This is a genomic window from Pseudoalteromonas sp. ND6B (assembly GCF_000764215.1).
GTDB classification, from domain to species: domain Bacteria; phylum Pseudomonadota; class Gammaproteobacteria; order Enterobacterales; family Alteromonadaceae; genus Pseudoalteromonas; species Pseudoalteromonas tetraodonis.
On record NZ_JQFL01000015.1, the window covers coordinates 1 to 57671 of the forward strand.

The 57671-nt window shown below is 41.1% G+C and carries 53 protein-coding genes and 1 rRNA gene (1 of these 54 running past the window's edge); 24 read left to right on the forward strand and 30 right to left on the reverse strand.

Annotated elements, in window-relative coordinates:
* The 18 genes from ND6B_RS0119025 to mnmE all read right to left on the reverse strand — a co-directional run.
* Window positions 1–254: ribosomal RNA gene (locus ND6B_RS0119025) — 16S ribosomal RNA — on the reverse strand; the annotation flags it as partial.
* A 609-nt stretch (window positions 255–863) separates the two neighbouring features.
* Window positions 864–2648, reverse strand: a complete 1785-nt coding sequence (locus tag ND6B_RS14275; protein ID WP_033102891.1) for a choice-of-anchor I family protein — start codon at window positions 2646–2648, stop codon at window positions 864–866.
* Window positions 2649–2791: 143 nt separating this feature from the next.
* Window positions 2792–4150, reverse strand: a complete 1359-nt coding sequence (gene glmU / locus ND6B_RS14270; protein WP_033102892.1) for a bifunctional UDP-N-acetylglucosamine diphosphorylase/glucosamine-1-phosphate N-acetyltransferase GlmU — start codon at window positions 4148–4150, stop codon at window positions 2792–2794.
* A gap of 297 nt (window positions 4151–4447) precedes the next feature.
* Window positions 4448–4870, reverse strand: coding sequence for a F0F1 ATP synthase subunit epsilon (locus ND6B_RS14265; protein WP_008464176.1), 423 nt, complete (start codon window positions 4868–4870; stop codon window positions 4448–4450).
* 13 nt (window positions 4871–4883) lie between these two features.
* Window positions 4884–6269, reverse strand: a complete 1386-nt coding sequence (gene atpD, locus ND6B_RS14260; protein WP_008464175.1) for a F0F1 ATP synthase subunit beta — start codon at window positions 6267–6269, stop codon at window positions 4884–4886.
* A gap of 33 nt (window positions 6270–6302) precedes the next feature.
* The gene (gene atpG, locus ND6B_RS14255) at window positions 6303–7163 is read right to left on the reverse strand and encodes a F0F1 ATP synthase subunit gamma (RefSeq protein ID WP_008464174.1); all 861 of its coding nucleotides are present in this window, start codon (window positions 7161–7163) and stop codon (window positions 6303–6305) included.
* Between the two features lie 59 nt (window positions 7164–7222).
* Window positions 7223–8764, reverse strand: coding sequence for a F0F1 ATP synthase subunit alpha (gene atpA, locus ND6B_RS14250; RefSeq protein WP_013466263.1), 1542 nt, complete (start codon window positions 8762–8764; stop codon window positions 7223–7225).
* A 14-nt stretch (window positions 8765–8778) separates the two neighbouring features.
* Entirely contained in the window at window positions 8779–9312 is a 534-nt protein-coding gene (atpH, locus tag ND6B_RS14245; protein WP_016900009.1) for a F0F1 ATP synthase subunit delta, read from the reverse strand.
* A 16-nt stretch (window positions 9313–9328) separates the two neighbouring features.
* On the reverse strand, window positions 9329–9799 hold the full coding sequence (gene atpF / locus ND6B_RS14240; protein WP_013466265.1) for a F0F1 ATP synthase subunit B: 471 nt from the start codon (window positions 9797–9799) through the stop codon (window positions 9329–9331).
* Between the two features lie 41 nt (window positions 9800–9840).
* Window positions 9841–10074: a F0F1 ATP synthase subunit C gene (atpE, locus tag ND6B_RS14235; protein ID WP_004335261.1), complete on the reverse strand. Its 234-nt coding sequence runs from the start codon at window positions 10072–10074 to the stop codon at window positions 9841–9843.
* A gap of 53 nt (window positions 10075–10127) precedes the next feature.
* On the reverse strand, window positions 10128–10985 hold the full coding sequence (atpB, locus tag ND6B_RS14230; protein WP_013466266.1) for a F0F1 ATP synthase subunit A: 858 nt from the start codon (window positions 10983–10985) through the stop codon (window positions 10128–10130).
* A gap of 15 nt (window positions 10986–11000) precedes the next feature.
* Entirely contained in the window at window positions 11001–11381 is a 381-nt protein-coding gene (locus ND6B_RS14225; RefSeq protein WP_013466267.1) for an ATP synthase subunit I, read from the reverse strand.
* Window positions 11382–11523: 142 nt separating this feature from the next.
* Window positions 11524–12450 carry a ParB/RepB/Spo0J family partition protein gene (locus ND6B_RS14220; RefSeq protein WP_016900011.1) on the reverse strand — a complete coding sequence of 309 codons (927 nt, stop codon included), beginning with the start codon at window positions 12448–12450 and terminating at the stop codon, window positions 11524–11526.
* Between the two features lie 20 nt (window positions 12451–12470).
* Window positions 12471–13256, reverse strand: a complete 786-nt coding sequence (locus tag ND6B_RS14215) for a ParA family protein (protein ID WP_008112117.1) — start codon at window positions 13254–13256, stop codon at window positions 12471–12473.
* A 14-nt stretch (window positions 13257–13270) separates the two neighbouring features.
* Complete coding sequence (gene rsmG, locus ND6B_RS14210; protein WP_008464169.1) at window positions 13271–13891, reverse strand: 16S rRNA (guanine(527)-N(7))-methyltransferase RsmG; 621 nt, start codon at window positions 13889–13891, stop codon at window positions 13271–13273.
* A gap of 15 nt (window positions 13892–13906) precedes the next feature.
* On the reverse strand, window positions 13907–15796 hold the full coding sequence (mnmG, locus tag ND6B_RS14205; RefSeq protein ID WP_013466270.1) for a tRNA uridine-5-carboxymethylaminomethyl(34) synthesis enzyme MnmG: 1890 nt from the start codon (window positions 15794–15796) through the stop codon (window positions 13907–13909).
* A 428-nt stretch (window positions 15797–16224) separates the two neighbouring features.
* Window positions 16225–16674 carry a flavodoxin domain-containing protein gene (locus ND6B_RS14200; protein WP_033102893.1) on the reverse strand — a complete coding sequence of 150 codons (450 nt, stop codon included), beginning with the start codon at window positions 16672–16674 and terminating at the stop codon, window positions 16225–16227.
* 961 nt (window positions 16675–17635) lie between these two features.
* Window positions 17636–19000, reverse strand: a complete 1365-nt coding sequence (gene mnmE / locus ND6B_RS14195) for a tRNA uridine-5-carboxymethylaminomethyl(34) synthesis GTPase MnmE (protein WP_033102894.1) — start codon at window positions 18998–19000, stop codon at window positions 17636–17638.
* A 205-nt stretch (window positions 19001–19205) separates the two neighbouring features.
* Here mnmE and ND6B_RS14190 point away from each other — a divergent pair, with 205 nt between their 5' ends.
* Window positions 19206–21335 (forward strand): TonB-dependent siderophore receptor, encoded by a 2130-nt coding sequence (locus tag ND6B_RS14190; protein WP_033102895.1) that lies wholly within the window; start codon window positions 19206–19208, stop codon window positions 21333–21335.
* Between the two features lie 9 nt (window positions 21336–21344).
* Window positions 21345–22553, forward strand: coding sequence for a PepSY-associated TM helix domain-containing protein (locus tag ND6B_RS14185; RefSeq protein ID WP_033102896.1), 1209 nt, complete (start codon window positions 21345–21347; stop codon window positions 22551–22553).
* Window positions 22554–22607: 54 nt separating this feature from the next.
* Here the strand turns inward: ND6B_RS14185 and yidC are convergent, their stop codons facing one another.
* The 4 genes from yidC to rpmH form a co-directional block, all read right to left on the reverse strand.
* Entirely contained in the window at window positions 22608–24242 is a 1635-nt protein-coding gene (gene yidC, locus ND6B_RS14180; protein WP_013466276.1) for a membrane protein insertase YidC, read from the reverse strand.
* An 8-nt stretch (window positions 24243–24250) separates the two neighbouring features.
* Window positions 24251–24526, reverse strand: a complete 276-nt coding sequence (gene yidD, locus ND6B_RS14175) for a membrane protein insertion efficiency factor YidD (RefSeq protein WP_008467044.1) — start codon at window positions 24524–24526, stop codon at window positions 24251–24253.
* A gap of 126 nt (window positions 24527–24652) precedes the next feature.
* On the reverse strand, window positions 24653–25078 hold the full coding sequence (gene rnpA / locus ND6B_RS14170; RefSeq protein ID WP_008467046.1) for a ribonuclease P protein component: 426 nt from the start codon (window positions 25076–25078) through the stop codon (window positions 24653–24655).
* Window positions 25079–25085: 7 nt separating this feature from the next.
* Complete coding sequence (rpmH, locus tag ND6B_RS14165) at window positions 25086–25220, reverse strand: 50S ribosomal protein L34 (protein ID WP_008112968.1); 135 nt, start codon at window positions 25218–25220, stop codon at window positions 25086–25088.
* A gap of 506 nt (window positions 25221–25726) precedes the next feature.
* On the opposite strand from rpmH, the gene dnaA reads away from it, so the two are divergent.
* From dnaA to ND6B_RS14130, 7 genes are all read left to right on the forward strand, one after another.
* A complete protein-coding gene (dnaA, locus tag ND6B_RS14160) occupies window positions 25727–27115 on the forward strand; it encodes a chromosomal replication initiator protein DnaA (protein WP_008467048.1) in 1389 nt (462 codons plus the stop codon).
* 13 nt (window positions 27116–27128) lie between these two features.
* Window positions 27129–28232, forward strand: coding sequence for a DNA polymerase III subunit beta (dnaN, locus tag ND6B_RS14155; protein ID WP_008112965.1), 1104 nt, complete (start codon window positions 27129–27131; stop codon window positions 28230–28232).
* Window positions 28233–28247: 15 nt separating this feature from the next.
* Window positions 28248–29342: a DNA replication/repair protein RecF gene (gene recF / locus ND6B_RS14150; protein ID WP_016900030.1), complete on the forward strand. Its 1095-nt coding sequence runs from the start codon at window positions 28248–28250 to the stop codon at window positions 29340–29342.
* 12 nt (window positions 29343–29354) lie between these two features.
* Window positions 29355–31781 (forward strand): DNA topoisomerase (ATP-hydrolyzing) subunit B, encoded by a 2427-nt coding sequence (gene gyrB, locus ND6B_RS14145; protein WP_013463644.1) that lies wholly within the window; start codon window positions 29355–29357, stop codon window positions 31779–31781.
* 142 nt (window positions 31782–31923) lie between these two features.
* Window positions 31924–32826: a glycine--tRNA ligase subunit alpha gene (gene glyQ / locus ND6B_RS14140; RefSeq protein WP_013463645.1), complete on the forward strand. Its 903-nt coding sequence runs from the start codon at window positions 31924–31926 to the stop codon at window positions 32824–32826.
* A gap of 2 nt (window positions 32827–32828) precedes the next feature.
* On the forward strand, window positions 32829–34898 hold the full coding sequence (gene glyS / locus ND6B_RS14135; RefSeq protein WP_033102897.1) for a glycine--tRNA ligase subunit beta: 2070 nt from the start codon (window positions 32829–32831) through the stop codon (window positions 34896–34898).
* Between the two features lie 79 nt (window positions 34899–34977).
* Complete coding sequence (locus tag ND6B_RS14130; protein WP_024601485.1) at window positions 34978–35430, forward strand: hypothetical protein; 453 nt, start codon at window positions 34978–34980, stop codon at window positions 35428–35430.
* A 145-nt stretch (window positions 35431–35575) separates the two neighbouring features.
* Here the strand turns inward: ND6B_RS14130 and tusA are convergent, their stop codons facing one another.
* The 3 genes from tusA to fadB form a co-directional block, all read right to left on the reverse strand.
* On the reverse strand, window positions 35576–35815 hold the full coding sequence (gene tusA / locus ND6B_RS14125; RefSeq protein ID WP_008112953.1) for a sulfurtransferase TusA: 240 nt from the start codon (window positions 35813–35815) through the stop codon (window positions 35576–35578).
* A gap of 249 nt (window positions 35816–36064) precedes the next feature.
* Complete coding sequence (gene fadA / locus ND6B_RS14120) at window positions 36065–37234, reverse strand: acetyl-CoA C-acyltransferase FadA (protein WP_033102898.1); 1170 nt, start codon at window positions 37232–37234, stop codon at window positions 36065–36067.
* 4 nt (window positions 37235–37238) lie between these two features.
* Window positions 37239–39398, reverse strand: coding sequence for a fatty acid oxidation complex subunit alpha FadB (fadB, locus tag ND6B_RS14115; protein ID WP_033102899.1), 2160 nt, complete (start codon window positions 39396–39398; stop codon window positions 37239–37241).
* A 303-nt stretch (window positions 39399–39701) separates the two neighbouring features.
* On the opposite strand from fadB, the gene ND6B_RS14110 reads away from it, so the two are divergent.
* The 9 genes from ND6B_RS14110 (at window position 39702) to ND6B_RS14070 (ending at window position 47612) form a co-directional block, all read left to right on the forward strand.
* Window positions 39702–41588 (forward strand): lytic transglycosylase domain-containing protein, encoded by a 1887-nt coding sequence (locus tag ND6B_RS14110; RefSeq protein ID WP_033102900.1) that lies wholly within the window; start codon window positions 39702–39704, stop codon window positions 41586–41588.
* A 117-nt stretch (window positions 41589–41705) separates the two neighbouring features.
* Window positions 41706–43028, forward strand: a complete 1323-nt coding sequence (gene pepQ / locus ND6B_RS14105; RefSeq protein WP_013463654.1) for a Xaa-Pro dipeptidase — start codon at window positions 41706–41708, stop codon at window positions 43026–43028.
* A 98-nt stretch (window positions 43029–43126) separates the two neighbouring features.
* Window positions 43127–43741 carry a YigZ family protein gene (locus ND6B_RS14100; RefSeq protein ID WP_033102901.1) on the forward strand — a complete coding sequence of 205 codons (615 nt, stop codon included), beginning with the start codon at window positions 43127–43129 and terminating at the stop codon, window positions 43739–43741.
* Window positions 43742–43834: 93 nt separating this feature from the next.
* Window positions 43835–45286 (forward strand): TrkH family potassium uptake protein, encoded by a 1452-nt coding sequence (locus tag ND6B_RS14095; RefSeq protein WP_013463656.1) that lies wholly within the window; start codon window positions 43835–43837, stop codon window positions 45284–45286.
* A 24-nt stretch (window positions 45287–45310) separates the two neighbouring features.
* Window positions 45311–45973, forward strand: coding sequence for a flagellar brake domain-containing protein (locus tag ND6B_RS14090; RefSeq protein WP_016900037.1), 663 nt, complete (start codon window positions 45311–45313; stop codon window positions 45971–45973).
* A gap of 513 nt (window positions 45974–46486) precedes the next feature.
* Window positions 46487–46699 carry an EF-hand domain-containing protein gene (locus ND6B_RS14085; RefSeq protein WP_013463658.1) on the forward strand — a complete coding sequence of 71 codons (213 nt, stop codon included), beginning with the start codon at window positions 46487–46489 and terminating at the stop codon, window positions 46697–46699.
* 69 nt (window positions 46700–46768) lie between these two features.
* On the forward strand, window positions 46769–46981 hold the full coding sequence (locus ND6B_RS14080) for an EF-hand domain-containing protein (RefSeq protein ID WP_013463659.1): 213 nt from the start codon (window positions 46769–46771) through the stop codon (window positions 46979–46981).
* Window positions 46982–47119: 138 nt separating this feature from the next.
* Window positions 47120–47332 (forward strand): calmodulin, encoded by a 213-nt coding sequence (locus tag ND6B_RS14075; RefSeq protein WP_033102902.1) that lies wholly within the window; start codon window positions 47120–47122, stop codon window positions 47330–47332.
* Window positions 47333–47396: 64 nt separating this feature from the next.
* Window positions 47397–47612 (forward strand): EF-hand domain-containing protein, encoded by a 216-nt coding sequence (locus ND6B_RS14070; protein ID WP_016900039.1) that lies wholly within the window; start codon window positions 47397–47399, stop codon window positions 47610–47612.
* Window positions 47613–47697: 85 nt separating this feature from the next.
* Here the strand turns inward: ND6B_RS14070 and trkA are convergent, their stop codons facing one another.
* The 4 genes from trkA to def all read right to left on the reverse strand — a co-directional run bounded on the left by trkA (window position 47698) and on the right by def (window position 51929).
* Window positions 47698–49074 (reverse strand): Trk system potassium transporter TrkA, encoded by a 1377-nt coding sequence (gene trkA / locus ND6B_RS14065; RefSeq protein ID WP_008112933.1) that lies wholly within the window; start codon window positions 49072–49074, stop codon window positions 47698–47700.
* A gap of 75 nt (window positions 49075–49149) precedes the next feature.
* The gene (gene rsmB, locus ND6B_RS14060; protein ID WP_033102903.1) at window positions 49150–50445 is read right to left on the reverse strand and encodes a 16S rRNA (cytosine(967)-C(5))-methyltransferase RsmB; all 1296 of its coding nucleotides are present in this window, start codon (window positions 50443–50445) and stop codon (window positions 49150–49152) included.
* The gene (fmt, locus tag ND6B_RS14055) at window positions 50438–51391 is read right to left on the reverse strand and encodes a methionyl-tRNA formyltransferase (protein ID WP_033102904.1); all 954 of its coding nucleotides are present in this window, start codon (window positions 51389–51391) and stop codon (window positions 50438–50440) included. The genes rsmB and fmt overlap by 8 nt, the downstream gene beginning before the upstream one ends.
* Window positions 51392–51422: 31 nt before the next feature.
* Window positions 51423–51929 (reverse strand): peptide deformylase, encoded by a 507-nt coding sequence (gene def, locus ND6B_RS14050; RefSeq protein ID WP_033102905.1) that lies wholly within the window; start codon window positions 51927–51929, stop codon window positions 51423–51425.
* Between the two features lie 119 nt (window positions 51930–52048).
* Here def and ND6B_RS14045 point away from each other — a divergent pair, with 119 nt between their 5' ends.
* From ND6B_RS14045 to hemF, 6 genes are all read left to right on the forward strand, one after another.
* Entirely contained in the window at window positions 52049–53170 is a 1122-nt protein-coding gene (locus ND6B_RS14045; RefSeq protein ID WP_013463666.1) for a LysM peptidoglycan-binding domain-containing protein, read from the forward strand.
* Between the two features lie 28 nt (window positions 53171–53198).
* The gene (gene dprA / locus ND6B_RS14040; protein ID WP_033102906.1) at window positions 53199–54290 is read left to right on the forward strand and encodes a DNA-processing protein DprA; all 1092 of its coding nucleotides are present in this window, start codon (window positions 53199–53201) and stop codon (window positions 54288–54290) included.
* A gap of 1 nt (window position 54291) precedes the next feature.
* Window positions 54292–54765 carry a DUF494 family protein gene (locus tag ND6B_RS14035; RefSeq protein ID WP_013463668.1) on the forward strand — a complete coding sequence of 158 codons (474 nt, stop codon included), beginning with the start codon at window positions 54292–54294 and terminating at the stop codon, window positions 54763–54765.
* Between the two features lie 138 nt (window positions 54766–54903).
* Window positions 54904–55479, forward strand: coding sequence for a DNA topoisomerase family protein (locus ND6B_RS14030; protein ID WP_033102907.1), 576 nt, complete (start codon window positions 54904–54906; stop codon window positions 55477–55479).
* A gap of 23 nt (window positions 55480–55502) precedes the next feature.
* Window positions 55503–56066, forward strand: coding sequence for an L-threonylcarbamoyladenylate synthase (locus ND6B_RS14025; RefSeq protein ID WP_033102908.1), 564 nt, complete (start codon window positions 55503–55505; stop codon window positions 56064–56066).
* 2 nt (window positions 56067–56068) lie between these two features.
* Window positions 56069–56986 (forward strand): oxygen-dependent coproporphyrinogen oxidase, encoded by a 918-nt coding sequence (gene hemF, locus ND6B_RS14020; protein WP_033102909.1) that lies wholly within the window; start codon window positions 56069–56071, stop codon window positions 56984–56986.
* 46 nt (window positions 56987–57032) lie between these two features.
* Here hemF and ND6B_RS14015 read toward each other — a convergent pair whose 3' ends face one another.
* A protein-coding gene (locus tag ND6B_RS14015; RefSeq protein ID WP_033102910.1) for a methyl-accepting chemotaxis protein crosses the window boundary here: on the reverse strand, window positions 57033–57671 show its 3' portion. 966 nt of this gene lie beyond the right edge of the window; the window shows 639 of its 1605 coding nt (coding positions 967–1605); its start codon lies off the right edge, out of view; its stop codon occupies window positions 57033–57035.

Consider the following 57671-nt stretch of genomic DNA (forward strand, 5'->3'; position numbering starts at 1 on the left):
CCTCACCAACTAGCTAATCCCACTTGGGCCAATCTAAAGGCGAGAGCCGAAGCCCCCTTTGGTCCGTAGACATTATGCGGTATTAGCAGTCGTTTCCAACTGTTGCCCCCCACCTCAAGGCATGTTCCCAAGCATTACTCACCCGTCCGCCGCTCGTCAGCAAAGTAGCAAGCTACTCTCTGTTACCGCTCGACTTGCATGTGTTAGGCCTGCCGCCAGCGTTCAATCTGAGCCATGATCAAACTCTTCAATTAAAAAGTTTTATGTCTTTCGACAGCTCAATGAATTCTGAATTTATTTAATATCTTTCGATATTGAATTGACTGTGCTGAATAATTACTAAAAGTAACTATTCTGTTGGTCACTCAGTTCCAATTGAGACTCTAAATTTGTTTGCCTCACTACCTAAGTAGCTTGGCTGTTAGAACTCAATCTGTACGAGTGCCCACACAGATGATTGCTTTATATTGTTAAAGAACGTTGCGATTAAAGCGTTTAACTTTATCTCGCTAGGGCTGCGCATATTACGCTTTCCTATTTTTTTGTCAACACTTAATTTTTAGTTTCTTTTAAAAGATTTAAAAGCTAAGTTTTACTCGACTCACTTACCGTTTGTTCAGCGCTTTTCATTGCTGCCTGCCGGGTCAGTGGATGCGCATTATAGGGATATTCTGGAGAGGGTCAATGCTTTATTTCAGTTTTATTAAATTAATTTCAATTTAGTACAATAACCATACAAACAAAGGGCTGCAGGGCTGTTTTTGATTAAAAAGCATTCACATAAGGCATGATTATTGAGAGGGGAGGAAGTAAAAGCGATTTATAGATAACCGCTACATCGCTTTTACTTAAAACTTTACTAATTACTGAGTTGTTATTTCCCATACGGCAATTGAGCCTGAGATTTCATTACCGATTATAAGCAGTGCTTCGTTTGTTGCACTTTGCGCTGCAGGAACAAATGTCATTCCTTCAGGAGCAAGATCGCCACTTATATCTGCACTTGGTTCTAAACCACGATTATAAAAGTAGTCTTGAAATTTCACATCGTAAGGGTTGGTTATATCAAACACCATTATTGTGCCCATACGCTCTAAGCCAACAAAAGCAAATAACCTATCGCCAACCTCACCTAATGTTAGCGCTTCGGGTTCTGCCCCTTTATCATCTGAGCGTGTATCGCCTTTATTTTCATCTTCGTTATTATTGAATGCATTGCCATGAACAGAAGCGGTTACTCGTGCAATTTGATCGCCTGAGTCAAACACCACCAGCCCATTGCTATCCCAAATGGTAAATGACCGTGCGCCATAAGCATAAAGCGATTCGTATTGGCCGTCGTTATTTTTATCACCTTTTACTGTTGTAACTTTTAAACGACCAATGTCGTTATCATCGTTATTTAAGTAATCGAAGTTAGCTGCGAGAGCTAGATCTTCTACGCGGCTTTCATCTATATATGCCAAACACCCATCTTTAGCGTCATAATCAAGGCCGCCCTGAGCGATGCAATCAGCTTCATCGCTTGCATCAAAAAAGTATTCGCGTGCATCACCCTCGTTGGCAGATACAATAAAGTTGGCTCCTTTCCAACTAAAACTTGCAATTGTATCTGGCTGATACATGCCATATAAACCAGGGTATGATTTAAAGTTAACACCGCCGTCTTTGTCTGAAGCGTCAAATTGTAAGTTTGACCAATCTTTAAAACCGAGTCCTTTTAGCTCAAGGGAATTATCTTCAAGGTTGATGATGGCTAGAGCGTTATTTTCTTGAATAGAGACATAAGCGTATTTATTATCCTTGGAAATGCTCACATATTCTGGCTCTAAATCCATCGCAACCGTGGTATTTATTAAATTACCATTAATAGTACGTCCAGTAGGATTGGCAAACACTAAACCCTGCGCTTCTAATTCAGCTTGCTTATTATTGTAATCTTGAAAGTTTATGCTCAAAGCGTTATCGGCAATAGTGCCGTTAGTGATATCGATAATGCTAATAGTGCCTTCGGGATCGATACTGTAGTCGCCATTAGGTTCACCTTCATTAGCAACCACTACTTTTGCACCATCATGACTAAATGCCACCATGTCGGGTAGGGCACCTACAGTTACATTTTTAATAAATACGGGTGTATCTCCGCTAATATTGTAAAACGCTATTTGGCCAGCTTCGCCCACGCTTGTAGCAGCCATTGCTACCGCTAATAATTGGTTATTCGCATCGATAGCTATGCTGTTTGCATCACCAGGCGTATTTTCATTTAGTGAGAGCGTAATGGCAGAGGCTAAGTTGGTCGCGGTTACAATACCTTCGTTATCTTTTACTAATGCTGCAGTGTCGAACGTATCGGCAGGAATGATATTCACAACAGCTTCATCACCAGAGCTATTAATGGCATAAATCCATTTTTTAGAGGCTTGGTAGGCGACTATTTCAGCTGCACCCTCTGGGCTTTGTGCATTGAGTACTGCGCGGCCAATAAGATTGATATTTAAAGCTGAATTTGCATTAGTGCCGTTTTCACCATTACTACCCGCTGTACCTTGTACACCCTGTGCGCCATTTTGGCCGTCATCACCATCAAGTGAGCAGCCAGTTAATAGTGATAGCAAAGAAAAGGCTATTATTGATTTGTTTAACATTATTGTTTTCCTTAGTGTTGTATTTGTTAAATATCAACACACAGGGATGACAACAGTATGGCATTTTTATTTATAGAATATTTAGACAATAAAAAAGCGAGTTATAAAACTCGCTTTAAATATTTAATAAGTAATGGTCATTACTATTTTTTAACTGGGCGTTTCCAACCATCTAAATTGCGTTGCTTGCCACGTGCCACGGCTAGCTGATCATCCGCGACGGTATTGGTGATCACAGAACCTGCACCTACAGTTGCTGTAGCACCAATATTCACTGGGGCAACCAGTGATGAGTTAGAGCCAATAAAGGCATTATCACCTATGATGGTTTTAGATTTATTCACGCCATCGTAGTTACAAGTGATCGTACCGGCGCCTATATTAACTTTCTCGCCAATTTCAGCATCACCTAAGTAACTTAAGTGATTTGCTTTAGAGCCTTTACCTAAACGGGTTTTTTTCATCTCGACAAAGTTGCCAATGTGGGAGTCTTCTTCCATTACTGCACCAGGGCGAAGGCGGGCGTATGGGCCAAGGGTACATTGAGCTGCAACTGATGCATCTTCAATCAATGTATTGGCTTTAATAACAACATTATCGCCGATGCTACAGTTTTTAAGTACGCAGTTAGGGCCAATTTGTACGTTATTACCTAAGGTTACTGTACCTTCAAAAATAACGTTGATATCTATGAGGACATCTTCACCTGTTTTAACGTCGCCACGCACATCAATGCGAGCAGGGTCAGCAAGGGTCGCCCCATTTAGCATGAGTTCTTCTGCTTGCCATGCTTGATAAGCACGCTCAAGGCCTGCAAGTTGTACACGGTTATTAGCACCTTCAACTTCCATCGGGTGATCTGGCTGTGCTGATGTGATTTCCACACCTTCACTATGCGCCATTGCAACTATATCTGTGAGGTAGTATTCGCCTTGAGCATTATTGTTAGATAAGTTACCTAACCATGTTTTTAAAAGCTTACCATTAACCGCCATAATGCCGGTGTTTACTTCGTTTATAAGTAGTTGCTCTGCGCTTGCATCTTTTTGTTCAACAATACCCACTAGCTTGCCATCAACACGTAGCATACGCCCATAGCCATTTGGGTTTGCAAGGTTAACAGTAAGAACTGCTAAGCCATTCATAGGTGTTGCTGCTAATAAGCGCTCAAGTGTAGATTGTTTCGTTAAAGGTACGTCACCGTATAAAACCAGTACGGTATCGTCGTCGTTAATATGAGGGTTTGCTTGTGCCACTGCGTGGCCTGTACCTAGCTGCTCAGCTTGCAGCACCCAATTTACGTTATTATCGGCTAATTGTTGTTGTAATAGTTCGCCGCCATGACCATAAACTAAGTTAGTAGATGTCGCACCTAGCGCGTTGGCATTATCGATAACGTGTTGCACCATAGGTTTACCTGCCACTTTATGCAGTACCTTAGGAAGAGCAGAGCGCATACGAGTACCTTTACCCGCTGCAAGAATAACCGTTGTTAAAGACATTAAAACAATTTCCTTTTTCCGTTGTTTTAGCTTGATAGAATAAGTGTGCTGCAAAGTAGATTACGTAAGTCACATCATGTGCAAATACTCAGTAGGCTAAGCAATGACTACTGAATCTTAACTTAAGCAAAGTAACACCTTATAGAATAGGGTTATTGTAACGAGGATCTTGCGTAGATATAAGTAATAATGAAGAGATATTAGCCATAACGATTAATTTATTTACAAATAGCCACGGGATTTATCATCAAGCACAAAAAAGCCCACATAAAGTGGGCTTTTAAAAACCAGATAGGCTTACTTTTTACGTAATTGCTGAATAATGCGTAGCTGAGCAATTGCTTCAGCTAGTTGCATTGCTGCTTGATTGTAATCAAGTTCAGCAGATGCGCCTTTTGCCATTTGGGCTTCAGCGTCACGCTTAGCTTGCTCTGCAGCTTTCTCGTCCAGGTCTTCACCACGAACAGCTGTATCAGCAAGTACGGTCACTATGTTCGGTTGAACTTCTAGTGTACCGCCAGCAATATAGATGAGTTCTTCTTCACCAAATTGCTTAACTAAACGTACCATACCAGGTTTAAGGGCAGTTAGTAGTGGGGCGTGACCGGCGTTAACACCTAACTCACCTTCACTACCAGATACTTGAATAGATTCTACTAAACCAGAAAATAATTTCTCTTCAGCACTTACTACATCAAGATGTACAGTCATAGCTGCCATACTACCCTCCTAATTACATGCTTTTGGCTTTTTCTTGAGCTTCTTCGATAGAGCCAACCATGTAGAACGCTTGCTCTGGCATATCATCAAACTCACCGTTTAAGATACCTTTGAAGCCTGCAATTGTGTCTTTAAGTGAAACGTATTTACCTGGCGCACCTGTAAATACCTCTGCCACGAAGAATGGCTGAGATAGGAAACGCTGGATTTTACGTGCACGAGATACAAGTTGCTTATCTTCGTCAGAAAGCTCGTCCATACCTAGAATCGCGATGATGTCTTTAAGCTCTTTGTAACGCTGAAGAACTGTTTGAACGCCGCGCGCTATACCGTAGTGCTCTTCACCGATTACTTGTGGATCAAGCTGACGTGAAGATGAATCAAGAGGGTCTACCGCTGGGTAGATACCTAGTGATGCGATATCACGTGAAAGTACCACTGTTGCATCTAAGTGAGCAAACGTTGTTGCTGGAGATGGATCCGTTAAATCATCCGCAGGTACGTATACCGCTTGGATTGAAGTAATTGAACCCGTCTTAGTAGATGCGATACGCTCTTGAAGTACACCCATTTCTTCAGCAAGTGTAGGCTGGTAACCTACCGCTGATGGCATACGACCAAGAAGTGCTGATACTTCTGTACCCGCAAGTGTGTAACGGTAGATGTTATCTACGAAGAAAAGTACGTCGCGACCTTCGTCACGGAACTTCTCAGCCATAGTAAGACCTGTTAACGCTACGCGTAAACGGTTACCCGGTGGCTCGTTCATCTGACCGTATACAAGCGATACTTTATCAAGTACGTTTGAATCGTTCATTTCATGGTAGAAATCGTTACCCTCACGAGTACGCTCACCAACACCTGCGAATACTGAGTAGCCGCTGTGCTCGATTGCGATGTTACGGATAAGTTCCATCATGTTTACGGTTTTACCAACACCGGCACCACCGAATAAACCAACTTTACCACCTTTAGCGAATGGACATACAAGGTCGATTACCTTGATACCCGTTTCTAAAAGTTCTACTGAGCTTGATTGCTCTTCGTAAGTAGGTGCTGCACGGTGGATAGACATACGCTCGTCTTCACCGATTGGACCTGCTTCATCAATTGGCTCACCAAGTACGTTCATGATACGACCTAGGGTCTTAGTACCAACTGGAACTTGAATTGCTTCGCCTGTGTTTGCTACTGCAGCACCACGACGTAAACCGTCTGTAGTACCTAGTGCGATAGTACGTACCACACCGCCACCTAGCTGCTGTTGAACTTCTAAAGTCAAACCAGCTAAATCGCCATCTGTTACTTTTAGCGCGTCATATACGGCTGGCACGCTGTCTTGTGGAAATTCGATATCCACAACGGCGCCGATAATTTGGACGACCTTACCTAAACTCATGTCTATTCCTCTCGTTAATCTTTGCCTGAAGCATTAAACTGCTGCTGAACCAGAACAAATCTCACTAATTTCTTGTGTGATTGCTGCTTGGCGAGCTTTGTTATATACAAGCTGTAACTCATCCATAAGGTCACCGGCATTATCAGTTGCAGCTTTCATTGCAACCATGCGGGCAGCCTGTTCAGAGGCAGCGTTTTCAACTACACCTTGGTATACCTGAGACTCAATGAAACGTACTAACAAAGACTCTAAAATAGCCTCTGGGTTTGGTTCATATAAGTAATCCCACGCATGTGTAGATACTTCTTCTTCAGCTTTTGGCAAAGGGAGTAACTGATCTACTATTGGCTCTTGCTTCATGGTATTAACAAAGTTGTTATATACCAGGAATAAACGGTCAATCTTACCTTCAGAGAATGCATCTAGCATTATTTTTACTGGACCAATTACGTCCTGTACTGAAGGCTTATCTCCAAGACCTGCTTTTTTAGCAAGCACTTGACCACCAAAACGTTGAAAGAAGCCAGCTGCTTTACTACCTAAAGTAGCAAAATCAGCATCTACGCCTTTTTCTTTCCACGCTTTAATCTCTAATGCGACTTTTTTAAACTCGTTTGAGTTTAAACCGCCACACAGACCACGGTCAGTAGAGATAACAATATAACCAACTCGTTTTACTTCACGTTCTTCTAAGAACGGGTGAGTAAAATCAAGATTTGCTTGAGCAACACGACCAATCACTTTACGTAATTTTTCAGCGTATGGACGGCTTGAAGCCACTCGTTCTTGCGCCTTTTTCATTTTAGACGCAGCAACCATTTCCATTGCGCTAGTGATCTTTTGAGTATTTTTAATACTGCCGATCTTGCTTTTAATCTCTTTTCCGCTGGCCATGACTCTCTCTCCGAATCAAGGTGTGCTTTAGGATATAAAGCACACCATTAATAACTAAATTACCAAGTTTGCGTAGACTTGAACTTCTCTAGAAGTTCTTTAAGCTGCGCTTCGATCTCGGCGTTGTAGTTACCAGTTTCATTGATTTGAGCCATAAGCTCTGCGTATGTGCTATTTGCGTAAGAAAGTAAAGCCGCTTCGAAATCCATAATTTTAGCGATTTCGATGTCTTTTAAGTAACCTTTCTCAGCTGCGAATAACGACAAAGACATTTCAGCAACAGACATTGGCGCGTACTGTTTCTGTTTCATTAGCTCTGTTACACGCTCACCATGCTCAAGTTGAGCACGAGTAGCATCATCAAGGTCAGACGCGAACTGCGAGAACGCAGCTAATTCACGGTACTGAGCTAGGGCTAGACGGATACCGCCACCTAGTTTCTTAACGATTTTAGTTTGTGCAGCACCACCAACACGCGATACCGAGATACCAGCATTTACTGCCGGACGGATACCTGAGTTGAATAAGTCAGTTTCTAAGAAGATCTGACCATCGGTGATAGAGATAACGTTTGTCGGTACGAACGCAGAAACGTCGCCGCCTTGAGTTTCAATGATAGGCAATGCCGTCAATGAACCTGTTTTACCTTTCACTTCACCGTTAGTGAATTTTTCAACGTAATCAGTGTTTACACGTGATGCACGCTCTAAAAGACGCGAGTGAAGGTAGAATACGTCACCTGGGTATGCTTCACGGCCTGGTGGACGCTTAAGTAGCAATGAGATTTGACGGTAAGCAACAGCTTGCTTAGATAAATCATCATATACGATTAATGCGTTTTCACCACGGTCACGGAAGTATTCACCCATAGTACAGCCCGAGAACGGTGCTAAGTACTGAAGTGCCGCAGATTCAGAAGCAGATGCTACAACTACGATAGTATTTGCAAGTGCACCGTGCTCTTCTAATTTACGTACTACGTTAGCAATAGTAGATGCTTTTTGACCAACCGCTACGTACACACACTTAACGCCTGTGTCTTTTTGGTTGATGATTGCATCGATTGCTAGTGCAGTTTTACCTGTTTGGCGGTCACCGATAACAAGCTCACGTTGACCACGACCAACTGGAATCATTGCATCGATAGATTTGTAACCAGTTTGCACTGGCTCATCTACTGATTGACGCTCGATTACACCTGGTGCAATTTTTTCTACAGGTTCAAAACCGTCGTTATCTAAAGCGCCTTTACCATCGATAGGAGCACCTAGTGTGTTAACAACACGACCAAGTAGACCCGCACCAACAGGCACTTCTAAGATACGACCAGTTGTGTATACTTTTACGCCTTCAGTAAGGTCAGCGTAAGGACCCATTACTACTGCACCAATTGAGTCGCGCTCAAGGTTTAGTGCGATAGCATAACGGTTGCCAGGAAGCTCAATCATCTCACCTTGCATACAGTCAGCTAGACCGTGGATGCGAATGATACCGTCAGTAACAGATACAATTGTACCTTCGTTACGAGCTTCACTTACAACTTCGAACTTCTCAATACGTTGTTTGATCAGATCTGAAATTTCAGTGGAATTAAGTTGCATGCTCTTTTTCCCAATTACGATTGTAGTGTTGTGGCTAAGCGATTTAATTTACCGCGTAAAGAGCCGTCAATTACAGTGTCACCCGCCTTGATAATAAGGCCGCCAACAACTGTAGCGTCTTCACTACAATTCAGCTTAACTTTGCGTGCGAAACGTTTTTCAAGTGCCGCTACCAATGATTCTTGCTGCGCTGCAGCAAGAGGCGTTGCCGAAATCACGTCAATATCGATTTCTTTGTCATAGTCTGCTTTTAAAGCAGAAAATAAATGAGCAACTTCAGGTAGTGCAATCAAACGTCCATTTTCAGCCATCACCTTAACTAGGTTCTGACCTTGTTCGTTGAGCTGCTCACCACATAAGTTAATAAATAACTCAGCTTGTGCAGTAGCAGTAGGCAATCCAGCTAAAATGGTTGATGCCTGTTCATTGCTGGCAACGTGGCCAGCAAAGAACAACATGTCATTCCAACTTTCAATGGTGCCTTTTTCAACGGCAAGTTCAAAAGCCGCTTTAGCGTATGGGCGAGCGATAGTAGTCAATTCAGACATGCTCATACCCTCCTAATTACAGCTCAGCGACAAGTTTTTCAACGATGTCACTATGTGCGGCTTGATTGATTTCGCGCTCTAAAATTCTTTCTGCGCCAACCACAGCCAGAGTTGCTACTTTCTTACGTAGCTCTTCTGTCACACGGTTACGCTCTGATTCAATTTCAGAGTGCCCTTGAGCAATAATTTTTTCACGCTCTTGCTGACCACGAACAGTTTCTTCGTCAACAATTAGCACGGCACGCTTTTTAGCTTGTTCAATGATATCAGCCGCTTGAGCCTTTGCATCTTTAAGCTGTTCTGCAGCTTTGTGTTGCGCAAGTTCTAAGTCTTTTTCGGCTCTATCAGAGGCAGCTAAACCATCTTCGATTTTCTTCTGGCGAGCTTCAATTGCACCGTTTAGTGGTGGCCATACGTATTTCATACAAAATAATACGAACACCGTAAACGCAATTAATTCACCGATAAGAGTGGCGTTTAAGTTCACAACCGCTCCTCCTTAAATAGTAAGCTGTTCAAAAAATAAAATTAAAGTACGAACAACAATACCATCGCGATACCAACACCAATCATTGCTACAGCATCGATTAGACCAGCAAGGATAAACATTTTAACTTGTAGCGATGGTGCAAGCTCAGGTTGACGCGCACATGCTTCAAGGAATTTACCGCCCATGTTACCAAAACCGATTGCTGTACCGATTGCACCGAAGCCGATAAGTAAAGCTACTGCGATGTACTTAAGACCTAATACTAGTTCCATTTTTTTCTCCAAAGTTTCAATTGTAATTAAAAGTAAAAATTAAAAGTTATAAATTAGTGATTATCCGAACTTGCCATGCTTAGGTATACGATTGTAAGCATCATAAATACGAATGCTTGCAATACAATTACCAAGATATGGAATACAGCCCACACAAAGTGTAACGGTAGTTGCATTAAACCTATTGCACCGATAAGGATGAAGATTAACTCACCTGCATATAAGTTACCGAACAAACGCAGTGCCAGTGAAAACGGCTTAGAAACCAATGCGATAAGCTCTAGTAATAGGTTAAATGGGATTAAAAGAATCTGCATAGCTGTATTGTTTGAACTAAACGGATGAAGTGTTAGTTCTTTAATAAAACCGCCGATACCCTTTATTTTTATTGAGTAACCAATCATTAGAATGAACACGCCCAGCGCAAGTGCTGCTGTCATGTTGATATCTGTAGTTGGTACAATTTTCATGTATACGTCGTGTGAATCCATACCAAACGCAGTTTCGCCAACAAAGCCGGCAAATGCTGGTAGGAAGTCAACTGGGATTAAATCCATTAAGTTCATTAAGAATATCCACACGAATATTGTTAATGCTAATGGTGCAATTAGCTTACTTTTACCGTGGAAGGTATCGCGTACGTTGTCGCCAACGAACTCAACAACCATTTCAATGAAACACTGAAATTTTCCAGGTACACCCAGAGTTGATTTTTTTGCGGCACTACGGAAGATCCATAAAAATATTAGACCTAGTCCGATAGACCATGCGAGGGTATCTACATGCCATGTCCAGAAGCCACTATCCGTACATGCTTTATTGAAGGCAAGACCAGCGTCGGTCGAGCACATCTTAGCATTGGTTAAGTGGTGCTGAATATGGCTAGATAGAGTAACTTCTTCTGCAGCCATGTTATATCCCAAAAGTTAATGTTTAAAAAAAACGGGTGTAAACAATCCTGTAAACAACACCAACACATAAGCACAAAAGAAAGGTAATAAAACTACCGGATAAAGCTTTAGCATTAGTGCAAACAAAACGATTGTTAGCATAAATTTTAATCCGTTGCCGCGTTTCAACGAGGCATACGCTTGATTTGCTCGACTTGCACCCATATATCTGAATGCATAAAGCGCAAATACAAAGTTAGGAAGTACTGCGACAGCGCCACCAGCTAATGCTGAAAGTGCGGCATTGGTTTCCCAACCTATAAAAATTATTAGTGCAGCTAAAAGGGCTACAAATCCCTGAAGGCAAATTAATTTTAATGCGGCAAGCCTATACGGGCCTGCTAACTTATTAGTCACTTTTAATTAACCTTTATGACGCTCTAATTGTCAGGGTATGAAAACTGGCGAAATTATACTTAATCCTGCCAGTTTTGCAACTTGAGTAGGTGCTTTGTAACACAAAATCGCTGTAAATGTCCCTTTTTAGACATCCAATGAATTAATGGTGGGAATAGTCTTGATTGATACGGTTTAAAATACCGTCTAACTCGTCAAGATTAGTGTAAGAAATAACCAACTTCCCTTTGCCTTTTTTGTTGTAATTTATTTCTACTTTTGCCCCAAGGTTATCAGCAAGTTGTTGCTCTAACTGTTTAACATCTGGGTCTTTTTCTATCACTTCTTTTGCTGGAGCAGGCTCTAAAATAGAGCGCACTAGCTTTTCAGTTTCGCGAACGGTCAATGCTTTTGCAACAGCTAAACGGGCAGCATCTGATTGCACTTCACCTTCAAGTGCTAATAAGCAACGAGCGTGACCCATTTCAATGTCACCATGCTCTAACAATATCTTTACATCGTTATTAAGATTATTTAAGCGTAATAAGTTAGTCACGGTCGTACGCGATTTACCAACTGCATCCGCCACTTGTTGATGCGTTAACTCAAACTCATTAAGCAAGCGATTAAGCGCAATCGCTTCTTCCATGGCGTTTAAGTCTTCACGCTGAATATTTTCAATTAGGGCAATAGCAACGGCCGCTTCATCGGGTACATCTTTAATAATACACGGTACAAACTCAAGCTTGGCAATTTGAGCCGCGCGCCAACGACGTTCACCGGCAATAATTTCATAACTGTTATGCGCAACTGGGCGCACAACAATCGGTTGAATTATCCCTTGTGAACGAATTGAACTGGCGAGTTCTTCAAGTGCCTCTTCAGACATGTCTTTACGAGGTTGGTATTTCCCTGAGTGTAAAAACTCGATGGGTAGTTTTTGTAATTCACTGTTGCTAGGCTGTGCCGCATTTTCAACTGCGTTTGTTACATTGGCGCTGTCGTGTTCCTTGCTTTCGCTTGGTGCAGGTTTAGATGAACTTAAAAGTGCATCGAGTCCTCGGCCTAAACCTCGTTTTTTAGCAGACATGTTATTTTTTTACCTCAAAGTTAGGCGACAACGGGAGTTGTTTTTTCTTTTCTGCGTAGCATTTCACCCGCGAGAGCTAAATACGCTTTCGCACCACTTGATGCTCGATCGTAGTACATTGCCGGTGCGCCAAAACTTGGGGCTTCTGCAAGTCGAACATTACGTGGGATCACCGTACGGTATACTTTATCGCCAAAATGTTGTTTTAATTGTTCTGATACATCATTTGCTAATCGATTACGCGGATCGTACATAGTACGAAGTATGCCTTCAATCTGTAAGTTAGGATTAACTAACTTAGCAAGTTGCGTAATCGTGTCCATTAATGCGGTTAATCCTTCCAATGCATAATATTCACATTGCATAGGGACTAAAATAGAATCGGCAGCGGCCATGGCATTAACGGTTAACATATTTAAAGAAGGTGGGCAGTCTATAAAAATAAACTCGTACTGATCCTGAATTTTTTCAAGTGCATTGCGTAAGCGTACTTCTCGCGCAAATAATTCCATCAATTTAACTTCTGCAGCGGTCACATCGCCGTTTGCAGCAATCATATGATACTCGCCTGAGGTTTCTTTAATAATCACCTCATCAATAGGCTTATCTTCTATGAGTAAATCATAGATAGTAGGGACGTCACCATATTTGTCGACGCCACTGCCCATGGTCGCATTGCCTTGCGGATCGAGATCTATTAACAGCACTTTACGTTTCGTTGCAGCCATAGATGCAGCGAGATTAACGGCAGTGGTCGTTTTACCTACTCCGCCTTTTTGATTTGCTAATGCGATGACTTTTGCCACAGTGTCTCTGATCCCTAGTCTTTAGAAAGAATTATTAAATGTCGTTGTGCATCTAAATCGGGTACTTCTAATGCAATTTTTTGCTCAAACTTAACACCAGCAGGGAGTGAGTCTAATTCCTCACTTGGAAATACCCCTTTAAGTGCAATGAACTTACCTGAATGATCGATTAAGTGCGAACACCAGTCAATCATATCTTGTAACGATGCAAATGCACGACTTAGTACGCCATCTAATTTAACACTTGGTTGATATTCTTCAACTCTTGACTGCACAGGGGTCACATTATCAAGGCCAAGCTCATGTTTAACATGCATTAAAAAACGTACACGTTTACCTAAACTATCTAATAATACAAACTGCGTATCGGGTAAGGCAATAGCTAACACTATGCCCGGTAAACCAGGACCTGTGCCAACATCAATATAATGATGACCGGTCAAGTGAGGCGCAACAACTAAGCTATCCATTATATGTTTAACCATCATTTCTTGAGGTAAACGTACTGAGGTTAAATTATAGGCTTTATTCCACTTATCGAGTAATTCGACATAGCGAACAAGTTGTTGCTGTTGTTTTTGTGTTAGCGCAATATCAGTTTGCGCTAACAAAGTTGTTAATTGTTGCTGTAACACAATGTACCTTTACCGTTACGCAGTTTTGCGCAACAAGCCTTGCTTCTTCAGATACACTAATAATAGCGAAATCGCCGCTGGGGTGATACCAGAAATACGCGAAGCTTGACCAATAGTGTCTGGACGAGCATCAATTAGCTTAGCAACAACCTCATTTGATAAACCTGAGACGGTTTTATAATCAAACTCTTTTGGTAAAATTGTTTCTTCATGACGAAGCTGCTTATTGATCTCATCTTGCTGGCGTGCAATGTAACCTGCGTACTTAGTATGAATTTCAACCTGCTCTAAGGCGGCCTTATTGGTAAACTCAGATCCGAGTCCTTCAATGGCCATCAAGTCGTTATAACGCACTTCAGGTCGGCGTAATAATTCTTCTAAGCTGGCTTCACGCACAAGTGGCGTTTTAAGTAATTCATTTACTTGATCAACAACCGCATGATCTTTATGGATCCAGGTGTCTTTAATACGCTGTTTCTCTTTAGCGATCACTTCCATTTTTTCGTTGAATGCTTGCCAACGTTCATCATTAACTAAACCTAATTCACGGCCTTTTTCAGTTAAACGTATATCAGCGTTGTCTTCACGTAGTAACAAACGGTATTCAGCACGGCTAGTAAACATGCGGTATGGTTCTTTTGTACCCAGTGTTGCCAGGTCGTCAATTAGTACGCCAACATAGGCTTCATCACGACGTGGTGTCCACGATTCTTTGCCTTGCACTTGTAATGCCGCATTCATACCTGCGATCAGACCTTGTGCGCCCGCTTCTTCGTAACCGGTCGTACCATTAATCTGACCAGCAAAAAATAAACCATCAATAAATTTAGTTTCTAATGATTGTTTTAAGTCGCGCGGATCAAAAAAGTCATATTCAATAGCGTAGCCAGGACGACAAATATGTGCATTTTCAAATCCGGTGATCGATTGCACAATTTCTAACTGCACATCGAACGGTAAGCTGGTTGAAATACCGTTAGGATATAACTCGTATGACGTTAAGCCTTCTGGCTCTACAAATATCTGATGCTTATCTTTATCAGCAAAACGGACAATTTTATCTTCAATAGACGGACAGTAACGTGGGCCTATTCCTTCGATAACACCTGAGTACATAGGTGAGCGATGTAAGTTTTTGCGAATAACATCATGTGTTTTTTCATTGGTGTAAGTGATGTAACACGGGATTTGTTGTGGGTGGTCACTTTGTTTACCCATAAATGAGAATACCGGTGTTGGTGCATCACCTGGTTGTTCTTGCATTTTAGAAAAATCAACAGTGCGTGCATCAATACGTGGTGGTGTGCCTGTTTTTAAACGATCCACTCTAAATGGAAGTTCGCGTAAACGATCAGCCAATGCAATTGAAGGTGGATCGCCTGCACGGCCACCTTTAAAGTTTTCAAGACCGATATGAATTTGGCCACCTAAGAATGTGCCTACGGTTAGTACTACACTAGGAGCACTGAAACGCAGACCCATTTGGGTAACGACACCTGTTACACGGTTGTTTTCAACGATAAGATCATCACATGATTGTTGAAAAATCTTTAAGTTTTCTTGGTTTTGAAGTGTGTTCTGAATAGCCGCTTTGTACAAAGCACGATCCGCTTGAGCACGAGTAGCTCGTACAGCAGGGCCTTTAGAAGAATTAAGCGTACGGAATTGGATCCCGCCTTTGTCAATAGCCTGAGCCATTGCGCCACCAAGGGCATCAATTTCTTTAACTAAGTGGCCTTTGCCAATGCCACCAATCGCTGGGTTACAAGACATTTGACCAAGGGTATCCATATTGTGAGTCAGCAGCAGGGTATTCATCCCCATACGGGCAGCTGCCAATGCGGCTTCAGTGCCAGCATGTCCACCACCTACTACGATAACGTCAAAATTTTCGTGAAAAATCATTAATGGGATCCTACTTAAATCAAACCAGTAAACTTCAAAAGGGAGCGTATTCTACCTAGAAATTAGCAGAAGATAAATGATTAAACAGTGCTCAAGATCTAAGTAAGTGATCTCTAATAATATAAAGGATCTTTTAAAGAGATCTTTTAATACTATTACTACTACTGATCAGCTTTTCTGTTGATAAGCTTTAGATCATGATTAAAAACATATAATTAGATCGGATCTAAAGGTGTTAATATGATCGGATCTTCAGGCAAATAAGCTCTGATAAAAACAGGCTGTTATGCACAGGCCGATCAAGTCTCGATCTTATCCCATGGATAAGCATGGTTAAAAAAGCAGTTTAATCAGTGTTTATCCACAAAATATTTTAAATTATTAGTAAATTGTGGGTAACTTTATTTATAACTTTTTACTTGATCTTTCTATTTTAGACCTGTTTTTGCTATCCACGAGTCTAACCAAGCTAAGGCCGTATCTTCTGGAAGTACTTCATCAAGAATATTCAGTTCTAAGCGCGGTGCTAATTGTATCGCGCCTTTTTGGCTTAAAAGCGTATCTATATTACGCCCTGCAAGGTTATACGTGTCATAACTGGTATCGCCTAAAGCGATGACCGTGTACTTTAAGTGCGATAAATCATCAACTTGAGATAACTCATCAACAAAGTTAATAAGGTTTTCTGGGTAATCACCCGCACCATAGGTTGATGTACAAATTAACCAAATGGTATTTTGCTGATCTATTTCACTAAATTCAGGTTGATCATGTAGTTGGGTATTAATGCCTTGGTTATTAAGCGCATCGCTTAGTTGCTCGGCAACGTACTCGGCGGATCCCATTTGACTACCAACGATAAGATTTACTGAACTCATGAATATTTGTGATCACTATTAATTTTAATTGCCGCCTATGATAGCTCAGTGAGTATAACAGTAAAGTTAAGAGTGCTTTTTTGTATAACTATTTTTGTACTTATTTAAGCCTTCACTTAAATGTACTGCTTAAGCACCTGATAATTAAAGGTTTAACAAAATATCTTCAAATGTAATCTTCTGATCAAGTTGTTGATAAGGTTGGGGAAAGCTCTGCTTAACTATCAATTAAAGTTGCAGTTTTATTGCTAAGTCATTGATTTTATATTTAGTATTTGCCACCAGCGATTGAAAATAAACGTATAGATGCTTGTTGATCTTAATGTGGATATAAAGCTTGTTGATAACCTTAAATTGGGATCGAAAATAATTTTAAAAAATGATCTATTTAGTCAGATCAGGCTAAATAACCATTATTATTTTTAATAAACAGCCCTTTTTTAATTAAATACAGCTTATTTCCCAATTTTAAAGACGTTTAATTTATCGCTGAGGCAAAAAAACATGCAATTGTGGATAACTGATCTGAAAAAAAATAAATTTGAGTGATCTAAAGTTAGTATTTAACTGAATTTTGCTGGTGGTGTAGACGAACAAAACGTATTTTTTAGCTACGTTTTGTTTTTATAACTTGATAATTCCCCCTATTCAAACATGGATAACCAATGCTATAGCTTCACTTTTAGAGTGTTTAATAGGCATAACTACGGCTATTTTTTCTATAAATTAAGGCGTTCTAGCCGCTATTTGCTGTGATTATTAGCGTTGTTACATTTTTTATGTACATTATTAAAGGCGAATTGAGGCTGATATAAGTGCAGCTTAAACTGTATTTGTAGTCTGTTTGGTTTTTAAAGTGGATTATTAAAGCACAGCTAGGTAAGTTGTTATTGTAAATATTAGGCATTAAAAAGGGCGCCTAAGCACCCTTAATAAATTATATCGTTACTTATTAATTCGACTATTTACCGATACAGAACGAGCTAAATATTTTGCCAAGTAGATCATCTGAGGTAAATTCACCAGTTATTTCGTTAAGATACTGCTGCGTTAAACGCAGTTCTTCAGCCAAAATTTCACCGGCCACATGCATTTCTAATTGTGTTTTACCGGTATCTAAGTGGTAGGCTGCATGCTCAAGGGCATCTAAGTGACGACGACGCGCCATAAATCCACCCTCTGTGGCCCCATCAAAACCAATACAGGCTTTTAAGTGCTCACGCACTAGTTCAATGCCGTCAGCATTTTTAGCACTTAAACTGATGACCGGATATTGTTGCTCTTGATCTATACCGACTACATCACCTGATAAATCGGCTTTGTTTCTGATCACGGTCACGCCCATACCTTGGGGTAACTTAGCCATAAATTCTGGCCAAATAGCATGAGGGTCGGTATCGGCTGTATCTGTACCATCAAGCATAAATAACACGCGATCGGCTTGGTTTATTTCATCCCATGCACGCTCAATACCTATTTGTTCAACGCGATCTGGGCTTTCACGCAGGCCTGCGGTGTCGATTATATGTAGTGGCATACCATCTATATGTATGTGCTCACGAAGTACATCGCGGGTGGTGCCGGCTATTTCAGTTACGATTGCCGCTTCTCGTCCTGCTAATGCATTAAGTAAGCTTGATTTACCTGCATTAGGACGACCTGCAATAACGACACGCATACCTTCGCGCATTATGCTACCTTGTTTGGCTTGATTGGTAACCGCATTAAGTTGCTCAATAATGGCATTCAAATCACCGCCGACTTTTCCGTCTGATAAAAAATCGATTTCTTCGTCAGGAAAATCAATAGCTGCTTCTACATACATACGTAAGTGAATGACTTTTTCTACTAAGGTTTCTATGTGCTTAGAGAATTGGCCTTGAAGTGACTGTAGGGCGCTTTTAGCCGCTTGCTCACTGGTTGCATTAATTAAATCTGCAATAGCTTCAGCTTGAGTTAAATCAAGCTTGTCGTTCATAAAGGCACGCTCAGAGAATTCACCAGGCTTTGCTAAACGTACACCGTCTATTTTACTTATTTCTTTAAGTAGCATATCAAGGACAACAGGGCCACCATGGCCTTGAAGTTCGAGTACGTCTTCACCGGTAAATGAGTGTGGGCCGGCAAAGTAAATTGCAATACCTTGGTCAAGCTGATCCCCTGCAAGGTTATTAAAAGGCACGTAGTCGGCAAAGCGAACTTTAGGTATTTTGCCTACTATTTTCTCAGCGACTTGCTTTGCTAGGCTGCCTGAAACACGAATAATACCAACCCCACCACGTCCTGGTGCGGTTGCTTGTGCTGCGATAGTGTCTTGATTAATCATGCGTTTGAAATTGCCAATATGAAAGTGAATGCTGGTTTGTATTGTAACCTATGGCTTTATTTCATGCGAATAGCTGTATGTAAAAATGCGTCAGCAGATACATTTTAAGCATTTCATTATTTAGTTTTAATTAATAACCAGTTATTGAAAATGATAACTATATTCATTAGCATATGCGTATTATTTTTCTACGTACTTAAACTTTATGCGCTATTCTCCAGTTTTATTGGCTGTTCTAGTCAGTTTTTCAGGTTCTTCACTAGCTGAAAATCAAAATATTGAAAATGAAATAGAAACTATTGATGTTGTTGGCCGTGCTTTTTCTTTATACAGACCAACAGAATCCAGTTTTGGGACTCGCACAAATACCCCAATCGAGAAAATCCCGCAGTCCATTCAAATTCTTCCCCAAGCGTTAATTAACGATCAGGCTGCACGTCAAATTACCGATTTATATAGCAATATTGCAGGGGTTAACGCATTTAGTTATTCCGGGGTGACGTTTCGTGGTTTTCGCCAAGATGAGATCTTATACGATGGTGTAAAAGGCGACCCATTTAATGGTTTTGCTGTCCCACAGTTATTTAATATTGAACAAGTTGCCGTATTAAAAGGCCCTGCGGGCGCTATTTATGGTAGCGGAAACCCTGGCGGCATTATTAATTATGTAACTAAAAAGCCAAAGTTTACCGATGAGCACAGCATTGAAGTTGAAGTAGGCAATGATGACTTTTTCAGTGGGGCAATACAAAGTACTGGTACGCTAAGTGAATCGCTCGATAACCATGCTTACCGTGTTGGTTTATATCGTGATTCAGAAAATCCATTTCGTACTAATACCAGTAGCGATAACACCATTGTTGATCTTGGTTATACTTGGTTAATTAATAGTGCGACAGAGCTGACTACGCAATACACTTTTATTGAGCAAGAGTTAGATGGTGCACGTTTACGCGGTGTACCCGCTGATGATAATGGCCAATTTATTACAGATATTAGCTGGAATCATAATGAAGCGACTGACTTTCAAAATGTTGAAGCTCATGTTTATCAAGCTACTTTAAAGCACGATATTAATGATATTTGGCGAACGGATATTACGGCTCGTTATTTCGATAATAAAGAAGTGCAAAACTATCATGAACCGAAAGGACTCGATGATACAGATGGCGATGGTGTGCTTGATTGGAGTGATCGAGAGTTTCGTGATCAAGTTCGTGAGAATGAAGGTTTTAGTTTAACGGCTAATGCGGTTGCGGAGTTTGTATTGGCTGATATGCAACATCAAGTATTACTGGGTAGTGATTGGTATGAGCATAGCTTTGAAAGTGTTTATCGTACGGCAAAGCAACAGAGTCAAGGTGGGCCTGTACCTGGGCTTGATCTTTACAATCCTGAGTACGGGCTTACAGCGGCTGATGATTATAATTTAGATAGCATAACACCACGGTTAGGTCGAACGAATAGTACTCGTTTTGGTGCTTATGTTCAAGATCAGCTCGATATCACCACTAATTGGAGTATCACCGCAGGGTTAAGATATGATCGCTTTGAAGATAAAGACGAGTTAAATCAAACTGAGTTTTCAGATAGTGATGTGACTTATCGTGTGGGTACAACTTACAACATTAACGATACTTTCTACCCCTATGCTTTATACGGTACGGGCTTTGTTCCACAAAGTGCAAGTGATCAAGAAAGGGCTAAGGGTGGGCCATTTTCTCCAGAAACAAGCCGTATCAATGAAGTTGGTTTAAAAAGTAAACTGCTTGATGATAGCTTGGCAGTTAATTTGGCTGCTTACAATATTGTTCGTGAAAATATCCTCCAAGCAAACTTATTAGGTGATGTGGCTGGCGATGGTGTTGACGACCTAGTGGCTGTAGGTGAAGTAGAAAGTAAAGGATTTGAAATTGAAGTGGTTGGTGATATTACCGAGCGATGGGTTGTGACCGCTAACTATGCCTATAATGATACCCGTATCACTAAAGCGAATGAAAGCATTCGTAATCAAATCCCTGATAGTGATAAGTTTGCTAATGCCCCACAAAATACAGTGGGCATTTGGACACGCTACGAGCTTCCTCGCTTATCTTCCTCTATTTCTGCCGGTTTAGACTATGTTGACGAACAGCTAAGCCTAGGTGGTCAACAAGTTAAGCCTTACACTATTTATAATATGGCATGGCAAACCACAGTAGATAATTGGCAGTGGCAATTGTCGGTTAAAAATTTGTTTGATAAAGAATATGCTAGTAGTGGCTTTATTGAACGTACAGGGCACTTCCCAGGTGAACCTCGCCGTATTTATCTTAGTGCTAAATACAGCTTTTAAAGGTGGCGTGTGAACGCTAAACAATGGTTTAATCTGCATTCATGGGCAGGGCTCTTTGTTGGTGTCCTGCTTTTTGTTGTTTGTTTATCTGGTACACTTGCGACGTTAAGTCATGAAATTGAATACCTGACAGACAGTAAGTATCGTGCGTTAACGTCCTCTTCAATCACCAACTATCAAGCCATTGAAAATACCCTCAACAAGCATTATTCAGGTGCACAAGTGTTGTATCTTCAGCGCCATAAGCAAGAGTACTTGGCTTTGGAAGTTGCACTAAAAATAGATGACGCATTTCGGTTTATTTATTTAGATGCAGCCACAGGGCATGTGTTAGGTGAGGGTGAATGGGCACGTGCTTCACGGTTTTTACGTAACTGGCACATGTATTTATCCATGGGCTGGATAGGTAAGCTAATTGTTACAAGCTTAAGTATTTTATTGGTTATTCTGCTGGTTTCGAGTTTTTATGTGTATCGTCGCTGGTGGCAGGGCTTTTTTAAAAAGCCTGCCCAGCTGGTTTTAGATAAACGTAATGGCTGGTCTGATTGGCATAAGTTTCTTGGGTTATGGAGTATGTGGTTTATGGCTATCATAGCCATAACAGGTCTGTGGTACCTTATTGAACATGGTTTGCAAACAGCGAAAATAAAGCATTATATTGCACCACCAGTCGCTGTTAGTGAATTTAAAAAACAAACACCCACTGTTAATGCAACACCAATAAGCTTAACTCAGGCTTATAACGCTGCTCAGCAGGCATTTCCGACGCTTGATATTCGCTATATACGTTATGGTAATAAAAAGAATCAACCTATTGAAGTACGTGGTTATAACGATGATATTTTACTTCGCTTACGCGCCAATCGCGTGTATTTAAAGCCAACGACAGGCACAGTATTAGCAGTACAAAAAGGAGAGGATTTACCGCTTATTCCTCGTATTAAAGATACTGCCGATCCTTTGCATTTTGGTAACTTTGCAGGCCTCGGCACTAAACTTATTTGGGCGCTATTCGGCGGTTTTATGAGTTTTGTTAGTGCTGTTGGCATATATATGAGTTGGCTCAGAGTGAGGCGTAAAAAAACTGTTTTTGAGTGGTTAGGCATATCAGGTTACGTGGCGATAGGTTTAGCTATTTTCTCTCTGACAATAACGGGTGTGAACTTTAGTGAGCGCAGTGTACCAAAGTCGCTTTATTCGCCTATTCTTAGTGAGTAAATTTCAGATATTAAAAAAGGCGACCTAGGTCGCCTTTTTTGTAGGTAAGGGGAGTTAGCCCCTTACTTTAATACCTTTCTTTTCCATGCCACGGTAGATGATTAACATCTGGACAATAGAGATAAGGTTAGACACTAACCAGTAAAGTACTAAACCAGATGGGAACCATAAGAAGAACACAGAGAAGATAACCGGCATAAAGGTCATCATTTTTTGCTGCATTGGATCGGTAACCGTCATAGGTTGTAGTTTTTGCGTTATAAACATACTCGCACCAAATAAGATTGGTAATACGTAGTATGGGTCTTTCGCAGAAAGGTCTGTTAGCCAAAGTACAAATTCAGCGTGACGAAGTTCTGTAGACTCTAAGAATACATAGAACAAGGCTAAGAAGATTGGCATTTGCAGTAAAATAGGGAAACAGCCACCCATAGGGTTTACTTTTTCTTTACGGTACATTTCCATGGTCGCTTGGCCGAATTTTTGACGATCATCGCCATACTTTTCTTTTAGCGCTTTCATCTTAGGCTGTAATGCACGCATTTTAGCCATTGAGGTGTATTGTGCTTTAGTAAGTGGGTACATTAATGATTTAACGATAATAGTGATGGCTATAATTGCTACACCCCAGTTACCTAAAATGCTGTGTAACCATTTTAATAGTACAAATAACGGCTGAGAGATAAACCATAACCAACCGTAATCAACGGTTAAGTCTAGGTCAGTGTGAATCGCTTCAAGTTTATCTGACTCTTTAGGGCCCATGTAATAAGTTGCAGTAAGTACTTGCTCACTACCAGCTTGAACATTTACCGCTTCGTCTTTAACACCAATAATAGCCGCATTACTTTTAGTAATTAAACTATAAAGTGTATTCGCTTGATCTTGCATTGGTACCCAAGCACTTACAAAGTAATGCTGAATAAAGGCAACGTAACCACCTTGGGTATTAATGTTTAGGTTTTTATCGGCCATATCTGAAAAACTATACTTTTCGTATGGTTCCTCATCTGTACCGTATGCAGCCCCTAAATAGTTTTGATCAACCATGCTGCCTTTTTCTTGTACGGTACGCTTTATTTGTGTGTAAAGCTGTACTTGTACAGGCGCGCTGGTGGTGTTGTTAACTTTATATTCTAAGCCAACATCATACTGACCCTTTTTGAATACATAAGTCTTAGTAAAGCTTACACCGTTGCTGTCGGTAAATTGCAGTGGAACGCGAAGCTCATCACCTGTTAAGGTGTAAGAGGTTTGCTCTGATTGGTAAGTAGGACGACCATTTGCAGATGCATCTGGGCCATTTAAACCTATTAAACCACTTTGTGAAAAGTATTGTTTACCATCAAACTCACCAAGTAGCATGTAAGGAACATCACTGCCTTTGGTTTCTTTATAATTAATTAAGTCTGTTTCAACAATGTCACCGCCTTTGGTGTCAATTTTAACTTTGAACACGTCAGTTGTAATATCAATGACTGAGCGTTTAGCTAAAGTAGTTGAAGCAGGTAAACCAGAGTCTGATGAAGCTGGAACATAATCATCTGATTCCGGTGAGTTTGCTTTTAGTGTTTGTGTAGTGGCACTAGGATCGGCTTTTGGCGTGTTGTAGTCATTATTCCATTCTTGAAATAATAAAAACGACACTAGCATTAGGCCGATGAATAAAAACGTGCGTTGCGATTCCATAACAGCTCTTATTTCTCGTGTTGGTGGTTAATACGGGTTAATTTTTCAGGAACGGGGTCGTCTCCACCTGAATGTAAAGGATGGCATTTTAATATGCGTTTAACTGCGAGCCAACTGCCTTTTACTGCACCATGCAAATTAATTGCTTGAATAGCGTAGCTAGAACAGGTTGGATTAAAACGACAATGCGGACCCAATAGCGGGCTAATCCACTTTTGATAACCGCGGATAAATAAAACTAAACAACGTGTTGGTAACGCAGCAAGTGGTTTAAGTAACCTCATGTTGTACATGCCCCTACGTTATATTTAGTGAATAGATACCATGTATTTAAAGACTTACTTTAAGATTTTAAACGCATGATTAAAAGGTGAGCTAAAGATACCTTAATTAACCCTGTAATTCTATTGCTATTGAGTTTGTTTAGTCGATTTAGCTGATTTGTTTGGGCGTTTTTTAAATGGTGGCGGTTTAGGGGCACCGGGTTTGCAGCGTTCATTAATTTTACGCCACAACTTTGTTAGTTGTTTGGTTAATTCTTCATTGGACTGTTCATCAATGCCACTTTTTACCATCAACACAATATCTATATTATCGAGAGTATGTTGGTTTAAACGAAAACTTTCGCGAGCAAGACGTTTAATACGGTTTCGTTGACATGCCTTTTTTACACGTTTTTTAGCAACAGTAAGGCCTAACCTAGGTTTTGACTGGTCACTTGGTTTTGCTAATAAAGTAAAGAAAGGAGTTGCAGCCCGAGCGGGTTCATTAAATATGCGAGAGTAATGCGAGGGAGTTAACAGACGTAACTCCCTGCCAAAGCTAAAGTCTTCCACTTATAAATTAAGCAGAAAGAACTTTGCGGCCTTTAGCACGGCGACGAGCTAATACTTTACGGCCATTTACAGTTGCCATACGAGCACGGAAACCGTGTGTACGTTTGCGTTTTAAAACGCTAGGTTGAAAAGTTCTTTTCATAACAATCTCATCCGATCGGTTAAAGTTAAAACATCCTATGCAGGTCGCGATCCTGGCACAGGTGCCATTGCGAGCGCGAGATATTATAGATGAAGTGACGAAAAGTCAATCATAATAGAGCGCGTAAAGCATGTTTATTTATGATCAATTTTCATGATCCGATAGGATCATCATAAATAAGAAGTTTTCCACAGCCCCTGTATAAAAAGTGAATAAAAGCATGGGAAAAGTAAATTAGATCATAAATTATAGTCGCGATCTGCTGCCAGTTTTGTTATGATCTCTAATCAGGCTTTAAAATAAAAAGCTATTTAAATCAGTCTGTTATTATATTTATACATCGATATCAACAATTTTATAAAAATCAATCTTTTACTTGTGGATAAAGTGCATTCATAATAGTCGGTCTTGGGCTGCTTATTGAGCCATTTAAACGCAATACAGGTGTGATTTTTAAATCATTATTGATGTGCGGGAATAAAAATTATATCTCTGGGAGTTTTACTGTGTATCTGTCGGTTTGGCAAAGTTGTTTATATGTATTGCAAGATGAATTGCCTTCGCAGCAATTTAGTATGTGGGTCAGACCACTTCAAGCAGAAAGTACCGAAGATACCTTGACGATTTATGCGCCTAATCGTTTTGTACTTGATTGGGTAAGAGAAAAATACCTAAATAGAATAAATGAGTTACTGGTTGAAATTTGTGGTGTAGAAGCCCCTGAATTACGCTTTGATGTAGGCAGCAAGCCGCTATTAAATGCACAAGCTGCGCCGGTAGTTGAAACACAATCAGCACCAAGTACGCAAGCAACGGCAAAACAACAACCACGAGAACAAAAACCAGTTGTTGAGCCCGCTCCTAAATCGGGTTATAAATCAAACATTAAAGAAAACTATACCTTTGACAGTTTTGTTGAGGGTAAATCTAACCAATTAGCAAAAGCGGCTGCCACTCAGGTAGCAGATAATCCTGGCTCTGCATTTAATCCTGTTTTTATTTACGGTGGTACGGGCTTAGGTAAAACGCATTTATTACATGCGGTAGGCAACGGTATTATGGCCAATAAGCCAGATGCTAAAATTGTGTACATGCATTCAGAACGCTTTGTGCAAGACATGGTTAAAGCACTGCAAAATAATGCGATCGAAGAGTTTAAGCGTTATTACCGCAGTGTTGATGCACTCATGATTGATGACATTCAATTTTTTGCTAATAAAGAACGTTCACAAGAAGAGTTCTTTCATACCTTTAATGCATTATTAGAAGGTAACCAGCAAATTATTTTAACCTCTGACCGTTATCCTAAAGAGATAGAAGGGGTTGAAGATCGCCTTAAATCTCGTTTTGGTTGGGGATTAACTATCGCGATTGAGCCGCCAGAGCTTGAAACACGCGTTGCCATTTTGATGAAAAAAGCCCAGCAAAGTAAAATTAATTTACCGCATGAAGTGGCATTTTTTATCGCTAAAAAATTACGTTCAAACGTACGTGAACTTGAAGGGGCTTTAAACCGTGTAATTGCTAATGCAAACTTTACCGGCCGCCCAATTTCTATCGACTTTGTAAAAGAAGCACTGCGTGATTTACTCGCACTGCAAGATAAGCTAGTCACCATAGACAATATTCAACGTACGGTAGCAGAATACTATAGAATACGTGTGTCTGATTTACTGTCTAAGCGCCGCAGCCGCTCTATAGCAAGGCCGCGCCAAGTTGCCATGGCATTATCTAAAGAACTCACTAATCACAGCTTACCTGAGATTGGGGATGCCTTTGGTGGGCGTGACCATACAACAGTACTGCACGCGTGTCGCAAAGTTAAATCATTACGTGACGAAAGCCACGAGATTAAAGAAGATTACCAAAATTTAATAAGAACATTGTCATCTTAGGGCTGACTTTATTATGCAAATAACAATATCAAGAGAACAATTTTTAAAACCATTGGTGCAAGTATCGGGTGCCATAGAGCGTAAGCATACGTTACCTATTTTATCTAACGTATTACTCGTGGTAGAAAATGGCCAGCTTTCAATGACAGGGACCGACCTTGAAATTGAATTAGTGGCGAGCGTGTTTGTAGGTGATGATGTTGCCGATACCAAGCTCACATTACCGGCTAAAAAATTACTCGATATTTGTAAAAGTTTACCGGATGGTTCTGATCTTACATTAAGCTTACAAGATCATCAGTTACTTTTAACCAGTGGTAAAAGTCGTTTTTCATTGACCACATTAGCGGCTGAAGATTTTCCTAATTTAGAGCAGTGGGATGGTGAAGTTGAATTTCAACTAACGCGTTTAGAGTTACGTAAATTACTTGAAAGCACGCACTTTTCAATGGCAAACCAAGATGTGCGTTATTACTTAAACGGCATGTCGTTTGAAGTTGATAACAGCGATATAAAAACAGTCGCCACTGATGGGCACCGTTTAGCGATTGCACAAAAGCAACTAGGTCAGTCATTAAATACACAGCGCCAATTAATTATACCGCGCAAAGGCGTGCAAGAAATTATGCGCCTAATGGTTGCCGACCAAGAGTTAGTGACTATTCAGTTTGGTGCTAACCACATCCGTATTATTGATATTGAGTTTACGTTTACGAGTAAATTAGTTGATGGCCGTTTCCCTGATTACCGCCGTGTTTTACCTCGCGGTGGCGATAAAGTTATTACAGCAAACAGAGAATGGTTACGTAATGCATTTCAACGCGTATCGATTTTATCGAACGAAAAATTTCGTGGTGTACGTTTAAATTTATCAAACGGTTTATTAAAAATTACGGCTAACAACCCAGAGCAAGAACAAGCGGAAGAAGTAGTTGAAGTAATGTACGAGGGCGATGACCTAGAAATAGGGTTTAATGTGTCTTACGTGCTTGATGTATTAAATACATTAAAAACTGAAGATGTGTTATTTACACTTGCCGATTCAAATAGCAGTGCACTAATAGAAGGTGCAGGCGATGAAGAAGCGATGTACGTCGTTATGCCTATGCGTTTATAAGATTATAAATACATAATGAGCTTAAGTCATTTGAGCCTCAAATATTTTCGTAATATTGAGGCGCTGACGCTAGAACCAGTTAATGGCGTTAATATAATTTATGGTGAAAACGGCAGCGGAAAAACCAGCCTTTTAGAGGCTATATATTACCTTTCTCACGGCAAATCTTTTCGAACTTCTAAACATAAAAGTATTATTGCACACCAGCAAGATCAGTTTGTTATTCATGGCCGCAAAGCGTTATACGATTTATCTATCCCTATTGGTATTAGTAAAACCCAAGCGGGTGAAACCAATTTAAAAATCCAGGGTAAGGCGAGTCGAAAAGTATCTGAACTTGCCCAGTTAATGCCGGTACAAATAATAACACCAGAAAGCTACTCACTATTTTTTGGCGGTCCTAAGGAGCGCAGAAAATTTTTAGACTTAGGTTTGTTCCACGTGGAACATGAGTTTTTTTTCTTATGGCAATCGTTTAATAAAGTGCTTAAACAACGCAACGCCTTATTAAAATCTAAGCCTAAGAATTATTTTGACCAAATCAAGTTTTGGGACAAAGAATTTGTTAGACTGGCAGAACAAATAAATAAATTAAGAATCGCGTATATAACTAGGTTTAAGCAGCAATTTTTTGATAAAATGTGTGCAGAATTAACGCTAATACGCGATTTAGAAATTAGCTTCAATGCGGGCTGGAAAGAGAGTGAATCTCTTTGTGATGCGTTAGAGCAAAGTTTTGAGCGAGATTCTCGCCAAGGCTTTACAAGTAAAGGCCCTCATAAGGCTGATTTTAGTTTTAGTGTCGCTGGCAGCAGTGTTGAGAATGTATTCTCACGCGGGCAATTAAAGTTATTGTTGTATGCGTTAAAAGTAACGCAAAATAGCTTAATTGAGTCAGAGACAGATAAGCAATCTATATTGCTAATAGATGATCTACCTTCAGAACTAAGCGAAGATACAAAAGAGAAAGTGGGCCAGTTATTGACTCACTGTAGTTCTCAAATATTTATTTCTTCAATTTTATCTGAAAGTATTTCTGCTGTGGTGGAACCCATGCAACGAGAACTAAAAATGTTCCACGTGAAACATGGCAACCTAATAACAAGATAAGTGGGATTAACCATGTCTGAGAATTATGATTCGTCGAGTATTAAAGTACTTAAAGGATTAGATGCAGTAAGAAAGCGTCCTGGTATGTATATAGGGGACACCGATGATGGTACGGGCTTACACCACATGGTGTTTGAGGTCGTTGATAACTCTATCGATGAGGCCTTAGCGGGTCACTGTGATGATATTTATGTCACTATTCACTTAGACGGTTCGGTATCTGTAAGAGATAACGGCCGTGGTATTCCTACTTCTATACATGAAGAAGAAGGTGTATCTGCAGCTGAAGTAATTATGACGGTGCTACACGCCGGTGGTAAGTTTGATGATAACTCTTATAAAGTATCAGGTGGCTTACACGGTGTTGGTGTATCGGTAGTAAATGCATTATCAGAAAAATTAAAACTAACCATTCGTCGTGAAGGTAAACTTCATGAGCAGTTTTACACTATGGGTGTACCTGATGCACCACTAGCTGTAATTGGTGATTCTGAAACAAATGGTACTGAAATTCGTTTTTGGCCAAGTGGCGAAACGTTCACTAACCTTGATTTTCATTACGATATTTTAGCAAAGCGTTTACGCGAGCTGTCGTTTTTGAATTCAGGTGTAAGTATCATATTAAGCGATGAGCGCGAAGAAAATAAAAGCGACCACTTTAAGTACGAAGGCGGTATCAGAGCATTCGTTGAATACCTAAACCGCAATAAAACACCAGTGCATAAAGGGGTATTCCATTTTACTCATGAACGTGAAGAAGATGGTATTAGTGTAGAAGTATCAATGCAGTGGAATGATGCATTCCAAGAAAACATTTACTGTTTCACAAATAATATTCCTCAACGTGATGGTGGTACTCACTTAGCTGGTTTTAGATCGGCGCTAACGCGTACGCTTAATAACTACATGGAAAAAGAAGGCTTTAACAAAAAAGCTAAAACAACCAGTAATGCAACGGGCGATGATGCGCGTGAAGGCTTAACTGCAGTTGTGAGTGTTAAAGTACCTGATCCAAAGTTCTCATCACAAACAAAAGACAAGCTAGTTTCTAGCGAAGTTAAGTCTGCAGTTGAGCAAGCAATGGCTGAAAAATTCACTGAGTTTTTATTGGAAAACCCATTGGATGCAAAAATTGTTGTTGGCAAAATTATTGATGCAGCACGCGCCCGTGAAGCAGCGCGTAAAGCGCGTGAAATGACACGTCGTAAAGGCGCTATGGACTTAGCTGGTTTACCAGGTAAATTAGCTGATTGCCAAGAAAAAGATCCAGCCCAATCTGAACTATACATAGTGGAGGGTGACTCAGCTGGCGGTTCAGCCAAGCAGGGTCGTAACCGTAAGAATCAAGCGATTCTTCCGCTTAAAGGTAAAATCTTAAACGTAGAAAAAGCACGTTTTGATAAAATGCTTTCTTCACAAGAAGTGGCAACGCTAATTACTGCATTAGGTTGTGGTATTGGCCGTGACGAATATAACCCAGAAAAACTACGTTACCACCGTATCATCATCATGACCGATGCCGACGTGGATGGCTCTCATATTCGTACCTTGCTACTAACGTTCTTCTACCGTCAAATGCCGGAAATTGTTGAACGTGGTTACATTTATATTGCTCAGCCACCTCTTTATAAAGTGAAAAAAGGTAAGCAAGAGCGTTATATTAAAGATGACCCTGCATTAGTTGATTACCTTACATCTTTAGCGCTAAGTAATGCTGCTCTTTACACGAGTGATAGTGCAGAAGCGGTTGATGGTGAAGCGTTAGAAGCAATCGTTCATGATTACCAAAACACGGTTAAAGTTATCGAGCGCTTAAAGCGTAAGTATCCAAACACAGTGATGAACCGTTTGATTTACCAAAGCGAGCTGAAAAAAGAAGACCTTTCAGACGAGGCTAAGGTAATTGCTTGGACTAAAGAGCTTGTTGATGACTTAGTTGCGCGTGATGAAGATGCAACTATTTTCCACGCAGGTACTGAGCACGATACAGAGCGTAATTTATATTACCCTGTTGTGAATATTCGTCAGCATGGTGTGGATAAAGCGCATGTACTTCATTATGACTTTATTACTTCAAGAGATTACCAACGTATTGCTGTAACAGGTAAAAATATTGCTAATATCATCACTGAGGGTGCTTACATCCAACGCGGTGAAAAAACAAAACCTGTTGATAACTTTGTGGATGCATTGGAATGGTTGATCGCAGAATCTAAGCGTGGGATCTATATTCAACGCTATAAAGGACTAGGTGAAATGAACCCAAATCAACTTTGGGAAACCACCATGGATCCAAGCGCACGCCGTATGTTGCAAGTGACGATTGAAGATGCTGTTGCAGCGGATCAATTATTTGCTACGTTAATGGGCGATCAAGTTGAGCCTCGTCGTGAGTTCATAGAAACGAATGCACTGCGTGTGGTTAACTTAGACGTATAATTAAATTATGCTAATCACAAAAAAGGAGCCTTAGGCTCCTTTTTTATTTTCTCAATTGCACAAACTGCTTAAAACCTGAGTGTGCACAAGGTATACTGAGGGTAATTTTCACGCTACTTCTCAGATAGTAAAAAGCCAAAATATGCAAAAATATGACGTTAAAACCTTTCAAGGTTTGATCCTGGCTTTACAGGATTATTGGGCACAGCAAGGCTGTGTCATTATTCAACCACTTGACATGGAAGTGGGCGCAGGGACATTTCACCCGCAAACATTTTTAAAATCAATTGGCCCAGAGCCTATGTCGAGCGCTTACGTTCAACCGTGTCGTCGACCTACCGATGGTCGTTACGGTGAGAATCCAAACCGCTTACAACATTACTACCAATTCCAAGTGGTGTTAAAGCCATCTCCAGATAATATCCAAGAGCTTTATTTAGGCTCTTTAGCGGCGATGGGTATTGATACCCTCACTCATGAAGTGCGCTTTGTAGAAGATAACTGGGAATCACCAACGTTGGGTGCATGGGGACTGGGCTGGGAAATTTGGTTAAACGGCATGGAGGTAACCCAGTTTACCTACTTCCAGCAGGTGGGCGGCTTAGAATGCTCACCGGTCACAGGTGAAATTACCTACGGCCTAGAGCGTTTAGCAATGTATATTCAAGGCGTAGATAGCATTTACGACTTAGTATGGGCAGACGGTCCATTAGGGCGCGTAACCTACGGTGACGTATTCCATCAAAACGAAGTAGAGCAGTCTACTTATAATTTTGAACATGCAAACGTAGAAGACTTATTTGCACAGTTCGATAAGTGCGAAGCAGAAAGCCAAAAGTTAATTGAAGCAAACTTACCATTACCTGCCTACGAGCAAGTAATGAAAGCATCGCACGCATTTAACTTATTAGACGCACGTCATGCTATTTCTGTGACCGAGCGTCAACGTTACATTTTACGCGTTCGTGCATTATCAAAAGCGTGTGCACAAAGTTATTACGATGCACGTGAAGCGCTTGGTTTCCCGCTGTGTAAGGATAAGTAAGCATGTCAGCAGAAAATTTATTAGTAGAAATTGGCACCGAAGAATTACCACCAAAATCACTTCGTAAATTAGCCGAAGCCTTTGCTGCAAACTTAACAGCAGAACTTGAAAGCTTAGAACTTGCTCACCAAGGTGTGAGCTGGTATGCATCGCCTCGTCGTTTAGGTTTACAAGTAAAAGCACTTGACGCTAAACAACAAGACAAAGAAGTTGAAAAACGAGGCCCTGCAACTAAAGCGGCATTTGACGCTGAGGGCAACCCAACCAAAGCAGCCATGGGTTGGGCTCGTGGTTGTGGAATTGAAGTAAAAGATGCGCAAACACTCGAAACCGATAAAGGCGCATGGTTATTACATATTGCTAAAGTAGCAGGGCAAGAAACCAAATTACTAATGGCTGATGCAATTAGTAAAGCGCTTGCTAAATTACCTATTCCTAAACCAATGCGTTGGGGCGCGAATAAAACACAATTTATTCGCCCTGTGCATACAGTCACTATTTTACTGGGTAGTGAGCTAATAGAGGGTGAGATACTGGGTAAGCAAGTGAGCAATCAACTGCAAGGCCATCGTTTTCATCATCCAGAAAAAATTAGTATTAACCATGCTGATGATGTGTTTGACGTACTTAAATCAGCTTACGTGATAGCTGACTACGAACAGCGTAAAGCACAAATTCGTGCGCAAATAGAAGACGCAGCAAAAGCAGTTAATGCCGTAGTTGCTATGGATGAAGATTTACTTGAAGAAGTTACTTCATTGGTTGAATGGCCAGTAACGCTAACAGCTACATTTGAAGAAGCATTTTTAGATGTGCCAGCCGAAGCGCTTATTTACACAATGAAAGACGATCAAAAATACTTCCCGTTATTAGATCAAAACGGCAAACTTTTAAATAAGTTTTTGTTTGTTTCTAACATCGAAAGTAAAGATCCAAGTGTGGTTATTTCTGGTAACGAAAAAGTAGTGCGCCCGCGTTTAGCTGATGCGCAGTTCTTCTTTGAAACAGATAAAAAGAAAACACTTGAAAGCCGACTTGAGTCGCTAGACAGCGTTTTATTCCAAAAGCAGTTGGGCACACTTAAAGATAAGTCACAGCGTATCAGTGAACTTGCCGGTTACATTGCAGAGCAACTAGGTGCAGATAAAGCACTAGCAGCGCGTGCTGGCTTATTAAGTAAAACCGATTTAATGACCGAAATGGTGATGGAATTTACCGACGTACAAGGTGTAATGGGAATGCATTACGGACGTCATGACGGTGAAGCTGAAGATGTCGCTGTTGCGCAAAACGAGCAGTACATGCCACGCTTTGCCGGCGATAACTTACCAACGAGTTTGATCAGCTGTGCAGTTGCTATTGCAGATAAGTTTGACACGCTGGTGGGTATTTTTGGTATAGGCCAAGCACCAAAAGGTGATAAAGACCCATTTGCACTTCGTCGTGCGGCCATTGGTGCATTACGTATCATGGTAGAAAAGCAGCTACCACTTGATATTTTAGACCTGGTTGCTAAATCACAAACCTTGTTTGGTGAAAAGCTGACTAACCTAAATGTATCAACGGATGTGTTTGACTTTATGCTAGGGCGTTTCCGTGCTTGGTATCAAGATGAAGGCATTGAGGTAGATGTAATTCAAGCGGTACTTGCGCGCCGTCCAACGAAGCCTGTTGATTTTGACCGCCGAGTTAAAGCCGTAAGCCATTTCCGCACTCTAGACGCCGCAGAATCGCTTGCAGCCGCTAATAAGCGTGTAAGTAATATTCTGGCTAAAAACAACATTACAACGCAAGGTGATGTTGAACAGAGCTTACTAAGTGACGACGCAGAAAAAGTACTGGCTGCGCAAGTTGCAAAATTTGCTACCGACTTAGCGCCACTATACAGCGACGGAAACTACCAAGAGGCATTAAGCCAATTAGCTGGCATTCGTGACAGTGTTGATAACTTTTTTGACAATGTCATGGTAATGGCCGACGATGAAGCGGTTAAGCAAAACCGCCTTGCGCTTTTAAGTCAGTTAAGTGGGTTATTTTTAGAAATTGCAGATATTTCTGTATTAAAAAAATAACAGCTAACAGCTATTAAAAAAGCCAGCATTATGCTGGCTTTTTAGTGTTTTATTTATATTAGTTAATAGAGGATTCACTATGAAGCTCCCAATGAAACGCATTTTCACGTTAGCCTTAGTGGGCTTATTGAGTGCTTGTACCAGCCAAATTTCAATTAACGACGTGTTGCCGCAGCAAGAATTGGATCGCAGTATTTATTTAAGAGGGGACTTCACATTATGGGATGCCGAACCTCAATATCAATTTAAACAAGTTGGGCCTGCGCTTTACCAAGCCCAAGTTAGGTTTTCGACCCCTGGCAAAGTGTACGAATTTAAAATAGCGGATGCGGATTTTAGTGAAGGTTTTAACTGTGGCTACAGCGATTCACAGCCATCAGGGCAAAGCCTAACACTCGGCCAATCAACACGCGCCGACTGTAATACCATTTATAATTACTTTAGCTACACACCAGCTATAAAAGGGTCGTACATAGTCAGTATTGATTTTAGTGACTACGATGAGCCGCAAGTGACGATAACTAAGAAATAGCTGTAAGTCGTCAGCCGTCAGTCGTTAGTCGTTAGTTTAAAGATAAAATAAAAAACCGTGCTTGATTTAACAAACACGGTTTTTTTATTTTGAGCTGATAGCTGATAGCTGATAGCTGATAGCTGATAGCTGATAGCTGATAGCTTTACAACCCTTTCTTCACCACATACCTATACGGTGACTCTTCAACTTCTTTAGCCACTAGCGTGTGATCCATGAACGTACAAAAGCTGGGAATGTCGCGGGTGGTTGAAGGGTCGTCGGCAATAATAAGCAGTGTTTCGCCGTCGCTCATTTTGCGAATTGCAGCGCGCACCATCATCACAGGTTCTGGGCAGCGAAGGCCGATGGCATCTAATTGGTGATCGGGGTTATCAAAGCTCATAAAAATTACCTGTAAAAATAGTCGTGGCTTGGTTAGGTCGGGTAGTTTAGCGCAAATAAAGCTGTTGGTTAACTATTTTACGTATAACAAAACAGCTCAACTTATTAATAGATAATCTGAAATAAATTTAATGCACCCGATCACATTATTCATTTTAAACCTGCAAAAGCTGGTGGCATAAAAAAGGCGAACTAACTTGCGCTAGTTCGCCTTTTAATCACCAAGATGGTTTTACATGTTAAAAACTAATTAGTCTTGAACACGTTCAAATACAGTAGCAATACCTTGGCCTAAACCAATACACATAGTCGCTAAACCGTATTTTGCGTTATTGTCTTCCATTAAGTGAATAAGTGAGGTGCTAATACGCGAACCCGAACAACCCAGCGGGTGACCCAGTGCGATAGCGCCGCCATTTAAATTCACTTTTTCGTCAACCACATCCGCTAAACCTAAGTCTTTAAGTACGGGTAGTGATTGTGCTGCGAATGCTTCGTTAAGTTCAGCAACATCGATGTCATCAATAGTAATACCAGCTTGTGCCAATGCTTTTTTACTTGCTGGTACTGGGCCGTAACCCATGATTGATGGATCGCAACCGGCAACGGCCATCGCGCGAATATATGCACGAATTGGTAAGCCAAGTTCTTTTGCTTTTTCTTCGCTCATCACTAACATAGCTGATGCGCCATCAGAAAGTGCTGAAGATGTGCCCGCTGTAACAGAACCCGTAGCAGGGTTAAATACTGGACGCAGCTGCGATAAACCTTCAACCGTTGTTTCAGGGCGAATTACTTCATCATCTTCAACAAGGATAAGTGAACCGTCAGCATCGTGACCTTCCATTGCTAAAATTTCGCGGCGGAAACGCCCTTCAACTGTTGCAGCATGTGCACGTTGATGCGAGCGGTAAGCAAACTCATCTTGTTGCTCACGGCTAATACCGTGAATAGTAGCAAGGTACTCAGCAGTTAAACCCATAGAGCCAGATGCTTGTGCAATTGATGTAGCTAAGCCTGGGTGAAAGTCGTTACCGTGAGTCATAGGTACGTGGCCCATGTGTTCAACACCACCAATTAGGTAAGTATCACCAGCGCCAGTCATAATAGCGCGAGCAGCATCATGCAATGCTTGCATTGATGAGCCACATAAACGGTTAACTGTGGTTGCTGGCACTGAATGTGGAATGCCTGCAAGTAGAGATGCGTTACGTGCAACGTTAAAGCCTTGCTCTAAAGTTTGCTGTACACAACCCCAATAAATATCGTCAATTGACGCAGGGTCAACTGCTGGATTACGTTCTAATAAGCCTTTCATTAAATGAGCGCTTAAGTCTTCCGCACGTTTGTTTTTAAATACGCCGCCTTTTGAGCGACCCATTGGTGTGCGGATACAATCTACAATTACTGGATTATTCATGATATTAACCTTCCACCTTATAGAAAACACGGCCTTCTTCAGCCCACTTGCGAGTTTGCTCTGATACTTGGTAAATCGCACCTAGGTGAGCGTATTTGTCTGCTGCTGCAACAAAGTTAGCTAAACCTGTTTGATCTAAGTAACGGAACGCGCCGCCTCTAAATGGAGGGAAACCAACACCGTATACAAGTGCCATATCAGCTTCTTGAGGAGAAGCAACAATGCCTTCTTGTAAACAAAGTAGCACTTCGTTGATCATTGGGATCATACAACGGTCAATGATTTCTTGTTTATCAAATTCTTTTGGTGCGTCTGTAATTGGTGCAAGTAGTTCAATCGCTGTTTGGTCATGCGATTTTTTAAGACGACCGCGACGGTCTGTTTCATACTTGTAAAAACCTGCTTTGTTCTTTTGACCAAAACGTTTTTCGTTAGCAAAAACAGTCACTGGATCTTTCTCTGCACGTGCCATACGTTCAGGGAAGCCGTCTGCCATTACGCCAGTACAATGGAAAGCAGTATCAATACCGACTACATCAAGTAGGTAAGCCGGACCCATAGGCCAGCCAAATATGTTTTCCATGACTTTATCTACTTTTGCAAAGTTAGCGCCTTCAACCACTAATTTGCTAAAGCCTGCAAAGTAAGGGAATAAAACACGGTTTACAAAAAAGCCTGGGCAATCGTTAACAACAATCGGCGATTTACCTAGTTTAAGTGCGTAATCAACCACGGCATTAATGGTTTTATCTGAGGTTTTTGCACCACGGATAATTTCTACTAATGGCATTTTTGGTACTGGGTTGAAAAAGTGCATACCACAGAAGTTTTCTGGTTTTTCAAGTGCTTCTGCAAGTAGGTCAATACAAATAGTCGATGTATTTGACGTGAGCACAGTGCCTTCTGGCATATTCTTTTCAAGATCAGCAAGTACGGCTTGCTTCACTTTAGGGTTCTCTACTACCGCTTCAACAATAATATTGGCGTTTTGTAGGTCTGCATCGTTAAGCGTTGGTTTGATTTTGCTAAGCGTTGCTAGCATTTTTTCCATCGGCATGTGGCCGCGCTTAACTTTTGCACCTAATAGCTTAGACGCTTCACCCATACCTAAATCAAGTGCATCCTGTTGGATGTCTTTCATGATGATTGGTGTACCTTTATAAGCAGATTGGTATGCAATACCGCCGCCCATAATACCTGCGCCTAATACAGCAGCTTGTTTAATTTCTACATCGCTGTGCTTAGCAAATTTACGTGCTTTACCTTTAATGTATTGATCCGCTAAAAAGATACCTGTTTGCGCGGCTGCTTCGTTGGTACGAGCAAGCTTTGCAAAGTTGGCATTTTCAATTGCCATTGCTTCGGCGCGTGAGCAGTTTGCTGCTGCTTTAATAGTGCGAACGGCCATAACTGGAGCAGGATAGTGGCCTTTGGTTTTACCCATTACCATACCTTCTGCCATTGCAAAGCTCATGCCTTGCTCAACACGGTTTAATTTAAGCGGTTGTAATTTTACAGCGCGTTTTGCTTGCCAATCTAGCTTGCCAGCAATTGCTAATTCTAATGTTGCTATACTTGACTCTTGTAGTTTGTTGGCACTAACTACTGCGTCAAACGCACCTACTTTAAGGGCATCAGCTGCGCGATTTTCGTTACCTGTGGTGATCCACATCATCGCGTTATCGGCGCCAATAATGCGCGGAAGGCGCACTGTGCCGCCAAATCCAGGCATTATGCCTAATTTAACTTCTGGTAAACCCATTTTTGCTGAGTCACTTGCAACACGATAATCGGTAGCAAGTGCCCACTCACAGCCGCCGCCAAGCGCCAAGCCGTTTATAACACTTAGTGTTGGGAATGGTAAATCTTCAATTGCATCAAAAACGTCAGTTGCATTTTTGATCCACGTTACTAATTCTGCTTCAGGTTTAGTAAAAGTAGGTAAAAATTCGAAGATATCTGCACCAATAATAAAGTGGTCTTTATCACTGGTAAAAATCATGCCTTTAATATCAGCGTTAGCGGCTAATTCTTTTAATGCTGCCGCGCAATCTGAAAGAGTTTGTTGAGATAATGTGTTTACAGAACCTGTAGCACAAAACTTAAACTCGGCGATGTTTTCCTTCACGAAGCTAACTTCAAAGGAATCGCTTTTATATAACATTATTATTCTCCCTAGTTGATGAACTAAGACTGGTACGATGAGTTCATATTCAGACCAGTGTGCTTGCTTTAAATTAAAAATGCAACGAAAAATTTATCTTGGTTACAAACGTCTGGTTAAAATATAGCTGGTTTGGTGCTAAGGTGGGTTTGAAAGTTTTCTTTATTCATTTTATTGCGCTGTCTTAGTGTTCATAGCTTGGGTTTTATTAGAATAAATAGTACAGCTGTGTATGTGCTGTTGTTTACTTACTCTTCGCCACACTTCGTCAGCCTTGAAGGTTACTATGCCCTAAAGGACATTATGAAAAAATACTTATTAAGCGTAGCGGCAGCGACTCTATTTTTCTCTTTCCCCTCTGCTAACGCGAAAACTGATATTGATGCATTTTTAGACGCTGAAAAACAGGCGCGCTATGGCAATTATCAAAATTTTAAAGAAGCGGTGGATTCATTGTCTCATCCGCTTAAACCGTATGTTGAAAAAGCCTATTGGGAACGTTACCCCAGCTTAGCCCACCAAACAGAGATAGAAAATTTTCTCACTGTTTATGAACATACGCCATTAGAGTGGCCAGTGCGTAAAGCATGGTTAAACTATTTAAAACGCAGAAATCAAAAAGCAGCGTTTATTAAAAACTACCGTGAAACCTCTGACAGTGAGCTTACTTGTACCCACCTTACTTTTCAGCTTGATCTTGGTGCGCCTAAAAAAGCAATACTCAATCAGGTAACCGACTTATGGACAGTGGGTGAGTCGCAGCCAAGTGAATGCGATGGCCTTTTTAAACGCTGGCGTCAAAATGGTTATTTAACGCCCGATGTTGTTTGGCAACGTGTCACTTTAGCGGCACAAGGTGGGTCTTATCGTTTACTGCCTTATTTAAAAACATTGTTGCCAGCCAATGAGCGCTACTTAGCCGATTTATACTCAAAAGTAAGACGTGACCCAAGTGCAGCGGCGGGGTTATACCGTTATAAGCGCAAAACAGTGAAAGAGGGTGAAATAGCGCTTTATGGTATTAAGCGTTTAATTTGGCGTGATAAAGAGTTGGCATTAAAGGCATGGCAAAAAATTGAGGGGTTATTTGATTACACTGATGATGAAAAAGCGGATGTATATTATACCTTTGCGCTTTCATTGGCGTCGAGCGGCCATAGCCAAGCTAGCTTCTATTTAAATAAAGTACCCAAAGAGCGCCAAGATCGTAAATTAATGCAATGGCAGTTAGCTAATCTACTCAAAACCCAAGATTGGGAGGGAATTGCGGCATTTTTTACAGGTAAAGAAAATCTTAGCTTAGGGCAACAGTATTGGCTTGCTTATAGTTATGCCAAGCGTTCAGATCATGAAAAAGCTAAGGCAATTTGGACTAAAGTGGCCGCTAACCGTGATTATTATGGTTTTTTAGCCGCTGCGCGTTTGGGCATACCGGTTGATTTAAATGAGTTGCCCGTTAATGTAAATCAAGCTTTAGTAACAAGAGTGAGTAACGCACCGGGCTTTAAGCGTGCCAAAGCCTTGTATGAGTTAGAGCGCTTTACTGCCGCTCGACGCGAGTGGAATTATTTAACTGATACCTCAGCAGATGACGAAAAACTAGCTGCGTCGGTACTCGCGGCAGAGCTGGATTGGTTTGATAGCACTATATTCACCCTAGCAAAAATAAAAGCATGGGATTATGTGGATTTGCGTTTCCCTTTTGCATTTCAAGAAATGTTTGAGCGTTACAGCAAGCGAAGCAAAATTGACCTAACGTGGAGTATTGCAATTGCACGTCGCGAAAGCTCATTTGCGCCTGATGCGCGCTCCCATGCAAATGCACGCGGGTTAATGCAGCTATTACCGAGTACGGCAAAGTATATTAATAAAGGCACGGTTTCTAATCGTCGTTTGTATCAACCAAAAACCAACATTCGTCTCGGGACTCGTTATTTACAGTATTTAAAAAAGAAAAACCACGGCAATGAGGTGTTAGCTACAGCATCTTATAACGCTGGGTACCATCGTATTAAGCGTTGGTTACCAGAAGAAGCAATGCCGGCTGAGCTATGGGTTGAACTTATTCCTTATAGAGAAACCCGAGATTATGTAAAAAATGTATTTGCTTATCGGCAGGTTTATCATACTCGCCTTGGTCGAGAGGGAAACCTTCTAGCCCCCCTATTAGAAATGACGATGGGCGGATAGTAAAAATAAATCTACAACCACAGAGGGATATTTACACAGTAAGTATCCCTCTTTTTTGAGCGCTTTGTGTATAAGTGGTAGACTCAAAGCAAGTTAAATTTAACAGATGGGTTTATTATGGAAAAATTAGCCGTTTTATACGCCGAACATATTGCAACATTGCAGCAGCGTACACGTACTATTTGTGAGCAAGAAGGGTTAGAAGGATTAGTCATTCATTCAGGCCAAGCTAAGCGCCAATTTTTAGATGATATGTATTACCCGTTTAAAGTTAACCCTCATTTTAAAGCGTGGTTACCGGTTATTGATAATCCGCATTGCTGGATTGTGGTAAATGGTAGCGATAAGCCAAAACTTATTTTTTATCGTCCAATTGATTTTTGGCATAAAGTACCTGATGAGCCTAGAGATTTTTGGGCAGAGTATTTCGATATTGAATTGTTATTACAACCTGATCAGGTTGAAAAGCTACTACCTTACGATAAAGCTAAATTTGCTTACATTGGTGAATACCTCGAAGTAGCACAAGCACTTGGCTTTAGTATTATGAACCCTGAGCCAGTACTTAACTATATTCATTACCACCGCGCTTATAAAACGCAATATGAGCTTGAGTGTTTACGTAATGCGAACCGTATTGCGGTTGATGGCCATAAAGCAGCGCGTGATGCTTTTTTTAATGGTGGTAGCGAGTTTGATATTCAGCAAGCTTACTTAATGGCAACGCGTCAAAGTGAAAACGAAATGCCGTATGGCAACATTGTGGCCCTTAACGAAAACTGCGCTATTTTGCACTACACCCATTTTGAGCCAAAAGCACCACAAACGCACAATTCATTTTTAATTGATGCGGGCGCTAATTTTAATGGTTACGCTGCGGATATTACCCGTACCTACGACTTTAAAAAGCAAGGTGAGTTTGCTGACTTAGTTAACGCTATGACGGCGCATCAAATTGAGTTAGGAAAAAGCTTAAAGCCTGGTTTACTGTATGGCGATCTGCATATTGATTGCCATAACCGTATTGCTCAGCTATTAAGTGATTTTGATATTGTTAAACTACCTGCAGCGGAAATTGTTGAGCGTCAAATTACCTCAACTTTCTTCCCACATGGACTCGGGCATCATTTAGGTGCACAGGTTCACGATGTGGGTGGTTTTATGCGTGATGAAACAGGCGCACATCAAGCGCCACCAGAAGGCCATCCATTTTTACGCTGTACTCGCTTAATTGAGAAAAACCAAGTGTTTACTATTGAGCCAGGTCTGTACTTTATTGACTCTTTATTGGGTGATTTAGCACAAACAGACAATAAGCAGTTTATTAACTGGGAAAAAGTCGAGGCGTTTAAACCTTTTGGCGGTATTCGTATCGAGGACAATATTATTGTTCACGAAGATAGCCTAGAAAATATGACGCGTAATTTATTACTCGACTAAATCCTTATTAAAGACGAGTTAGTCAATACGCGCTAAAATAAACGGATACAAAGGGGCCTTTTGGCCCCATTTTTTTAATTAAAGCCTAAGTAAGTGCTATGTCTGAATATAAATACCCAGCCGAAGCTGTATTTCATCAAGAAGAAATTAAAAAAAGTACCTTCATTGTTCATATAGGTCACACGTCCGATCTAAATGCTGCGAAAGCCTTTATTAAAAATATTGAAGAAAAATATAGTGATGCACGCCACAATTGCTGGGCACATGTTGCAGGTAACCCAGGGGGCAGCCATGTTTATGGCTTTTCTGATGACGGGGAGCCCAATGGCACCGCCGGTAAACCCATGCTCAATGTGCTAGTGGGCTCAGGCTTAGGTGAAGTGACCGCTGTGGTAACACGTTACTTTGGAGGTATAAAGCTCGGTACGGGTGGGCTGGTGCGTGCTTATGGTGGTTCACTCAATAATGCCTTAGCAAAACTACAAACCGTGGTGAAAGTGCCGAGCGCTGAGCTAGTGGGCTTTAGTGAATACAGTATGCAAGGGGCGATAGAGCAACATTTAAAAACGAACTTTCAGGTACTTAATATTGAAAAGCAGTTTACTGCAAATATTGAGTGGACTATTACCATTGATAGTCGCCAAGCGCAGCAAGCCATCAAAGATATTTTTGATTTAAGCCACGGCGCAGTTGAGTTAACAATCAAAGAGTAATAGTCTTACATTCATCCCATTTAATGATTAAACATTAAATTTCGAGTCATACAGTAGTTATTTTAATTTACTAATAAAAAAGCGATACGCTCAATGCAATTTCGTACCATCATAAAAATTCTTGGCCAATTGGTTGCGCTATTCAGTATTACTATGGTGCCACCAGCGCTAGTGTCTTTAATTTATAAAGATGGTGGAGGGGTGCCGTTTGTTTTAGCCTTTATATTCAGTGTTGTTATTGGCTTAATGGCTTATTACCCAAATAGGCATGAGCATGGCGATTTAAAAGCCCGCGAAGGCTTTTTAATCGTGGTTTTGTTTTGGCTAGTACTAGGCGCGTTTGCCTCCTTACCGCTGGTATTTTTACAAGAACCCAACCTCTCTTTAGCCGACGCCGTGTTTGAGGCCTTTTCTGGCTTAACCACAACAGGGGCTACCGTACTGACCGGCATAGAGTATCTGCCTAAATCGGTCTTGTTTTATCGCCAACAATTACAGTGGTTTGGTGGTATGGGGATCATTGTATTAGCGGTAGCAATCCTGCCAATGCTTGGCGTAGGTGGTATGCAGTTGTATCGGGCTGAGATTCCAGGCCCCGTAAAAGATTCCAAAATGACCCCGCGTATAGCCGACACCGCTAAACACCTTTGGTATATTTATGTGTCTATTACCCTGGCATGTACTTTGGCGTATTGGAGCGCTGGCATGAATTGGTTTGATGCAATTTGCCATGCTTTTTCTACGGTGGCCATTGGTGGTTTTTCTACTTATGACGCTTCAATGGGGCATTTTGATAGCCCAGTAATTAACTTTATTTGTGTGTTCTTTTTAATTATCGCAGCCATTAACTTTTCTCTGCATTATGCTGCTGTAGCGAGTCGTAATATTAGTGTCTACATTCGTGACCCTGAATTCAAAGTGTTTCTATGTATTCAGCTCGCGCTGGTGGTGATTTGTTTCACGGTACTTTCATCTCACGATGTTTATGCCAATGGCGATGAAACCCTCGATCAGGCATTGTTTCAAGCTGTATCTATAAGCAGCACCGCAGGATTTGCCACAGATAACTTTTCTGCTTGGCCTTTGTTTTTACCTATTTTATTAATATTCTCTAGTTTTATTGGTGGCTGTGCTGGTTCAACTGGTGGCGGTATGAAAGTAGTGCGCGTGTTTTTACTTTATCTACAAGGGGTGCGAGAGCTAAACCGCTTAGTGCATCCTCGAGCTATATACTCTATAAAGTTAGGACGAAAGGCGCTACCAGATAAAGTAGTTGAAGCGGTATGGGGTTTTTTCTCGGCTTATGCACTAGTCTTTATTATTATTATGTTAGCGTTAATGGGCACCGGGTTAGACAATATAACGGCATTCTCAGCAACGGCAGCGTGTTTAAATAACCTTGGGCCTGGTTTAGGTGATGTTGCTTCTCATTATGGCGCTATTACCGATACTGCAAAATGGATATTAACCGTGGCAATGGTATTTGGTCGTTTAGAGATATTTACCTTACTTGTGCTATTTACCCCAACATTTTGGCGTGGATAACGTTATAAATATCAGGAAGGAAATATGCGAAAAACCAATTTGGAAAAGTTAAACCAAATCGTCACGGGTGGCATAGTTGATTTAGAAATCCTCACCCCCACGAGTAGCCGACGCGTAAAAACAGAGTTTATAGGCTTATTAGAAAATAAGTTTATTATTTTGAATTACCCCAATGCAAAACGGCTCCCCATGGCAAGTGATTATTTACGCGATGGTGTGATGGTGGTGGTAAGAGCGCTTATAGAGGGCAGTGGTGGGCATGTTTTAGCGTTTCGTCAGCAGCTTATGTCTGTAGCATCTCACCCGGCTAAGTTATTGTTTATCGACTATCCTTCACAAGTACAGCTATTTGAACTGCGCTCGCAAGCGCGTATACCGACGCTGTTTCCAGCCAAGTTAAAATTATCGGATGATCGCCCTTCTTTTGAAGGCGTTATAAAAGATATTTCGTTAACGGGTGTTATGTTTGATATTAAAACAACCCAAGAAATCGACGACATTAAAGATATGCGTTGCATCGTAGTGTTTGATGAAGATACAAAGCACGAAGGGCAAATATGCAGTGTGAAAAAACATGCTAAGGGCATATATTGCGGAATTCGATTATTTGCCAGTGAAGAGCAAATGAAAGCCCTGATGGGGGATCACTTCATTGACCCTAATGCACTTGAAGTTGAAATTGTATAAGACCTGTTATCTTTCGACGCTGAACATTTTACAATTCTAAAATATCAACAAGCTCTAACATTTTCGCTCTTTTGCAACAAATAGCCATGTGTTGTTGTTATTTTTAAAAGCCATTTCAAATTTATTTTACAAATTCATTAAAAACAATTAGTTAAATATGTTTTTTATTCTAATTTTTTTGTTTATAACAAAATTAAACTCAACTCACCTTCCTTTTTGTTTATTTAATCCTCTTTTTTAGCGGTTGCTCACCGACTGTGTGGGGTTTTACCTAAACTCAACTCTTTGATTTTTATTGTTTTAATTTTATTGCCTTATCTACTGTTGCTAAAAAGCAACAAAATAACGAGTTAAATAGCACCATTTTCAGCTAGTTGCTGGTTAATTAATTGAAAATTATGGTTTTTATATTTTTGGCATCGAAGTTGTAATAGTCAGGCTGTATAGAACGAAACGTGATTTAAAGTAAAACACTTAATCGCATAAAACATAAACTTTGAAGGAAGATTGATTATGAAAAGCATTAATAAAACTTTAGCACTTATCGCATTAGCTTCATCATCAGCCGCTTTTGCAGCAAGCGACTTTGACACGCTAGACGTTGACGGCAACGGCGCAATCAGTCAAAGCGAAGCATCGGTTGATGCAAAATTAATGAGCATGTTTTCAGAGCTTGATACTGACCAAAACGGTGAGTTATCAAAACAAGAGTTCTCTAAAGCATAACCCTAAGCTATTAAAGTTTTGGGAGTTAAAAGCTCCCCCATTATTTAAACGATTTAAGGAATACTCATTATGAAAACATTACACAAAACATTTGCACTTATCGCTCTTGCTTCTTCATCAGCTGCCTTTGCAGCGAGCGACTTTGACACACTAGATACCGACGGTAACGGCGCTATTAGCCAAAGCGAAGCATCGGTTGATGCAAAATTAATGAGCATGTTCTCAGAGCTTGATACTGACCAAAACGGTGAGCTATCAAAAGAAGAATTTTCGAAAGCATAAGGCAAGGCTAAGTATATTCTGAGTTGCCAAAGACAACCTAAATAGGCAAGGAAGCCTATGAAAGAGAATAACAAGGACCGTGATAGCCAGACACAATTTTTTGATAGACCATTGCATTACATTTTGAAGGATTAAATTATGAAAACATTACATAAAACATTTGCACTTATCGCGCTAGCTTCTTCATCAGCTGCTTTTGCAGCAAGCGACTTTGACATGCTTGATACTGATGGTAACGGTGCTATTAGTCAAAGCGAAGCCGCTGTAAACGCTGATTTAACAGCCGCATTTACTGAGCTTGATACTGACGGTAATGATGAGCTTTCTAAAGCTGAGTTTGCAAACTTTTAATTTTTGACTTTTTTCATTGCACAGGGATCTCAGAAAAGGATTTCCCTCTTATAGGAGACTTATTATGAAAGCATTAAACACAACACTTGCGATTTTAGTATTAGCGTCATCATCAGCAGCTTATGCAGCGGTAGATTTTGCCTCTTTTGATAGTAATGGCGATGGTGTAATTAGCCAGCAGGAAGCCGCCGCTAATAAACAACTAATGAACATTTTTGATGACTTAGATACTGACGGAAATGGTGAACTTTCTAAAGAAGAGTTTGCAAGAGTACAATAAGTATTAACTCATCATACTCCACTAAAGCCGCTTAATAGTCAGCGGCTTTTTTGTGTTTGTTGATTACTTAACTCAAGCAGTTTAATTATAGAAAAATAGCGCTAACTTGGAATAACTTTTCAACCACGTTAATGTGCTTTTTATCAATTAAGAACATGATTACATGATCGCCTGACAAAATAATTGTATCGTCATGGGCAATCAGTACATCGTCATTTCGCACAATTGCACCTATTGTGGTACCTGCAGGCAATTTAATATCGGCAATTGCGCGACCTACCACTTTAGAGGTATTTTCATCACCATGGGCAACCGCTTCTATGGCTTCTGCAGCCCCTTTACGCAACGAGTACACGTTTACAATATCACCACGGCGCACGTGAGTCAGCAACGCAGAAATAGTTGCTTGTTGTGGTGAAATCGCAATATCAATTTCGCCGCCCTGCACTAAATCAACGTAAGCGCCTCGTTGAATAAGTACCATGGTTTTTTGTGCCCCCATGCGTTTTGCGAGCATAGCCGACATTATATTTACTTCATCGTCGTTGGTAACGGCAATGAACACATCGACCTGTTCAATATGTTCTTCAGAGAGCAGCTCTTGATCGGATGCATCACCACAAAATACCACGGTGTTGTCGAGCATTTCAGAAAGCTGTTCGGCACGCTCTTTACTTCGCTCTAGTAACTTAACGCTGTGGTTTCTTTCCAGTGAACGGGCTAGGCCTGCACCAATATTACCGCCACCGGCAATCATGATTTTTTTATACGAGCGTTCCAGCTTTTGTAGCTCGTTCATTACCGCACGAATGTGTTTGGTTGCGGCAATAAAAAATACTTCATCGTCGGCTTCTATTACGGTGGTGCCTAAGGGTTTTATCGCTTTACCTTGGCGGTAAATAGCGGCTACCCGAGTTTCAACATTAGGAATATGCTGCTTAAGTGTAGATAGGGCATAGCCTACCAATAAGCCGCCATAGTAGGCTTTTACAGCCACTAAAGAGAGCATGCCATCGGCAAATTGTAGCACCTGTAATGCGCCTGGGTAGTCTATTAGGCGGCGAATATACTTAGTAACGAGTGCTTCTGGGGCAATATAATGATCGACAGGTAAGTCATCATTATGGAATAGTTTTTCGCGGTATTTTAAATACTGCTCAGAGCGAATACGGGCTATTTTGGTCGGTGTATTAAAAATACTGTAGGCAACTTGGCATGCTACCATGTTAACTTCATCTGAGCTGGTCACCGCGATAATCATATCGGCATCTTCAGCCCCTGCGCGACTTAACACGTCGGGGTGAGCGCCATGGCCTGCAACACCTTGTAAATCGTATTTATCTTGCAGTTCGCGCAAGCGGTTACCGTCGATATCAACTACGGTTATTTCGTTTTGTTCACCCACTAGGTTTTCTGCGAGTGTGCCGCCAACTTGCCCAGCACCGAGTATGATTATTTTCATTATGTACCCGTATTATTAATACTAATTACATCAAAGTATTAGCTACCTCTAAATTGAAGTAGCTAAATGTGTTACCTAGGCTTTTTTAACTAATTTAGCGTAGTAAAAACCGTCACTTTCGCCTGGTAATAACTGCAAGCCTGGTGTGGTTTTAGTGTCTTCGCTGTGCAAAGGAATATGCTCTGCGTCTTCATTATTAGCTAAAAACTTAGCAACTTGTTGTTGGTTTTCTTGTGGAAGCACCGAACAGGTTGCATACACCAATGTACCGCCTGGCTTTAACAATGGCCAAATGCTGTCGAGTATATCGCCTTGGAGGGTCGATAAATCGTTAATGTCGGATGCGCGACGTAACCATTTAATATCTGGGTGACGACGAATTACGCCAGTTGCAGAGCAGGGTACATCTAACAAAATACGATCAAACTGTTCTTCATCCCACCAAGTGTGAGGTTGCGATGCATCACCACATTGTAAGTCGGCGCCCAAACCTATGCGTTCTAGGTTTTGTTTAACACGTTCTAGGCGTGTGGCATCGCTATCAAGCGCAAGCACATCTGCGTCGGCAAGCTCTAAAATATGGCAGGTTTTACCACCAGGCGCTGCGCAGGCATCGAGTATTGAATCACCATTTTGTGGGTCTAGATAGCGTGCAGCAAGCTGCGCTGCCGCATCTTGTACTGAACAGGCACCGGTATCAAACTCAGGAAGTGAAAACACATCGCGTGGTTTGCTTAGTTTAATGCCATCAATAAAATCAGGATTTAGAGTATGTTCAATATCGTTAGCGGTTAGCATTTCGCTATATTCTTGGGTGCTAAACTGCGATTGATTCACTCGAAGCCACATTGGCGCTTGTTGCTGATTAGCTTCTAGAATGTCTTCCCAGCTATCTGGGTAGGCTTCTTTTACTTGCTTTATAAACCAGTTTGGATGGTTGTATAAACACACTGGAATCTGTTTGGCTTTTTCTTCAAGCTCAACTTGTTGGCGCTGAAAGCTTCGTAAAATGGCGTTAATAAGCCCTTTTAAGCCAAGAGCGCGTAATTGTTGTAACGCATTAACGGTTTCGCTAATTGCTGCATGCGGCGGTACACGCATGTGTTGTAGTTGGTAAATACCCACATACAACAAAAACTGGAAAATACGGCGTTTGCCTTTAAGCGGTTGTTCTACTAAATGCTGGCAATAATTTTCTAGGCTAGGTAAGTAACGTAATACTCCATAGCAAATTTGCTGCAGTAAGGCTTTATCTTTAGGAGATAGGCCTTGGCTAGCGAAAGGGAGTTCTTGATTAAGCGATGCGCCTTTATCAACCACGTTATATAAAGTTTCAGCGGCTAGCGCTCTGACATTGCTTACATTACTCATTATTTTCGCCTAATACGGTGCCGGGTGTGACCCAGTCGCTACGACCGTTTAAAAAATCATTAATTGCCATTGGCTTTTTGCCTTGTGGTTGTAATTCGCCAATAGATAAAGCGTGTTTACCACAAGCCACAACGATACCGTTTTTATCACTTGCTAATACAGTGCCAGCTGCGCCTGATTGTTCAACTACATTTGCTTGGTATATTTTTACCGTATTACCACGCATTTGGGTAAAGCATACTGGCCATGGGTTAAAGGCACGAATGTTACGCTCGATTTGCTCGGCATCCATAGACCAATCAATGTTGGCTTCGTCTTTTGAGAGCTTTTTAGCGTAATTGGCATCGGCGTCGTTCTGTGGCTCAGGCGTTATGTCCCCGTTAGCTAAACGATTTATGGTGTCGATTAATGCACCAGGTCCCAGTTCAGCAAGCTTAGTGTATAAGCTTGCACTGGTTTCAGTACTATCAATAGGGCAGCGGCTAATATGCAGCATATCGCCGGTATCTAGCCCTTCATCCATTTGCATTATGGTTACACCGGTTTGCTGATCGCCTGCCCAAATAGCGCGTTGAATAGGTGCGGCGCCACGCCAGCGCGGTAAAATAGAACCATGTACATTTAAACACCCTAAACGTGGGGCATCTAAAATGGCTTTAGGTAAAATTAAACCGTAGGCAACGACAATCATGATATCGGCATTGAGGCTGCTTAGCTCTTCAAGTGCGTCGTCTGTTTTGAGTGATTGCGGTTGAAAAACGGGTAGGTCATGTTCTAATGCAAGCGCTTTTACTTCACTAGCTTTTAGTTTTTTTCCGCGACCCGCTGGACGATCTGGTTGACTGTAAACGCCCACTATTTGGTGTTCACTATTTATGAGTGCTTGCAGATGGCGTGCAGCAAAGTCCGGCGTACCGGCAAATATAATGCGTAATGGTTGTGTCACTGAGTTTCCTAATTATTTACTAAGGTGCTTATTACTGCGCTGCAAACTTCGCTTCTTTTTCAAGCTTTTTACGAATGCGTTGGCGCTTTAATGGAGATAAATAATCAATAAATAATTTACCTTGAAGGTGATCAAGTTCATGCTGAATACAAATCGCTAATAATTCGTCAGCATCAAGAATAAATTCTTTACCTTCTTCGTTGAGTGCAGCTACGGTAACGGTTTCTGCACGGTCAACTTTTGCATACGAATGAGGAACTGATAAACAGCCTTCTTCGCTCACGGTTGAGCCATCTTTTTTGATAATTTGCGGATTGATAAGCACGAGTGGTTCATTGCGCTCTTCTGATACGTCGATCACCACAATACGCTGGTGAATATCAACCTGTGTAGCAGCAAGCCCAATACCATTTTCATCGTACATAGTTTCTAGCATATCTTTGACAATTTCACGCACTTGATCGTCAACAACAGTTACTTCTTTTGCGATTGTACGTAAACGTTCATCTGGAAATCTTAAAATTTCTAACCTAGCCATAGTTACCTTTTACACTTATGCTTAAATTTAGGGTATTGTATGTTCTTATTTTAGCCATTCACGTTCCCCTTTAACAGGTTTTGGTTAATAATAATGAAAAAACACTATGAGGAAGCTCAATGAAATCTCCATTAATTGCAATTATACTTGCATTAGGTGCAACTTTTCCTGTGCTGGCAGATGTACTAACTATAAAAAAAGATGCACCTAAACAGTATGTTGTGAAAAAAGGTGACACGCTTTGGGATATCTCAGCTATATATCTAAACGAACCTTGGTTATGGCCTGAACTATGGCAAATGAATCCACAAATAGACAACCCTCACCTTATTTATCCGGGAGATGCGTTAGCATTAATTTACGATACAGACGGTAATCCGCGTTTAGTGATTAATAAAGCGTATCGAAAGCTATCACCTATGGGACGTATTACGCCAAAAGGGAAAGATGCGATAACAACTTTACCTCTTGCGTTGATTAAACCGTATTTGTCGTTTGAGCAAGCTATTAACAGCGATACCATAAAAGAAAAGCCCTATATTTTGGGCGCCAACGAAAATACCAAAACCCAAACTATTGACCATATTTTATATGTAAAAGGTAACTTAAAACGTCATCAGGCATATGCTATTTATCATAAAGGTGCGCCTTATACTGACCCTAATACCGGTGAAGAGTTAGCGAGTAGAGCATCTTATGTGGGTATGGCTCGTGCATTTAGAACAGGTGATGCGGCCAATGGCGAACCTGCCTCAGTAAGAGTTGAATCAGTAAAACGTGAGATCAAACAGGGTGACTTTTTATTACCTGCAATGGAAGGGCAGATGCTGCCAGTATATTTTGAGATGCATCGTCCTGAACAGCCAATGCAGGGTCAAGTGATTGCCTCTCCGCGCGAGGTGAGAGAATTTAGCACGATGGATGTAGTGGTGCTAAACTTAGGTTCAGAGCAACAAGTTAAAGTAGGTCATGTACTGGATATTGAACGTCAGTCACCTAAGGTGATTGATAGTGCCAGAGGCCCGCGTTATACCGAAGATTCAAGTCGTTTAGAAAAATTGGTATCGGCTACTAGCGAATTATTTGGCTCAGAAACCGATGAAGATAGCGTTACTTGGAAAATGCCAGCAGAGAAAGTTGGTGAAATGATTATTTTTAAAGTGTATGACAAAGTTAGTTATGCGCTGATCACTAAAAATCAGCACCCAATTCGCATTGGAGATTTGGCAGTAATTCATTAAGTAGCGAGTCGGTGTTCTAGGAGGGAACATGGAGCAATCGTTTGGCAAGCTAAGCCATTGGCTTGCCTTTTACTTATGCAAAGGGCTTGGAATAAAAACGCTATTAGCCCTCTCTAAGCAGCACAGTTTAGAGTCGCTGTTTTCCTTATCGCATTCCCAGCTGGTTATGTTGGGCTTAACAGCGAGCCAAGCAAGCAATTTACGTAATACAAATTGGCAGCAAGTTGCGCATTATGAACAGCTTATTAGCCAGCAACATATTATTGTTATTAGTATTTTTGATACCACCTACCCAGAACACCTAAAACAAATAGCCAGTGCGCCATTATTACTTTTTTGTAAAGGCGATATCAGCTTACTGTCTTCTCCACAAATTGCGATTGTTGGCAGTCGAAATGCAACCACCACAGGACTTGAAATTGCTGCAGAATTTGCACATCAGCTAACGCTTGCTGGCATAACAGTAACCTCTGGTATGGCGCGTGGCATTGATGGTGCTGCCCATAAAGGAGCGCTGGCAGGAAATGGTAAAACCATTGCCGTACTAGGGACTGGTGTTGATGTTTATTACCCTAAACGCCATAAGTTACTTACAGAGCAAGTATTAACACAGGGTTTATTGGTAAGTGAGTTTTTACCGGGCACCGCGGCCAACGCGCATAACTTTCCACGGCGTAATCGTATTATTTCAGGACTCTCTTTAGGCGTTTTAATTGTTGAAGCCGAAATTAAAAGTGGCTCACTGATCACCGTACGTTATGCGCTTGAACAAAATAAAGACGTTTTTGCGGTGCCAGGCTCAATTAAAAACCCGCTGGCACAAGCAAGTCATTTTTTAATTAAGCAAGGTGCTAAGCTGGTAGAAAACGTCGCCGATATTCTTGATGAGATGAACTTTTCATACCCTTCTGGTCTAAACTATAAAGAGTTAACTGATGCTGTAACCTCAGATTGCGAGGTGCTTAACAGTATTGGTTTTGAGGTGACCAGTGTGGACGATATTATGCGTCGAGTACAGTGGCCAATTGATAAAGTACAAGCGCGATTGCTTGATTTAGAGTTAGACGATCAAATTGAACGTGTATTAGACGGCTATATTAAATTAAGCGCTGGAGGATAATATGTTTGATATTCTCATGTATTTATTTGAAAACTATGTTCACAGCGAAAGTGATGTATTTGTTGAGCAAAGCACACTTACCGATGAGTTACTCCGCGCTGGGTTTAACAAACCCGAAATTAACAAAGCCATTGACTGGTTAGATCAACTTGCCGCATTACAATACAGCAATGAATCGCCTTATTTATTAGCCACTCCACAACATGCAGTGCGTATTTTTACCGACAGTGAGTGCCAAGTTCTCGACACCGAGTGTCGCGGCTTTTTAATGTTTGTTGAACAAACGGGCGTTATTAATAGCACCACTCGTGAAATGGTGATGGACCGTTTAGCGGCGCTTGATAATTCAGCTATTACTTTGGAAGATTTAAAATGGTTAATTCTTATGGTGTTATTTAACGCCCCTGATTCTCAGCAAGCGTATGAGCAAATGGAAGATCTTATTTTTGATGAGCCCAGTGAAGTGTTACATTAACAGGTTCACGACTAATGATGTGAATAATCATTATTGCGTGTTTTATTATTTTCAGCGTTAACAAACCGACTGCCATAGCTTGTATCTTTAAGGGTTTTGGGTATATTAGGCGAAAATTCACCAACCACTAGGATTTACATGAGTAAAATCGATCATTCACTTTTCTCGGCTAATAAACACGCCTTAGAAAAAGAATATGAGATATGCCCGCAATGTGGTTCAGAACTCGTCATTCGTAATAGTAAATCTGGGCCTTTTTTAGGCTGCGCTAGTTACCCTAAGTGCGATTTTATTCGCCCGCTTGCACATCATGATAGCAATGAAATCAAAATACTTGAGGACAGCGAGTGTCCAGAGTGTAGCAAGCCGCTGGTGGTGAAAAATGGCCGCTACGGTATGTTTATTGGCTGTACCGGTTACCCTGAATGTCATTATATTGCCAGTGAGCATGACAATACGCCAAGTGAAGAGCCTGTGATTAGTTGCCCTAAATGTAAAAAAGGCCACTTGGTTTCACGCAGCAATAAATTTGGGAAAGTGTTTTATTCTTGCGACTGTTACCCAAGCTGTAAATATACGCTTAATCATAAACCTGTAGCTCAAGCGTGTCCTGTATGTGATTGGCCAGTTGTTACTGAGAAAAAAACCGCGAGTGGTGTTGTGTTACAATGCCCACAAAAAAGCTGTATGCATAAGTTTGCTGCCACTGAATAACGTAAATATCTCTGGAGACAATTTTGTCTGACCTTTCTTCTTTATCTGCTGCAATAACTAGCTTAGAACAAGGCGATGTTATTTTATACCCAACCGAAGCTGTTTATGGCCTTGGTTGCGACCCTGACAATCAACAGGCGGTGGAACGTTTATTGAGTATTAAACAACGCCCCGTTGAAAAAGGGCTTATTTTAATTGCTGACAATTACGGGCAATTATTAAAATACGTCGATGACGCTAAGCTGCCTATGGATAAACGTGCCGATATTTTTTCAAGTTGGCCAGGCGCACTCACTTGGGTGATGCCTGCAGCTAAGTCTACCCCAAAGTGGTTAACAGGGCAGTTTGATACTATTGCAGTAAGAGTAACTAACCACCCTACAGTTAAACGTTTATGCCAACAGTTTGGTAAACCACTGGTATCAACAAGTGCTAATTTAACCGGCCAAGAAACGGTAACAAGTATTGTTGAAGCTCAGCAGCAGTTTGGCGAGCAGGTTAGTTTTTATGTTGATGAACCATTAGGTGGTAATACGCAACCAAGTACCATTAAAGATGCCATGACTGGCAATGTATTCAGAGGTTAACGATGCAAAGCGAATTATTAAAACAAGTAAAAGCGTACTTTATGGCTTTGCAAGATACCATTTGCCAAGGCTTAGAAGCAGCAGACGGGAAAGTACAGTTTGTTGAAGACAGCTGGCAGCGAGAAGAGGGCGGCGGTGGTCGTACTCGCGTTATCACCAATGGTAATGTGATTGAGCAAGGGGGGGTTAATTACTCTCATGTATTTGGTGCCTCTATGCCGGGCTCTGCCACTGCACATAGACCTGAGCTTGCTGGGCGCAGCTTTCATGCGTGTGGTGTATCGTTAGTGATTCATCCTAAAAACCCGCATATACCAACAAGCCATGCCAATGTACGCTTTTTTATTGCCGAAAAAGAAGGTGAAGAACCGATTTGGTGGTTTGGTGGTGGTTTTGATTTAACCCCGTTTTACCCTGTACTTGAAGATGTAGTGCATTGGCACCAAGTTGCGCACGATGTGTGTCAGCCATTTGGTGATGATGTTTATCCAAAATATAAAAAATGGTGTGACGAATACTTTTATTTAAAACATCGTGATGAAACTCGCGGCGTAGGCGGCTTATTTTTTGACGATTTGAATGAGTTAGGTTTTGAGCAAAGTTTTGCATTTATGCAATCGGTGGGTAATGGCTTTTTAGATGCTTACGTTCCTATTATTGAGCGTCGCAAAAACGATAAGTACACCGAACAACAGCGCGACTTTCAATTATATCGCCGTGGTCGTTATGTTGAGTTTAATTTAGTCTGGGACCGCGGCACATTATTTGGCTTACAAAGCGGTGGCCGAACTGAATCTATTTTAATGTCGATGCCACCTTTAGCACGTTGGGAATATAACTATACCCCAGCCGAAGACAGTGCAGAGGCATTACTATATAAAGATTTCTTAAAGCCACGTGATTGGTTAGCTCTGGGCTAAGAATGATATGCCAGTCAATAAACTACTTATTGACTGGCTTTTAAAATTATTGTTTTAGTTTAAAGCTTCGTACCTGCTCATCTAACGAGCGAGCTAAATTGAGTAACTCTTCACTGACTTTTTGATTTTCATCCGCATCTACTAACGATTGCTCTGCATTATCACTGATACCAACAACGCTTCTGTTTATTTCTTCCGCGGCTAGATTTTGCTGCTCTGTTGCATCGGCTATTTGTATATTTAGCTCATTTATTTCATTCATTTGGCTAGAAATATCTTTTAAAGCCTGTGCAACTTGTTGTACTTGTTGCGCTCTTTCGTCTGCCTCCGCACAGGACTCACCCATGGTTTTAACTGTTTGCGCTGCTTCTGATTGCAACTTATCTATAGTACGGCGTATTTCATCGGTAGAGGCATGAGTTCGGGTTGCTAAAGTTCGTACTTCATCAGCAACAACGGCAAATCCTCTTCCTGCTTCACCTGCACGGGCAGCTTCAATGGCTGCATTAAGTGCTAATAAATTTGTTTGCTCGGCGATACTGCTGATCACCTCAAGCACTTTACCCACTTCAAGCGTTTGCTCTTGCAGTTGTCTCACTTGATCTGCCGCTTGGCGTACATCTTCAGCTAGTTGATTTATACTGAGTTCGGTTTGCTCTGCAACCTGCATGCTTTGCTGTGCTAG

Bases quoted from the DNA above. Each gene is read 5' to 3' on its own strand.
- ND6B_RS14275 (WP_033102891.1), bottom strand. From the start codon at position 2,648: ATGTTAAACAAATCAATAATAGCCTTTTCTTTGCTATCACTATTAACT.
- glmU (WP_033102892.1), bottom strand. From the start codon at position 4,150: ATGTCTTTAACAACGGTTATTCTTGCAGCGGGTAAAGGTACTCGTATG.
- ND6B_RS14265 (WP_008464176.1), bottom strand. From the start codon at position 4,870: ATGGCAGCTATGACTGTACATCTTGATGTAGTAAGTGCTGAAGAGAAA.
- atpD (WP_008464175.1), bottom strand. From the start codon at position 6,269: ATGAGTTTAGGTAAGGTCGTCCAAATTATCGGCGCCGTTGTGGATATC.
- atpG (WP_008464174.1), bottom strand. From the start codon at position 7,163: ATGGCCAGCGGAAAAGAGATTAAAAGCAAGATCGGCAGTATTAAAAAT.
- atpA (WP_013466263.1), bottom strand. From the start codon at position 8,764: ATGCAACTTAATTCCACTGAAATTTCAGATCTGATCAAACAACGTATT.
- atpH (WP_016900009.1), bottom strand. From the start codon at position 9,312: ATGTCTGAATTGACTACTATCGCTCGCCCATACGCTAAAGCGGCTTTT.
- atpE (WP_004335261.1), bottom strand. From the start codon at position 10,074: ATGGAACTAGTATTAGGTCTTAAGTACATCGCAGTAGCTTTACTTATC.
- atpB (WP_013466266.1), bottom strand. From the start codon at position 10,985: ATGGCTGCAGAAGAAGTTACTCTATCTAGCCATATTCAGCACCACTTA.
- ND6B_RS14220 (WP_016900011.1), bottom strand. From the start codon at position 12,450: ATGTCTGCTAAAAAACGAGGTTTAGGCCGAGGACTCGATGCACTTTTA.
- mnmG (WP_013466270.1), bottom strand. From the start codon at position 15,796: ATGATTTTTCACGAAAATTTTGACGTTATCGTAGTAGGTGGTGGACAT.
- ND6B_RS14200 (WP_033102893.1), bottom strand. From the start codon at position 16,674: ATGAGTTCAGTAAATCTTATCGTTGGTAGTCAAATGGGATCCGCCGAG.
- mnmE (WP_033102894.1), bottom strand. From the start codon at position 19,000: ATGATTAATCAAGACACTATCGCAGCACAAGCAACCGCACCAGGACGT.
- ND6B_RS14190 (WP_033102895.1), top strand. From the start codon at position 19,206: ATGCGCTATTCTCCAGTTTTATTGGCTGTTCTAGTCAGTTTTTCAGGT.
- yidC (WP_013466276.1), bottom strand. From the start codon at position 24,242: ATGGAATCGCAACGCACGTTTTTATTCATCGGCCTAATGCTAGTGTCG.
- yidD (WP_008467044.1), bottom strand. From the start codon at position 24,526: ATGAGGTTACTTAAACCACTTGCTGCGTTACCAACACGTTGTTTAGTT.
- rpmH (WP_008112968.1), bottom strand. From the start codon at position 25,220: ATGAAAAGAACTTTTCAACCTAGCGTTTTAAAACGCAAACGTACACAC.
- dnaN (WP_008112965.1), top strand. From the start codon at position 27,129: ATGCAAATAACAATATCAAGAGAACAATTTTTAAAACCATTGGTGCAA.
- recF (WP_016900030.1), top strand. From the start codon at position 28,248: ATGAGCTTAAGTCATTTGAGCCTCAAATATTTTCGTAATATTGAGGCG.
- gyrB (WP_013463644.1), top strand. From the start codon at position 29,355: ATGTCTGAGAATTATGATTCGTCGAGTATTAAAGTACTTAAAGGATTA.
- glyQ (WP_013463645.1), top strand. From the start codon at position 31,924: ATGCAAAAATATGACGTTAAAACCTTTCAAGGTTTGATCCTGGCTTTA.
- glyS (WP_033102897.1), top strand. From the start codon at position 32,829: ATGTCAGCAGAAAATTTATTAGTAGAAATTGGCACCGAAGAATTACCA.
- ND6B_RS14130 (WP_024601485.1), top strand. From the start codon at position 34,978: ATGAAGCTCCCAATGAAACGCATTTTCACGTTAGCCTTAGTGGGCTTA.
- tusA (WP_008112953.1), bottom strand. From the start codon at position 35,815: ATGAGCTTTGATAACCCCGATCACCAATTAGATGCCATCGGCCTTCGC.
- fadA (WP_033102898.1), bottom strand. From the start codon at position 37,234: ATGAATAATCCAGTAATTGTAGATTGTATCCGCACACCAATGGGTCGC.
- fadB (WP_033102899.1), bottom strand. From the start codon at position 39,398: ATGTTATATAAAAGCGATTCCTTTGAAGTTAGCTTCGTGAAGGAAAAC.
- ND6B_RS14110 (WP_033102900.1), top strand. From the start codon at position 39,702: ATGAAAAAATACTTATTAAGCGTAGCGGCAGCGACTCTATTTTTCTCT.
- pepQ (WP_013463654.1), top strand. From the start codon at position 41,706: ATGGAAAAATTAGCCGTTTTATACGCCGAACATATTGCAACATTGCAG.
- ND6B_RS14100 (WP_033102901.1), top strand. From the start codon at position 43,127: ATGTCTGAATATAAATACCCAGCCGAAGCTGTATTTCATCAAGAAGAA.
- ND6B_RS14095 (WP_013463656.1), top strand. From the start codon at position 43,835: ATGCAATTTCGTACCATCATAAAAATTCTTGGCCAATTGGTTGCGCTA.
- ND6B_RS14090 (WP_016900037.1), top strand. From the start codon at position 45,311: ATGCGAAAAACCAATTTGGAAAAGTTAAACCAAATCGTCACGGGTGGC.
- ND6B_RS14085 (WP_013463658.1), top strand. From the start codon at position 46,487: ATGAAAAGCATTAATAAAACTTTAGCACTTATCGCATTAGCTTCATCA.
- ND6B_RS14080 (WP_013463659.1), top strand. From the start codon at position 46,769: ATGAAAACATTACACAAAACATTTGCACTTATCGCTCTTGCTTCTTCA.
- ND6B_RS14075 (WP_033102902.1), top strand. From the start codon at position 47,120: ATGAAAACATTACATAAAACATTTGCACTTATCGCGCTAGCTTCTTCA.
- ND6B_RS14070 (WP_016900039.1), top strand. From the start codon at position 47,397: ATGAAAGCATTAAACACAACACTTGCGATTTTAGTATTAGCGTCATCA.
- trkA (WP_008112933.1), bottom strand. From the start codon at position 49,074: ATGAAAATAATCATACTCGGTGCTGGGCAAGTTGGCGGCACACTCGCA.
- rsmB (WP_033102903.1), bottom strand. From the start codon at position 50,445: ATGAGTAATGTAAGCAATGTCAGAGCGCTAGCCGCTGAAACTTTATAT.
- def (WP_033102905.1), bottom strand. From the start codon at position 51,929: ATGGCTAGGTTAGAAATTTTAAGATTTCCAGATGAACGTTTACGTACA.
- ND6B_RS14045 (WP_013463666.1), top strand. From the start codon at position 52,049: ATGAAATCTCCATTAATTGCAATTATACTTGCATTAGGTGCAACTTTT.
- dprA (WP_033102906.1), top strand. From the start codon at position 53,199: ATGGAGCAATCGTTTGGCAAGCTAAGCCATTGGCTTGCCTTTTACTTA.
- ND6B_RS14035 (WP_013463668.1), top strand. From the start codon at position 54,292: ATGTTTGATATTCTCATGTATTTATTTGAAAACTATGTTCACAGCGAA.
- ND6B_RS14030 (WP_033102907.1), top strand. From the start codon at position 54,904: ATGAGTAAAATCGATCATTCACTTTTCTCGGCTAATAAACACGCCTTA.
- hemF (WP_033102909.1), top strand. From the start codon at position 56,069: ATGCAAAGCGAATTATTAAAACAAGTAAAAGCGTACTTTATGGCTTTG.